This window comes from Synechococcus sp. RedBA-s, assembly GCF_024345495.1.
Taxonomy (GTDB): Bacteria; Cyanobacteriota; Cyanobacteriia; order PCC-6307; family Cyanobiaceae; genus Regnicoccus_A.
This window is the reverse complement of record NZ_JAGQBF010000022.1, coordinates 1-49,941: the sequence shown is the minus strand read 5'-3', so window position 1 is coordinate 49,941 and position 49,941 is coordinate 1. Positions and strand designations below refer to the sequence as shown.

Annotated in this window: 49 protein-coding genes; 21 read left to right on the top strand and 28 right to left on the bottom strand. The window is 67.8% G+C overall.

From position 1 onward, the window contains the following. Positions 1–16: 16 nt before the first annotated feature. Positions 17–472: a 50S ribosomal protein L19 gene (gene rplS / locus KBY67_RS10385; protein ID WP_399214292.1), complete on the bottom strand. Its 456-nt coding sequence runs from the start codon at positions 470–472 to the stop codon at positions 17–19. Between the two features lie 102 nt (positions 473–574). Continuing rightward, positions 575–898: a peptidase gene (locus KBY67_RS10380; RefSeq protein WP_255110952.1), complete on the bottom strand. Its 324-nt coding sequence runs from the start codon at positions 896–898 to the stop codon at positions 575–577. Between the two features lie 62 nt (positions 899–960). Between KBY67_RS10380 and map the strand changes: the two genes are divergently transcribed. Further along, positions 961–1,836 carry a type I methionyl aminopeptidase gene (gene map, locus KBY67_RS10375; RefSeq protein ID WP_255110951.1) on the top strand — a complete coding sequence of 292 codons (876 nt, stop codon included), beginning with the start codon at positions 961–963 and terminating at the stop codon, positions 1,834–1,836. Between the two features lie 2 nt (positions 1,837–1,838). Here the strand turns inward: map and KBY67_RS10370 are convergent, their stop codons facing one another. Next, a complete protein-coding gene (locus KBY67_RS10370; protein WP_399214289.1) occupies positions 1,839–2,627 on the bottom strand; it encodes an SDR family NAD(P)-dependent oxidoreductase in 789 nt (262 codons plus the stop codon). A gap of 133 nt (positions 2,628–2,760) precedes the next feature. On the opposite strand from KBY67_RS10370, the gene ebsA reads away from it, so the two are divergent. The 3 genes from ebsA to KBY67_RS10355 are packed head-to-tail and all read left to right on the top strand — an operon-like array spanning position 2,761 to position 4,902. Then, on the top strand, positions 2,761–3,201 hold the full coding sequence (gene ebsA / locus KBY67_RS10365; RefSeq protein ID WP_255110950.1) for a type IV pilus biogenesis protein EbsA: 441 nt from the start codon (positions 2,761–2,763) through the stop codon (positions 3,199–3,201). Positions 3,202–3,236: 35 nt separating this feature from the next. After that, complete coding sequence (locus KBY67_RS10360; protein WP_255110949.1) at positions 3,237–4,334, top strand: phosphotransacetylase family protein; 1,098 nt, start codon at positions 3,237–3,239, stop codon at positions 4,332–4,334. A gap of 55 nt (positions 4,335–4,389) precedes the next feature. Then, complete coding sequence (locus tag KBY67_RS10355; RefSeq protein ID WP_255110948.1) at positions 4,390–4,902, top strand: DNA-protecting protein DprA; 513 nt, start codon at positions 4,390–4,392, stop codon at positions 4,900–4,902. Here KBY67_RS10355 and KBY67_RS10350 read toward each other — a convergent pair. Continuing rightward, positions 4,880–5,329 carry an NfeD family protein gene (locus KBY67_RS10350; RefSeq protein WP_255110947.1) on the bottom strand — a complete coding sequence of 150 codons (450 nt, stop codon included), beginning with the start codon at positions 5,327–5,329 and terminating at the stop codon, positions 4,880–4,882. The genes KBY67_RS10355 and KBY67_RS10350 overlap by 23 nt on opposite strands. Before the next feature lie 104 nt (positions 5,330–5,433). Between KBY67_RS10350 and KBY67_RS10345 the strand changes: the two genes are divergently transcribed. Further along, entirely contained in the window at positions 5,434–6,342 is a 909-nt protein-coding gene (locus KBY67_RS10345; protein ID WP_255110946.1) for an SPFH domain-containing protein, read from the top strand. 25 nt (positions 6,343–6,367) lie between these two features. On the opposite strand, the gene KBY67_RS10340 is transcribed toward KBY67_RS10345, so the two are convergent. Further along, complete coding sequence (locus tag KBY67_RS10340; RefSeq protein WP_255110945.1) at positions 6,368–6,799, bottom strand: MAPEG family protein; 432 nt, start codon at positions 6,797–6,799, stop codon at positions 6,368–6,370. 67 nt (positions 6,800–6,866) lie between these two features. On the opposite strand from KBY67_RS10340, the gene KBY67_RS10335 reads away from it, so the two are divergent. From KBY67_RS10335 to ilvD, 12 genes are all read left to right on the top strand, one after another. Continuing rightward, positions 6,867–7,358, top strand: a complete 492-nt coding sequence (locus KBY67_RS10335) for a YajQ family cyclic di-GMP-binding protein (RefSeq protein ID WP_255110944.1) — start codon at positions 6,867–6,869, stop codon at positions 7,356–7,358. A gap of 9 nt (positions 7,359–7,367) precedes the next feature. Beyond that, entirely contained in the window at positions 7,368–11,120 is a 3,753-nt protein-coding gene (locus tag KBY67_RS10330) for a hydantoinase B/oxoprolinase family protein (RefSeq protein WP_255110943.1), read from the top strand. Continuing rightward, complete coding sequence (ggt, locus tag KBY67_RS10325) at positions 11,107–12,933, top strand: gamma-glutamyltransferase (protein ID WP_255110942.1); 1,827 nt, start codon at positions 11,107–11,109, stop codon at positions 12,931–12,933. The genes KBY67_RS10330 and ggt overlap by 14 nt, the downstream gene beginning before the upstream one ends. Positions 12,934–12,965: 32 nt before the next feature. After that, a complete protein-coding gene (locus KBY67_RS10320; protein WP_255110941.1) occupies positions 12,966–13,109 on the top strand; it encodes a hypothetical protein in 144 nt (47 codons plus the stop codon). 91 nt (positions 13,110–13,200) lie between these two features. Further along, positions 13,201–13,698: a DUF2231 domain-containing protein gene (locus KBY67_RS10315; protein WP_255110940.1), complete on the top strand. Its 498-nt coding sequence runs from the start codon at positions 13,201–13,203 to the stop codon at positions 13,696–13,698. Then, entirely contained in the window at positions 13,698–14,273 is a 576-nt protein-coding gene (locus tag KBY67_RS10310) for a DUF2231 domain-containing protein (RefSeq protein ID WP_255110939.1), read from the top strand. The genes KBY67_RS10315 and KBY67_RS10310 overlap by 1 nt, the downstream gene beginning before the upstream one ends. Next, complete coding sequence (locus KBY67_RS10305; RefSeq protein WP_255110938.1) at positions 14,270–15,193, top strand: cytochrome c oxidase subunit II; 924 nt, start codon at positions 14,270–14,272, stop codon at positions 15,191–15,193. The genes KBY67_RS10310 and KBY67_RS10305 overlap by 4 nt, the downstream gene beginning before the upstream one ends. A 4-nt stretch (positions 15,194–15,197) precedes the next feature. Continuing rightward, positions 15,198–16,889, top strand: coding sequence for a cbb3-type cytochrome c oxidase subunit I (locus KBY67_RS10300; protein ID WP_255110937.1), 1,692 nt, complete (start codon positions 15,198–15,200; stop codon positions 16,887–16,889). Positions 16,890–16,892: 3 nt separating this feature from the next. After that, complete coding sequence (locus tag KBY67_RS10295; RefSeq protein ID WP_255110936.1) at positions 16,893–17,498, top strand: heme-copper oxidase subunit III; 606 nt, start codon at positions 16,893–16,895, stop codon at positions 17,496–17,498. After that, positions 17,495–18,997, top strand: a complete 1,503-nt coding sequence (locus KBY67_RS10290) for a GMC oxidoreductase (protein ID WP_255110935.1) — start codon at positions 17,495–17,497, stop codon at positions 18,995–18,997. Before KBY67_RS10295 ends, KBY67_RS10290 begins: the two co-directional genes overlap by 4 nt. A 36-nt stretch (positions 18,998–19,033) precedes the next feature. Then, positions 19,034–19,327, top strand: coding sequence for a hypothetical protein (locus KBY67_RS10285; RefSeq protein ID WP_255110934.1), 294 nt, complete (start codon positions 19,034–19,036; stop codon positions 19,325–19,327). Positions 19,328–19,377: 50 nt separating this feature from the next. Continuing rightward, entirely contained in the window at positions 19,378–21,048 is a 1,671-nt protein-coding gene (ilvD, locus tag KBY67_RS10280) for a dihydroxy-acid dehydratase (RefSeq protein WP_255110933.1), read from the top strand. Here ilvD and KBY67_RS10275 read toward each other — a convergent pair. The 7 genes from KBY67_RS10275 to glpX form a co-directional block, all read right to left on the bottom strand. Then, complete coding sequence (locus KBY67_RS10275) at positions 21,039–21,476, bottom strand: hypothetical protein (RefSeq protein ID WP_255110932.1); 438 nt, start codon at positions 21,474–21,476, stop codon at positions 21,039–21,041. The two genes, ilvD and KBY67_RS10275, sit on opposite strands and share 10 nt — an antisense overlap. Before the next feature lies 1 nt (position 21,477). Beyond that, positions 21,478–22,032 carry a CIA30 family protein gene (locus KBY67_RS10270; RefSeq protein WP_255110956.1) on the bottom strand — a complete coding sequence of 185 codons (555 nt, stop codon included), beginning with the start codon at positions 22,030–22,032 and terminating at the stop codon, positions 21,478–21,480. A 14-nt stretch (positions 22,033–22,046) separates the two neighbouring features. Continuing rightward, positions 22,047–22,778: a 6-phosphogluconolactonase gene (gene pgl, locus KBY67_RS10265; RefSeq protein WP_255110931.1), complete on the bottom strand. Its 732-nt coding sequence runs from the start codon at positions 22,776–22,778 to the stop codon at positions 22,047–22,049. Beyond that, positions 22,778–24,196, bottom strand: a complete 1,419-nt coding sequence (gene gndA, locus KBY67_RS10260) for an NADP-dependent phosphogluconate dehydrogenase (protein WP_255110930.1) — start codon at positions 24,194–24,196, stop codon at positions 22,778–22,780. Before gndA ends, pgl begins: the two co-directional genes overlap by 1 nt. An 87-nt stretch (positions 24,197–24,283) precedes the next feature. Beyond that, positions 24,284–25,579, bottom strand: a complete 1,296-nt coding sequence (locus KBY67_RS10255; protein ID WP_255110929.1) for a glucose-1-phosphate adenylyltransferase — start codon at positions 25,577–25,579, stop codon at positions 24,284–24,286. Positions 25,580–25,701: 122 nt separating this feature from the next. After that, positions 25,702–27,012 carry a glutamyl-tRNA reductase gene (locus KBY67_RS10250; RefSeq protein ID WP_255110928.1) on the bottom strand — a complete coding sequence of 437 codons (1,311 nt, stop codon included), beginning with the start codon at positions 27,010–27,012 and terminating at the stop codon, positions 25,702–25,704. 10 nt (positions 27,013–27,022) lie between these two features. Next, complete coding sequence (glpX, locus tag KBY67_RS10245) at positions 27,023–28,027, bottom strand: class II fructose-bisphosphatase (protein ID WP_255110927.1); 1,005 nt, start codon at positions 28,025–28,027, stop codon at positions 27,023–27,025. A gap of 166 nt (positions 28,028–28,193) precedes the next feature. Here glpX and rpe point away from each other — a divergent pair, with 166 nt between their 5' ends. After that, the gene (gene rpe, locus KBY67_RS10240; RefSeq protein ID WP_255110926.1) at positions 28,194–28,877 is read left to right on the top strand and encodes a ribulose-phosphate 3-epimerase; all 684 of its coding nucleotides are present in this window, start codon (positions 28,194–28,196) and stop codon (positions 28,875–28,877) included. A 124-nt stretch (positions 28,878–29,001) separates the two neighbouring features. Here the strand turns inward: rpe and ccsB are convergent, their stop codons facing one another. The 7 genes from ccsB to KBY67_RS10205 form a co-directional block, all read right to left on the bottom strand. Next, positions 29,002–29,910 carry a c-type cytochrome biogenesis protein CcsB gene (gene ccsB, locus KBY67_RS10235; protein WP_255110925.1) on the bottom strand — a complete coding sequence of 303 codons (909 nt, stop codon included), beginning with the start codon at positions 29,908–29,910 and terminating at the stop codon, positions 29,002–29,004. A 70-nt stretch (positions 29,911–29,980) separates the two neighbouring features. Next, a complete protein-coding gene (locus KBY67_RS10230) occupies positions 29,981–31,189 on the bottom strand; it encodes an LptF/LptG family permease (protein WP_255110924.1) in 1,209 nt (402 codons plus the stop codon). Next, on the bottom strand, positions 31,186–31,914 hold the full coding sequence (gene lptB / locus KBY67_RS10225; RefSeq protein WP_255110923.1) for an LPS export ABC transporter ATP-binding protein: 729 nt from the start codon (positions 31,912–31,914) through the stop codon (positions 31,186–31,188). Before lptB ends, KBY67_RS10230 begins: the two co-directional genes overlap by 4 nt. Beyond that, entirely contained in the window at positions 31,911–32,474 is a 564-nt protein-coding gene (locus KBY67_RS10220; RefSeq protein ID WP_255110922.1) for an LPS-assembly protein LptD, read from the bottom strand. The genes lptB and KBY67_RS10220 overlap by 4 nt, the downstream gene beginning before the upstream one ends. Positions 32,475–32,558: 84 nt before the next feature. Continuing rightward, entirely contained in the window at positions 32,559–32,924 is a 366-nt protein-coding gene (locus KBY67_RS10215) for a DUF309 domain-containing protein (protein ID WP_255110921.1), read from the bottom strand. Continuing rightward, positions 32,921–34,726 carry a translational GTPase TypA gene (gene typA, locus KBY67_RS10210; protein ID WP_255110920.1) on the bottom strand — a complete coding sequence of 602 codons (1,806 nt, stop codon included), beginning with the start codon at positions 34,724–34,726 and terminating at the stop codon, positions 32,921–32,923. Before typA ends, KBY67_RS10215 begins: the two co-directional genes overlap by 4 nt. 155 nt (positions 34,727–34,881) lie before the next feature. After that, positions 34,882–35,628, bottom strand: a complete 747-nt coding sequence (locus tag KBY67_RS10205) for a M15 family metallopeptidase (RefSeq protein WP_255110919.1) — start codon at positions 35,626–35,628, stop codon at positions 34,882–34,884. 119 nt (positions 35,629–35,747) lie between these two features. On the opposite strand from KBY67_RS10205, the gene chlP reads away from it, so the two are divergent. Further along, positions 35,748–37,154, top strand: coding sequence for a geranylgeranyl reductase (chlP, locus tag KBY67_RS10200; RefSeq protein ID WP_255110918.1), 1,407 nt, complete (start codon positions 35,748–35,750; stop codon positions 37,152–37,154). A gap of 6 nt (positions 37,155–37,160) precedes the next feature. On the opposite strand, the gene glyS is transcribed toward chlP, so the two are convergent. Continuing rightward, entirely contained in the window at positions 37,161–39,329 is a 2,169-nt protein-coding gene (glyS, locus tag KBY67_RS10195; protein ID WP_255110917.1) for a glycine--tRNA ligase subunit beta, read from the bottom strand. A gap of 88 nt (positions 39,330–39,417) precedes the next feature. Here glyS and sir point away from each other — a divergent pair, with 88 nt between their 5' ends. Together sir and KBY67_RS10185 are read left to right on the top strand one after the other, a co-directional pair. Continuing rightward, the gene (sir, locus tag KBY67_RS10190) at positions 39,418–41,262 is read left to right on the top strand and encodes a sulfite reductase, ferredoxin dependent (protein ID WP_255110916.1); all 1,845 of its coding nucleotides are present in this window, start codon (positions 39,418–39,420) and stop codon (positions 41,260–41,262) included. Continuing rightward, positions 41,262–41,636 carry a hypothetical protein gene (locus KBY67_RS10185; RefSeq protein ID WP_255110915.1) on the top strand — a complete coding sequence of 125 codons (375 nt, stop codon included), beginning with the start codon at positions 41,262–41,264 and terminating at the stop codon, positions 41,634–41,636. Before sir ends, KBY67_RS10185 begins: the two co-directional genes overlap by 1 nt. Here KBY67_RS10185 and KBY67_RS10180 read toward each other — a convergent pair. The 8 genes from KBY67_RS10180 to KBY67_RS10145 all read right to left on the bottom strand — a co-directional run bounded on the left by KBY67_RS10180 (position 41,606) and on the right by KBY67_RS10145 (position 49,893). Beyond that, complete coding sequence (locus KBY67_RS10180; RefSeq protein WP_255110914.1) at positions 41,606–42,349, bottom strand: M15 family metallopeptidase; 744 nt, start codon at positions 42,347–42,349, stop codon at positions 41,606–41,608. The genes KBY67_RS10185 and KBY67_RS10180 overlap by 31 nt on opposite strands. A 22-nt stretch (positions 42,350–42,371) precedes the next feature. Then, a complete protein-coding gene (gene recG / locus KBY67_RS10175; RefSeq protein ID WP_255110955.1) occupies positions 42,372–44,843 on the bottom strand; it encodes an ATP-dependent DNA helicase RecG in 2,472 nt (823 codons plus the stop codon). Between the two features lie 104 nt (positions 44,844–44,947). Continuing rightward, the gene (locus KBY67_RS10170) at positions 44,948–46,237 is read right to left on the bottom strand and encodes a hypothetical protein (protein WP_255110913.1); all 1,290 of its coding nucleotides are present in this window, start codon (positions 46,235–46,237) and stop codon (positions 44,948–44,950) included. Positions 46,238–46,299: 62 nt separating this feature from the next. Beyond that, complete coding sequence (gene tsf, locus KBY67_RS10165; RefSeq protein WP_255110912.1) at positions 46,300–46,962, bottom strand: translation elongation factor Ts; 663 nt, start codon at positions 46,960–46,962, stop codon at positions 46,300–46,302. 114 nt (positions 46,963–47,076) lie between these two features. Continuing rightward, a complete protein-coding gene (rpsB, locus tag KBY67_RS10160; protein WP_255110911.1) occupies positions 47,077–47,793 on the bottom strand; it encodes a 30S ribosomal protein S2 in 717 nt (238 codons plus the stop codon). A 140-nt stretch (positions 47,794–47,933) separates the two neighbouring features. Then, entirely contained in the window at positions 47,934–48,866 is a 933-nt protein-coding gene (locus KBY67_RS10155; RefSeq protein WP_255110910.1) for a glycosyltransferase family 2 protein, read from the bottom strand. A 117-nt stretch (positions 48,867–48,983) separates the two neighbouring features. Next, the gene (locus tag KBY67_RS10150; protein ID WP_011129965.1) at positions 48,984–49,139 is read right to left on the bottom strand and encodes a hypothetical protein; all 156 of its coding nucleotides are present in this window, start codon (positions 49,137–49,139) and stop codon (positions 48,984–48,986) included. Positions 49,140–49,197: 58 nt separating this feature from the next. Next, complete coding sequence (locus KBY67_RS10145) at positions 49,198–49,893, bottom strand: DevA family ABC transporter ATP-binding protein (protein WP_255110954.1); 696 nt, start codon at positions 49,891–49,893, stop codon at positions 49,198–49,200. Between the last annotated feature and the right edge of the window lie 48 nt (positions 49,894–49,941).

Below are 49,941 nucleotides of genomic sequence, written 5' to 3'. Positions count from 1 at the left end.
AATAAGCAGTGAAGCTTCAGCGATCGAAGCGTTGCTTCACGCGGGTAGCTTTCCCCACACGGTCGCGTAGGTAGAAGAGCTTTGCACGCCTTACTTTACCGCGACGCTCCACCTTGATCGCGGCCACCTGGGGGCTGTGCAGCAGAAACACCCGCTCCACTCCCACGCCCTGGAAGATCCGGCGCACGGTGATGGTTTCATTCATGCCGCCGTGGCGCTTGGCGATCACCACACCCTCGTAGGGCTGGATGCGCTCCTTGTTGCCCTCGCTGATGCGCACGCCCACGCGCACGGTGTCGCCCACGTAGATCTCGGGCAGATCGCTCTTGAGCTGCTCGGCCTCGAAGGCCCGGATCAGCTCCTGGGCGCTGAGCTTGCCGGTGCGAGCCGAGGACCCAGCGGGCTTCTCCGCCACAGCCGTTGGGGCCGAGGTCTCGGCAGTGCCGGTCTCATCCACGCTCGTTTCTTCCATGTTGAGGTCGTCTGTCGGTTCCGCCATCAGTTCGGCGCTGTCTGTCTTGTCCGTGACCAGCCCAGAAATGGGATTGCCCGACCAAACAACCACTGTAACGGCTCATGTTCCCCCCTCCCCAGCGCCCTGCTTGGGCTCCTGCCGCCGCCGCTGCCGACTCCAGCCCTGCAGCGCCAGGCCCGTGCCGGTGATCAGCATCCACAGCAGCCCCAGGCCATTGAGGGCCACATAGATGGTTTCACCCACGGGCCCGAGCCACTCGCCCTCGTGCAGCACCATTAGCCCATGCACCTGGTCGCGGCTGAGGCCGCCCCAGTCGCGCAGCAGGCGGTAGCCCATGCCGCTGCAGACCGTGATCAACAGCGGCAGCACCACCAGCGGCCCGATCAGGGCATGCCAGCGGCGCAGCCGGGCCAGCAGCTGCATGGTCGACAGCCTCGATCAGGAAAGTTGATAGCTTGAAGCCTGGATTGCCCGGGCCCTGTTCCATGAATCTTTTTGCTGATCTGCTGGCGGGCACCCCGGGCCGGGCGGCCGCCAGCGCGGCTCCGAAGGCCCAGTCGGCCACCACCAGCGCCGGTCCGCGCATCCAGAAGGGTCGGCGCGGGGTGGAGATCAAATCGGCCCGTGAGATCGAGGTGATGCGCAAGGCCAGCCGCATCGTGGCCACGGTGCTGCGCGAAATCATGGAAATGGCGGCCCCGGGCCTGAGCACCGCCGATCTCGATCGCCACGCTGAAGAGCGCATCCGCGCCATGGGCGCCACCCCCAGCTTCAAGGGCTATCACGGCTTTCCGGCCAGCATCTGCTCGAGCATCAACAACCAGGTGGTGCACGGCATCCCCAGCGCCAAGCAGGTGATCAAGGCCGGTGATCTGGTCAAGATCGACACCGGCGCCTACTTCGAGGGCTACCACGGCGACAGTTGCGTCAGCATCTGCGTGGGCGAGTGCTCCGAAGACGCCACCCGCCTCAGCCGCGTGGCCCAGGAATCACTGATGCAGGGACTGAGCAAGATCAAGGCCGGCAACACCCTGCTCGACATCGCCGGCGCCGTGCAGGACCACGTGGAAGCCCACGGCTACAGCGTGGTGGAGGACTACACCGGCCATGGCGTCGGTCGCAACCTGCACGAGGAGCCGTCGGTGTTCAACTTCCGCACCGACGACCTGCCCAACCTCAAGCTCCGCGCCGGCATGACCCTGGCGGTGGAGCCGATCCTCAATGCCGGCAGCAAGGAGTGCCGCACCCTGCGCGACCGCTGGACGGTGGTGACGGTGGATGGAGCGCTCTCCGCCCAGTGGGAGCACACGATCGTGGTCACCTCCGACGGCTGCGAGATCCTCACCGACCGTGACTTCTGAGCTCAGCTGGCGGCCCGGCTGAACAGGCGTCCATAGAGGTGCCTCAGGCCCATCTGCACTGGCACCAGCACCAGCGTGATCGGATTAGGCGTGACGATGATCAAGCCGAAGCCCCTGCGGGCCTGGGCGATCACCTGGCCGGCCACGAAGCCCGCGCCCATCACGCCGTAGGGGTTGAGGGCGGAGCGAAACGGCCCCAGCACCAGCCGCCGGATCCGGCAGGGATTCTCGCCCTGGCGGTCGAGGGCCCGCAGGCTGAGCAGCTGGCCCAGCAGCCGTTTGCTGATCTCATAGAGCGGGCTGAGGGCCGGCAGCAGCTCCGCCTCCGAGGTGTTCACCCACACCTCCCGGCAGGGGCTGCCGGCGGGCCGCTCCGGCAGGCGCAGGAACAGCTCCAGCAGGCGCCAGGCGCTGAGGGCGTTCACCTCCAGGCTGCGCTCGATCGCCGCCGCGCTGCGATCGCCGTAGACGTTCACCCCGTGGTTGATCACGAGAATGTCCACCTCCCCCAGGCAGGCCTCCAGCGCCTGCTCCTGGCCGCAGCACCAGCTCAGGCCGCGCAGGGGGATCGTCTGGCCCTCCCCGTCGCTCAGGGCCACCGGCTCAGAGGCGGTGCTCAGGGCGATCAGCTGGGCCCCCTGGCCATGCAGGGCGCGCAGCAGGGCTGTGCCCAGGGCCCCACTGGCCCCAGTCACCGCGATGGTTCTTCCCCGCAGGGGCAACAGGGCTGGCCGCGGGGCTGGCCGCGAAGCGGACGCCGTTGCTGGGGTTGGTGTGTGTTGACCTGACACGGCGCTGTCCGGGATCGGGCATTCTTTCGGTTGGAATCATCCGCGACTGGCCCAGGTCATGGCCCCATGGCCAGGTTCCAGCCACCCCCGGCCAGCCCCAGCTGCGCTGCCTCCCCATCACCGACTGCCTGCCTTGGGCCTGTTGTCCTTTTTTGGTGCCACCCCCAGCCATGACCCCGCTCAGGTGGCCCTCTATGCCCCCTACTGCGACGGGGTGCTGCGGGAAGCCTGGTTGATTCAGGCCCTCGACCTGCTGGCCATCGGCGAGTTCGAGGGGGTGCGGCGCCTGCGGCCGGAAGGGGAGCATCCGTTCCGCCTGACCTGGCAGGCGGGGCTTGCTCCCCAGGAGATCAGCCACTGTGAACTCCGCTTTCCGGCCGCCGCCGAGCTGCTCTATCCGTTCGATCTGCCCACCCATGAGTTGGTGCGCTGGTTGATGGATCTGCTGGAGCATCAGGCGCCCCACGACTTCAACGATCCCCGGCGCGATCTGCCCGAGACCTTCTGGCGCTGGCTGCTGCTGGGGGAGTCTCCCCAGGCTTCCAACCGGAGCATCGCCTCCCCCGGCGGATAGATTGACGGCCCAGTGCCCAGCCCAGAGGCCATGCCATGAGCAGCACCTTGCTGATCGGATCCTGTGATCCCTTCAGCGGCAAGTCAGCCCTGGTGCTCGGCCTCACCCGGACCCTGGCTAAGCAGGGTCTTCCCGTGCGTTACGGCAAGCCCCTGGCCATCAGCGTGCGGCCAGCCCGCGAGGGGGAGAGCCCCTCCCAGGGCCGCCTCGACGATGACGTGCGCTTCGTTGGCAACATCCTCGGCCTGCCGGAGGAGCACCTGCTGCCCTCCCTGCATCTGCTGGAGGCCTCCACGGCCCAGGAGCGGCTGCTGAGCGGCAACCTGGAGCCCGGTGAGGGCTTCACCCGCCTGCGGGAGCAGCTGGCGGCCTACCCCGATGGCCTCACCCTGCTGGAGGGCACTGGCACCCTCAGCGAGGGCCTGCTCTATGGCCTCAGCCTGCCCCAGCTGGCCCGTGGGCTGGAGGCTCCGGTGGTGCTGGTCCACCTCTGGGAGGACAGCCGCAGCGTCGATCAGCTGCTGGCGGCCCGCAACCTGCTGCAGGACCAGCTGGCCGGGGTGGTGCTCAACGCCGTTGATCCCGACGATGTGGACCGCCTGCTGGCGGACGTGGTGCCGGCCCTGGAGCAGTTGGGACTGCCGGTGTTCGGTGTCCTGCCCCGCAGCCCGCTGCTGCGCAGCGTCACCGTTGAAGAACTGGTGGACCGCCTTGAAGCCCGGGTGCTCTGCTGCGCCGAGCGGTTGGATCTGCTGGTGGAAACCCTCTCGATCGGCGCGATGAACGTGAACTCCGCCATGGAGTTCTTCCGCCGTCGCCGCAACATGGCCGTGGTCACCGGTGCTGACCGCACCGACATCCAGCTGGCGGCCCTGGAGGCCTCCACCCAGTGCCTGATCCTCACGGGCGCCGGCGAGCCCCTGCCCCAGCTGATCAGCCGCGCCGAGGAGCTGGAGGTGCCGATCCTGAAGGTGGAGCAGGACACCCTGACCACGGTGGAGGTGATCGAGCGTGCCTTCGGCCACGTGCGCCTGCACGAGACGGTCAAGGCCAGTTACGCCATCCGCCTGGTGGAGGAGCACTGCCGCTTCGATCGCCTCTTCGAGCGCCTTGGACTGGTGGTCAAGGCTTGAAGCCAGTGCCCCGCAAGGGCGCTGCTAGTTTCCCCCCATCGGATGCATACACGAGGTGACCCGGTTCCTTGATCTGCCGGCCCTCGACCGGATTGACACGCTCGCCCAGGAGCTGGCTCTGCTGCAGGATCGCGGCAAGCGTCGCATCGCCATCCTCGGCAGCCGCCACGTGCCGGCCGTGTCGATCCACCTGGTGGAACTGGTGGCCCGCTCCCTGGCCCAGGAGGGTCACAATCTGATCACCTCCGGCTCCCAGGGGGTCAACGCGGCGGTGATCCGCGGTGTGCTCAGTGTTGATCCGGCCCGGCTCACGGTGCTGCTGCCCCAGAGCCTGGAGCGGCAGTCGAGTGACTCGCGCGAGCTGATGGAGCGGGTGCTGCACCTGGTGGAGAAGCCCGAGCACGATGAGCTGCCCCTGCCGATGGCCAGCAGCCTCTGCAACCAGGAGATCATCGGCCGCTGCGACCAACTGATCTGCTACGCCTTCCATGACAGCGAGACCCTGCTTTCCAGCTGCCGCACCGCCGAGGACATGAACAAGGTGGTCAGCCTGATGTTCTTCGACTGAGGGCGGCGAGCACCTGCAGGCGGGTGCCTTCCCGTCCCAGCACGGTCACCTCCTCCCCGGCCTTGGGCCCCGGCCCGTTGCCGGGCTCCAGCAGTTCGGCCGCCCAGCTCTGGCCCTGCCAGCGCACCCGCCCCCGGCCGCGCTCGTCGAAGGCCTGGATCACCTCGGCCCGCTCGCCGCCGGGTTCACTGAGGGCATCGGGTGTGGGCCGTCCCCGCAGCGACCAGCGCCGCAGGCCGCCGTAGCCCCCCAGGAAGAGCAGGCAGAACAGGATCAGCTGCAGGGCCGCCGCCAGGGGCAGCAGGGCGGTGACGGCCGAGAGCAGCAGCGCCGCCACCCCGCCGATCAGGAAGCCATCGACACTGGGGAAGAGCAGCTCCAGCAGCAGCAACACCCCGCCACCGGCCAGCCAGATCAGGGGATGCATCAAGGCCGTGCGGTTCCTTCCAGTCTGCGGCGGTGGCCTCCCTAGGGTGATCCTGGCTCTGGCTGGGCCGCTGTTCCCTTGCGTGCCTTGCGGCGCCTGCTGCCATGGAAGGTCTGCTCTCCATCCCCGCCCTGGTGCTGCTGGCCGTGCTCGGCGCCAGCGGCGTGAAGGTCACCAGCGGTGGCCGTTCCCTGCTGGTGGAGCGCCTGGGCCGCTACGACCGCGAGCTGAAGCCGGGTCTCTCCTTCGTGTTGCCGGGCCTGGAGCGGGTGGTCAGCAATCAGTCGATGAAGGAGCGGGTGCTCGACATCCCACCCCAGCAGTGCATCACCCGCGACAACGTCTCGATCACCGTTGATGCGGTGGTGTACTGGCAGCTGCTGGAGCACGCCAAGGCCCATTACTCCGTGGATGATCTGCAGGCGGCGATGGTGAATCTGGTGCTCACCCAGATCCGCGCTGAGATGGGCAAGCTCGACCTCGATCAGACCTTCACCACCCGTCAGGACGTCAACGAGACGCTCCTGAGGGAGCTCGACCAGGCCACCGATCCCTGGGGCGTGAAGGTGACCCGCGTCGAGTTGCGCGACATCATGCCCTCCCAAGGCGTCCAGCAGGCGATGGAGCAGCAGATGACGGCCGAGCGGGAGAAGCGGGCGGCCGTACTGCGCTCGGAAGGCCTGCGGGAGTCGGAGGTGAATGCGGCCAAAGGCCGCGCCGAGGCCCTGGTGCTTGATGCCAAGGCCCAGCAGGAGGCGCTGTTGCTCGATGCCGAAGCTCAGGCCAAGCAGCAGGAGATGCTGGCCGTGGCTCGGGGCCGGGCGGCAGCTGAACTGGCCCGCCTGATCGATGCCAGCCCGTCGGGTTCCGAGGCCCTGCGCCTGCTGCTGGCCCAAGACTGGATGGCCATGGGCGAGGAGCTGGGCAAGGCCCCCGGCGGCAGCGTGTTGATGGTGGATCCCCAGAGCCCAGCGGCCCTGCTGGCGGCCCTGCGCGGGCTGCAGAAGGGCTGAGCGCTCTGCCGCCGTTGCCGGAATCTCAGCTCGCCAGCACGGCCTTGAGGCCCTCCATGTAAAGCACGGCCGTGCAGGACAGGCTCACCGCCCAGCAGAGGGAGCGCAGCAGCGGCTGGTTGGCCACGTAGGCGCCGATGTAAATCAGCCTCAGCAGCGGTTGCAGCAGGGCCGCCGCCGTCAGCAGCGGGCCGGCGGCCCCGGCCTGCAGGCAGAGCAGGCAGGCCGGGGCGTGCAGGGTGAAGGCTTCGAAACTGTTCTGGTGCGCCCAGCTGGCCCGCTGCCCCCAGGCCGGCAGCCGCTCGAACATCGCCCGCGGCGCCGCCAGATCCTCGGGCGTGAAGTTGGCGTTGGCGCGTCCGGCCCCCAGGGGCACCAGGCTGAGAATCACCACCGCCCCCGAGAGCAGCAGGGACCAGGCCAGGGCGGGCGCGGCGGCGATCAGCAGGGTGGGCATCGGCTGGGCAGAGCGGGGCGGTGCCCCTTTTCTAGGATTGGACCTGATCCGAGCGCAGCCGCTGCCCATGGCCGACACCTACTCCTTCGACGTGGTCTCCGATTTCGACCGGCAGGAGCTGGTAAATGCCATCGATCAGGTGCGGCGCGAGGTGGGCCAGCGCTACGACCTCAAGGACTCCAAGACCGAGATCGAGCTGGATGACGCGAGCCTCACCATCACCACCGCCAGCGACATGACCCTCGACGCGGTGACCGACGTGCTGCGCCAGAAGGCCACCAAACGCCAGCTCTCGCTCAAGATCTTCGACTTCCAGACCCCCGAGCCCGTGGGCGGCAACCGCCTCCAGCAGGTGATCAAGCTGCGCAAGGGTCTCAGCCAGGAGCTGGCCAAGTCGCTCAGCAAGACCGTGCGCGATCAGATCAAGAAGGTCACCGTGGCGATCCAGGGCGAGAGCCTGCGCATCACCGGCAAGAACAAGGACGACCTGCAGCAGGTGATCCAGCTGCTGCGCGCCGAAGATCCCGAGGTGCCACTGCAGTTCGAGAACTACCGCTGAGGCCTCTGGGTGAGCGCAGCGCAGAGCGAGACTCCCCAGCCGGGCCCCCAGCCAGGCTGGAGCTTCTGGATCGATCGGGGCGGCACCTTCACCGATCTGGTGGGCCGCTCCCCCAGCGGCCAACTCGTGGTCCGCAAGGTGCTCTCGCAGCAGCCCGGGCGCTCCGGTGATTTGCCTGCTGGTCTGCCTGGTGATCCCGCGGTGGCGGCCATGCGTGAGCTGCTGGGGCTGGGGCCCGCTCAGCCCATTCCCGCCGGCGCGGTGCGGGAGGTGCGCATCGGCACCACCGTGGCCACCAATGCCCTGCTGGAGGATCGCGGTGCCCCCACCCTGCTGTTGATCAGCTGCGGCTTTGCCGATGCCGCCTGGATCGGCGACCAGCACCGGCCTGATCTGTTTGCCCTGCAGGTGGAGCGGCCGGCCCCGCGCTACCGGCGGGTGCTGGAGGTGGAGGGGCGCCTGGCGGCCGATGGCTGTGAGCTCACGCCGCTGCGGCTCGACGGGGCGCTGGAGCAGGCTCTGCACCAGGCCCGCCGCGATGGTTTCAGTAGTTGCGCGGTGGCCCTGCTGCACAGCGCTCGCCATCCCCGCCACGAATGTCAGTTGGGCCAGTGGCTGGCGCCGTTCGGGTTTGATCAGGTGGTGCTCTCCCACCAGCTGGGCCGGCGGCCGCGGCTGGTGCCCCGGGCCCAGACGGCTGTGGTGGAGGCCACCGTGGCACCGGCCCTGAAGGCCTATCTGGATCAGCTGATCGCCGAGCTCGGGCCCCACTGCCGCCTGCGGGTGATGCAGTCGAGCGGCGGCCTGGTGGCCCCGGAGCTGCTCAAGGCCAAGGACACGATCCTCTCCGGGCCGGCCGGCGGCATGGTGGCGGCCGTGCGCCTGGCGGGGGGGAGGGGCACACCGATCGTGGGCTTCGACATGGGCGGCACCTCCACCGATGTGTTCCATGGGGAGGCCGGCGGTCCGGCCCCGGGCTGGGGGCGCCGCCACGACACCGAGATCGCCGGCCTCACCCTGCAGGCGGAGATGCTGCCGATCCATACCGTGGCGGCCGGCGGGGGGTCGCTTGTGCACTTCGATGGCCAGCGGCTGCAGGTGGGGCCCGCCTCCGCAGGGGCCGATCCCGGCCCGGCCTGCTACCGGCGCGGCGGCCCACTCACGATCACCGACGCCAACCTGCTGCTGGGCCGCCTCCAGCCCGAGGCGTTTCCGGCGGTCTTTGGCCCCGATCGAGATCAGGGCCCCGATCCTCTGGTGGTGCGGCAGGGCTTCCAGCAGCTGGCACAGCAGGTGTCCCAGGCCAGTGGGGCCTCCACCACGCCGGAGGCCCTCGCGGAAGGGGCCCTGGCCATTGCCATTGAGCGGATGGCGGAGGCGATCCGGCGCATCTCGATCCAGCGCGGCCACGATCTGCGTGGCGCCACCCTCGTTTGCTTCGGCGGGGCCGGCGGCCAGCACGCCTGTGCCCTGGCTGAGCGGCTTGGCATGGCCCGGGTGCTGCTCCACCCCCTGGCGGGGGTGTTCTCGGCCTACGGCATCGGCCTGGCCGACCAGCGCCTGTTGCTGGAGGAGCCGGTGCGTCGTCCCCTGGATCAGCAGCTGGTGGAGCAGTTGCAACGCCAGGCCTCTGCCCTGCTGGAGCGGGGTCAGCGGGACCTGGGCGCCGAGGCCCGCGCCGAGGTGAGTGTGGGCGTGCGGCTGGCGGCCAGCGAGCTCAGCCTGCCCCTGGAGCTGCAGGAGGCCGGGGCCCTGCGGAGCCAGTTCGAGCGAGACCATCACCGTCGCTTCGGCCACAGCCCCGACAACGCCGAGCTCCTGGTGGAGTGGCTGCTGGTGGAGGTGGTGGCGGCTGCCGATGCCGGCGAGGTTGAGGCTGCCGCCGCTGAGATCGGCGTAGTACGCCGGCTGGATGGAGCCGCTGCAGCTGGCGAGCAACGACTGATCCCGCTCCACTGCGACGGCGCCTGGCGATCCGGTCCACTGCTCCGCCGCGAGCAGCTGGCGACGGACCAGCGGCTTGACGGCCCAGCGCTGCTGGTGGAGGCCACCGGCACCATCTGGCTGCCCCCGGGCTGGAGGGCGGAGTGTCAGGCCGATGGCTGCCTGCTGCTCAGTCATGGCTCAGCTGGGCTGCAGCCAGCTGAGCCATCAGCGCAGCAGGGGACCACCGTGGATCCGGTGAGCCTGGAGCTGTTCAACCACCGCTTCAGCGCCATCGCCGAGCAGATGGGGGTGCGCCTGCAGCAGAGCGCCCGCTCGGTGAACATCCGCGAGCGTCTCGATTTCTCCTGTGCCCTCTTCGATCAAGCGGGGGAGCTGGTGGCCAACGCCCCCCACATCCCCGTGCACCTGGGCTCGATGGGGGCCAGCGTGGCCGGCCTGCTGGCGGCGGTGCGCCGGGGGGAGCGCCCAGCCCTGAGGCCCGGCGACGCGATCGTCTCCAACGACCCCGCCAACGGCGGCACCCACCTCCCCGACCTCACCTTGATCACCCCGATGTTCGTGCCCCGCGAGGGAGCGGATCCAACGGACAGCTCCGGGCCGGCGCCCCAACCTGATGGGTTCGTGGCCTGCCGCGGTCACCATGCCGATGTGGGCGGCATCACTCCTGGCTCGATGCCCCCCTTCAGCCGCTGCCTGGCCGAGGAGGGCCTCCTGCTCGACAACGTGCCCCTGCTGCGCGATGGCGTGCTGCTGGCCGACGACTGGAGGCGGCGGCTGGAGGCCGGTCCCCATCCCGTGCGCAATCCGGAGCAGCTGCTGGCCGACCTTCAGGCCCAGCTGGCGGCCAATCAGCTGGGGGCCCAGCTGCTGCTGGAGCTGGGCCGGCGGGAGGGCGTCCAACGGCTGAGCGCCTTCATGGCCCATGTGCAGGACAACGGCGCCGAAGCGGTGCGGCGGGTGATCGATCGGCTCGAGCCGGGCGCCTTCAGCCTTCCCCTCGATGGCGGCCTGCGCATCCAGGTGGCGGTGAGCATCGATCGGGCCTCCCGCCGGGCGCTGATCGATTTCAGCGGCACCTCCCCCCAGGACCCCGGCAACCGCAATGCCCCCCTGGCGATCACCCGGGCGGTGGTGCTCTACGTATTCCGCTGCCTGGTGGGGGAGTCGGTGCCGCTCAATGCCGGCTGTTTCCGGCCGCTGGAGCTGGTGGTGCCACTGGGCTGCCTGCTGCGCCCCGGCCCCACGGCCGCGGTGGTGGCCGGCAATGTGGAAACGTCACAGGCGATCGCCAATGCCCTCTTCGCCGCCCTCGGGGTGATGGCCGCCGCCCAGGGCACCATGAACAACCTCAGCTTCGGCAACGAGCACTATCAGTACTACGAGACGATCTGCGGCGGCTGCGGCGCTGGCCGCGGCCTCGATGGCCGGGGTTTTGCCGGTGCTTCGGCGGTGCAGAGCCACATGACCAACTCCCGCCTCACCGACCCCGAAATCCTCGAGCAGCGCTTTCCGGTGCGGCTAGAGGAGTTTGCTCTACGGCGCGGCAGCGGCGGCGCGGGCCGCTGGCGGGGCGGGGATGGGGTGGTGCGGCGGATCCGCGCCCTGGAGCCGATGACCGCCTCCCTCCTCTCCAGTTCCCGCCAGGTGGCTCCCTTCGGGCTGGCCGGCGGTAGCGCGGGCGCCTTGGGCCGCAATCGGCTGATCCACCGCGATGGCCGCGAACTTGAACTGGGCGGATCGGCGCAGCTGGAGCTGGCCGCCGGAGATGTGCTCCTGATCGAAACCCCTGGAGGCGGAGGCTATGGCGGCCTCTGAACGCCGCCGGCGCCGGCGGCTCAGGCGGCTGATGGTGGCTGAAGGGCCCCTGCTGGCATTGGCGTCCTTCACCGCGTTCACACTCCTGCCGCTCTCAGCGGCGGCCAATGTGCTCCAGGAGGCCAGCCAGCGCTTCCAGCCGCAGTGGTCGGCGGGGGGGATGGTGGCCAGCCAGGAGCTGGAGGCCTCCCGGGCCGGCCGTGATGTGCTGCGGGATGGGGGCAATGCCGTCGATGCGGCGGTGGCCACCTCCTTCGCCCTGGCGGTCAGCCATCCCCAGGCGGGGAACCTCGGTGGCGGCGGTTTCCTGGTGCTCTGGCAGCCGGAGCGGCTCAGTCGGGGGCGGCCGCTGGGGCCCCAGGAGCGGCGGGTGGGTCAGGGCCGGGCCGTCACGGTCAACTTCCGCGAGAGCGCTCCCCTGGCGGCCGGGCCCGATCTGCTGCTGGATGCCTCCGGGGCGGTGGATCGCCGCAAGGCCACCCGCAGCCTGCTCAGCAGCGGGGTGCCCGGCACGGTGGCGGGGCTGCTGCTGGCCCACCGCCACTACGGCCGACTGAGCCTCGCTCGGGTGATCGCCCCCTCGATCCGCCTGGCGGAGCAGGGGGTGGTGGTGAGCAAGGCCCTGGCCGATTCCCTCGAGGCCGCGGCCCCCCTGTTGCGGGCTGATCCCGAATCAACGCGGCTGTTCCTGCGCCCCGGTGGGCGTCCCTACCGGCCGGGCGAGCGCCTGCGTCAGCCCGAGCTGGCCGCCACCCTGCGCCGCATCGCCGCCCAGGGCGAGCAGGGCTTCTACCAGGGGCCGGTGGCCGAGGCGCTGGTGGCCCTGATGCGCCGCAGGGGAGGCCTGATCAGCGCTGACGATCTGAGCGGCTACCGGGCCCGGCTTCAGCCGCCCCTGCTGGGGGACTGGCGTGGCCATCCCGTGATCGCCATGCCCCCGCCCAGCTCCGGCGGTGTCAGCCTGATCCAGCTGCTCAACATCCTGGAGGGCTTTGATCTGGCGGCCCTGGGCCTCAACAGCGCCGCCGCCCTGCATCCGATGGCTGAGGCGATGAACCTGGCCTTCCGCGACCGCAACCGCTGGCTGGGCGATCCACGCTTTGTGGCCATGCCCCTGGAGCGGTTGCTGAGCCAGGGCTATGCCGATGAGCTGCGCCGCACGATCCAGGCCGGGCGCCACCGGCCGGCGCGGGAACTCGATGCCCCCCCCGGGGCCCGCGCCGCCGAAAGCCCCAACACCACCCACCTCTCGGTGATCGACCGCGACGGCACGATGGTGGCCACCACCACCACCCTCAACTTCCCCTATGGCAACGGTGTGAGCGTGCCGGGGGCCGGCTTCCTGCTCAACAACGAGATGGACGATTTCACGGCCCTTCCGGGGGCCGCCAACGCCTTCGGCCTGGTGCAGGGAAAGGCCAATGCGATCGCAGCGGGCAAGCAACCGCTGAGCTCGATGGCGCCCACCCTGGTGCTCACCCCCGCCGGCGGACCGCTGCTGGCCAGCGGCAGCCCCGGCGGCAGCCGGATCATCACCACGGTGCTGCAAGTGTTGCTCAATCGCCTGGAGCACGGTCTCAACCTGGCCTCGGCGGTGGCCGCCAGCCGGATTCACAGCCAGCACTGGCCGGATGAGCTGGCTGTAGAGCAGGGCTTCAGCCTCGACACCCTCCAGCTGCTGGTGGCGATGGGCCACCGCTGGCGGCTGGCTCCGGCCATGGGGGCGGCCCACTCGCTCGAAGCCCTCCCCGGCGGCGGAACCCTGGGGGCGGTGGACCCGCGGCGGGCGGAGGCGGCCCTGGCGGGCGAGTGAAACTGGGGGCATCCCCGCGCCCATGCCCCGTCGTGCCCCTGCCTTCTGTCCCCAAGGCCGTGCTGTTGGCTGAATTCACCCATGCGGAGTGGATGTGGAGCGGCGGTCTGATTGAGATCAGCCTGGTGCTGGCGGCCCTGCTGGGGGCCGTCTGGCTGGTCAATCGCCGCAGCTGAAAGCCGCTCAGAACCTCATTCCCTGACCGCGGCCACCCCAGCTCCACCGGGCCTCCGAAGCTGGATCCATTGGCAGGACGGGCGAGCGCCCATGCTCGAGCTTCTTCCACCCCTCAACGACCGCAACCTTCCCTGGATCGACACGATTCACCCGATCGTGGTTCATTTCGTGATCGCGATGGCCCTGATCGCGTTCGTCTTCGACGTGATCGGTCGCCTAGCGGGCAAGCCCTCGCTCTATGAGGTGAGCTTCTGGAATCTGCTCTTTGCCACGGTGGCGATCTTCATTGCGATCATCTTCGGCCAGGTGGAGGCGGGGCTGGCCAATCCCTACGGCGCCTCCCGCGAGATCCTCAACCTGCACAGCACCCTCGGCTGGGTGCTGGCCGGGGTGCTCTCGGTGCTCACCGCCTGGCGCTACGTGATCCGCAGCCGAGACCCGCTGCAGCTGCCCCTGGCCTTTCTCGGGGCGGGCAGCCTGCTTAGCGCCCTGGTGGTGGTGCAGGTGCTGCTCGGCAACCAGCTGATCTGGGTCTATGGCCTCCACACCGTCAAGGTGGTGGAGGCGATGCGCGCGGGGCTGGTGTGATGGAGCTCGGAGCCAATGATCTGCCCTACCGGCTGCCGATCCACCCGAACCTGGTCCATCTCACGATCGGCCTGTTCGTGATCGCCATCGCCTTCGATATCGCCGGAGCGCTCTTTCCCTTCGAGAGGCGGCTGTTCCGCTTCCTGGCCCTGCCGGTGACCCGCTCCGGTCTGCACGATGTGGGTTGGTACAACCTGCTGGCCTGCTGCCTGATCAGCTTCTTCACCGTGGCGGCGGGTTTTGTGGAGATGCAGCTGGCTGATCCGCTTCCCGGGATCACCAGCAGCTTCGCCATGGGCAGCACCGCCACCATGCTCTGGCATGGGGCCGTGGGCGTGGCCCTGCTCTTCGCGATCGTGCTGATGACCGTCTGGCGTGGCTTTCAGCGCTTCCGCTGGCGCCGCGAGATGGGTCGCCAGGTGCAGTGGAGCTACCTGCTGGTGGGGCTGTTGGTGTTTGCGTTGATGGCCTGGCACGGCACCCTCGGCGCCCAGCTGGGGGTGGAGTTCGGCGTGCATGTCACGGCCAGCCAGCTGCTGGGCGAAGGTGCCAGCCTGCGCGAGGCCCTGCCATGACCTCCACCCCGCAGCGCTTTTTTTGGCCCCGACTGATCGGCCTGGCCCTCTGGCTGGTGCTGCTCACCCTGCTCAGCCTTTGGATGGGGGCCCAGGTGCCCCGCTGGTTGCCGGTGTCGGCCTCGTCGGCGGCTCCGCTGGTGGATGGCCTCTTCGGATTCGAAACGGCCGTTGCCACCTTCGTGTTCGTGGGGGTGGTCTCGGTGATGGTCTGGGTGATGCTGTTCAACCGCGCTGAGAAGTACGACATCAGCGATGCGGAGCCGATCGAGGGCAACACCACCCTGGAGATCATCTGGACCGTGATCCCCCTGGTGCTGGTGATGGGCATTGCCGCCTACACGATCCAGGTGAACCGCGAGATCGGTCTTATCGGCCCCATGGACCACTCCCATGCCCCAGCCAGCTCCGCCGCCGGCGCCTCCGTGCCAGGGGGTGAGGTGCAGGTGATCGCCCGCCAGTGGTCGTGGGAGTTCCGCTACCCGGTGGCCGGGGTGTCTTCCACGGAGCTGCACATGCCCATCGATCGCCGCCTCGGCCTGCAGCTGGAGAGCAAAGACGTGATCCACGGTTTCTATGTGCCGGCCTTTCGGCTCAAGCAGCAGGTGATCCCAGGCCGCTCGATCACCCTCTTCATCACCCCCACCCGCGAAGGCCGCTACCGCCTGCGCGACTCGGAATACAGCGGCACCTGGTTCGCCGCCAACCAGGCCGATGTGGTGGTGGAGAGCGAGGAGGCCTACCAGGACTGGCTGCGGCGCGCCTCCCGGCTGCCGCTGCAGCCCGGCCTCAGCGAGGCCTCACGCGAATACGCCCAGCAGCTCAGCGGCGAGCGCGGCAGCGGCTACGCCACCATCGCCCCCGCCCCGCCGCCGCTGGTGAATGTGCCCGGCTCCAACACCCTTCCCCACGACGGCTGATCCCATGACCTCCACCGCCGGCGTTGACTCACGCATCCTCAAGGCGCCCCATCCGGTGCCCGGTGCCCCGGACAACTGGAAGCGCTTCTTCAGCTTCAACACCGACGCCAAGGTGATCGGCATCCAGTACATCGTCACTGCCCTCTTGTTTCTGCTGGTGGGCGGTCTGCTGGCGATGATCATGCGCGGTGAGCTGATCACACCGGAGGCGGATCTGGTGGATCGCACCGTGTACAACGGCCTCTACACGATGCACGGGACGATCATGCTCTTCCTGTTCATCTTTCCGGTGCTCAACGGGCTCAACAACCTCCTGATCCCCTGCATGATCGGCGCCCCCGACATGGCCTTCCCCAAACTCAATGCCGCCGCCTTCTGGATGGTGCCGGTGTTTGGGGTGATCCTGATGGCCAGTTTCCTGGTGCCGGGAGGGCCGGCCTCATCCGGCTGGTGGTCGTACCCGCCGGTGAGCCTGCAGAATCCACTCGGGCACCTGATCAACGGCGAAGCCCTCTGGATCCTGGCGGTGGCGCTCTCGGGCATCTCCTCGATCATGGGTGCCGTCAACTTCGTGACAACAATCCTGCGCATGCGCGCCCCTGGCATGACCCTGGGCCGCATGCCGATTTTCTGCTGGACGGCCCTCTCGGCCCAGACGATTCAGCTGATCGGCCTCCCTGCCCTCACCGGTGGTGCCGTGATGCTGCTGTTCGACCTGGCGGTGGGCACCTCCTTTTACCGGCCTGAGGGCGGCGGTGATCCGGTCCTCTATCAGCACTTCTTCTGGTTCTATTCCCACCCCGCCGTGTATGTGATCATCCTGCCGGTGTTCGGGGTGTTCTCCGAGCTGTTTCCGGTGTACGCGCGCAAGCCCCTATTCGGCTATCCCTTCGTGGCCGGGGCTTCCCTGGTGATCGTGGGGCTGAGCCTGATCGTCTGGGTGCACCACATGTTCCCCAGCGGCGTTCCCCAGTGGATGCGCGATGTCTTCATGGTCACCACCATGCTGATCGCGGTGCCCACCGGCATAAAGGTGTTCGCCTGGCTGGCGACGCTGTGGGGAGGGAAGTTACGCCTAAACACGGCGATGCTGTTCGCCCTCGGTGGCCTGTTCAATTTTGTGTTCGCAGGCGTCACCGGCATCATGCTGGCCACGGTGCCTGTGGATATCCACGTCAACAACACCTATTTCGTGGTAGGCCATTTCCACTACGTGATCTATGGTGCGGCCACCATGGGTGTCTACGCCGCCATCTATCACTGGTTCCCTAAATTCACCGGACACATGTATTATGAGGGTCTGGGCAAACTTCATTTCCTGCTCACCTTTGTGGGCACCAACCTCAACTTCTTCCCGATGCATCCCCTCGGCCTGATGGGCATGCCCCGCCGGGTGTCGTCCTACGACCCGGAATTCGCCTTCTGGAATGTGATCGCCAGCCTCGGTGCCTTCCTCCTGGGGGTCTCGATCATTCCCTTTCTGCTCAACCTGGTGAGCTCCTGGGTACGGGGGCCGAAATCACCGGCCAATCCCTGGAATGCCATCGGCCTGGAGTGGCTGCTGCCCTCACCACCGCCGGCTGAAAACTTCGAGGAACACGTGCCCACGGTGATCAGCGGCCCCTACGGCTATGGCACCGGCCGGCCGCTGGTGGAGCACCAGGATGAAATCGAGCGCGCCCTTCTGCAGGCCTGAGCCATGACCATCAGCCCTCCACTCGATGCCCCCCCGACCCCCCAGGGCCAGGGTCATCAAGCGGCTCACGCCAACCACAGCCTCACCGGCTTCATCATCTTTCTCTGCTCTGAGAGCGTCATCTTTCTGGCGTTCTTCACGGGCTATGCGGTGCTGAAGCTCTCGGCCCTGCAGTGGCTGCCGCCAGGGGTGGAGGGGCTGGAGTGGCGCAGCCCCCTGCTCTACACGCTGGTGCTGGTCTCCAGCAGCGGCACGGTGGCCCTGGCTGAGCGCTGCCTCTCCAGGGGCCAGCTCTGGGGCTTCCGCGCCTTCTGGCTGCTGAGCATGGCAATGGGGGCGGTGTTCCTCTATGGCCAGGCGATCGAATGGCGTTCGCTGCCTTTCGGGATCACCAGCGGCAGTTTCGGCAGTTGCTTCTACCTGCTCACCGGCTTCCACGGCCTGCATGTGCTCAGCGGCATCCTGCTGATGGCGCTGATGCTGCAGCGCTCCTTCCGCCCGGCCAACTACGCCGCTGGTGAGCAGGGGGTGATCGCCACCTCCCTGTTCTGGCACTTTGTGGATGTGATCTGGGTGATGCTTTTCCTTCTCCTCTACGCCTGGTCATGATCCTCGACGACCAGCACCACGATGTGATCGTGATCGGCTCCGGCGCCGCCGGAGGCAGCCTGGCCGGAGCGCTGGCTGCCAAGGGGCGCTCGGTGCTGCTGCTGGAGCGCGGCGGGGTCATGGACCTGGCCGATCAGAACGTGGCCAGCGTCGATCTGTTCCGAAAAGACCGCTATCACCCTGGCGACGACTGGTTCGGCCCCGATGGCGATCCCTTCTCCCCCCAGACGATTTACGCCCTGGGCGGCAACACCAAGATCTGGGGCGGGGTGTTGGAGCGCATGTGGCCGCGGGAGTTCGAAGGCTTGCCCCTGCAGGAGGGTGTCGCCCCCGCCTGGCCGCTCAGCTACGACGAGCTCGCCCCCTGGTACGACCGTGCCGAGGCCCTTTACCGCGTCCATGGCCGTGCCGGCACGGACCCGCAGCAGCCGCCGCGCAGCGGCCCCTATCCCTATGAGCCGCTGCCGCTGGATCCGATCTTCGAGCCGCTGCGCCAGGGCCTGCAGCGCCAGGGCCGCCATCCCTACGACCTGCCGCTGAGCTGGTCGGAGCAGCCGGAGGATCCCAGTGGTGACGCGGAACTGTTCGGGGTGCAGCCGGCCCTGGAGCATCCCGGCACCCGCCTGATCAGCAACGCCCGCGTCACCCGGCTGCATGTGGATCCCAGTGGCCGCGAGGTGAAGGGGGTGCAAGCCGAGATCGATGGTCAGAGCTGGCTGTTCCGGGGCGATCAGGTGGTGTTGGCCGCCGGTGCGGTGAACACTCCGGCCCTGCTGCTGCGCTCCCGCAGCTCACTCCACCCCCACGGCCTGGCCAATGGCAGCAACCAGGTGGGCCGCCACCTGATGAAGCCCCAGCTCACGGCGATCCTGCAGCTGGCCCGCGAACCCCACAGCGGCCGCTTCCCCCGCAGCCTCGGCGTCAACGATTACCTCTGGGGCGATCAGAACGTCAGCTTTCCGCTCGGCCACATCGAAACCGGTGGCGGGGTGTTGCAGGACGCCCAGTTCGCCGAGTCACCGCCGGTGCTCTCCCTGGTGACGCGGCTGCTGCCCAACACCGCCCTGCAGCAGCTGGCGGTGCGCTCGATCTGCTGGTGGGCCATGAGTCCGGTGCTGCCCGACCCCGAGAACCGTATCGAGCTTCGCGGTGAGCGGCTGAGCATCCAATATCTGGCCAACAACCTCGAAGCCCACGACCGGCTCGTTTACCGCTGGCTCTCGGTGCTCAAGGCCGTGGATGCCGATCCGCTCACCCCCGAAGTGCGCCCAGCCCCCTTCTATCCCCGCGGCGAGGCGCCCCTGGCGGTGATCGGCCACGCCTGCGGCACCTGCCGCATGGGCGATGATCCAGCCACCTCCGTGGTCGACCGCGACGGCCGTGTCCACGGCCTGGCCAATCTGACCATCGCCGATGCCAGCGTCTTCCCCAGCTGCCCGATCGTCTCGCCCGGCCTCACCGTGATCGCCAATGCCCTGCGGGTGGCGGAGCGGTTCTAAGCTTCCCCCATCAGGGATCTGGAGGATCGAACACCCATGGCCGAACGCGGATTCACCGCCAGTCCCATCCTGGCCAGTGCCATCGCCGGAGCGGTGATCGGTGCTGCCGGTCTGGCCTGGTGGCTGCTGGCAGAGGCCGAGAGCCGCCGCCTGGCCCAGCGTCAGCGCCGCACCCTCACCCTTTCGCGCCTGCAGGGGGGCTCCCGCGACAGCGACGACGGCGAGCGGCGGCCCCTGCTCAAGCGCGAGCTGCAGCACAAGGTGAACGAACTGAATCGGGCGATCGAAGACGTGCGCCGCCAGCTGGAAACCCTCAGCCCCGAAGCCTGAGCCGCGGCAGCACGCCTCGGTAAGTTGCTTCCGGTGCCACTGAAGGGTTCATGCTCCGTTCCGCCGCTATCACCGCAGGGGTTCAGCGTTCTCCCAATCGGGCCATGCTGCGGGCCGTCGGTTTTGGCGACGGTGATTTCAACAAGCCGATCATCGGCATCGCCAACGGCTACAGCACGATCACGCCCTGCAACATCGGCCTCAACGATCTGGCCCGCTGCGCTGAGGAATCCGCCCGCCTGGCGGGGGCCATGCCGCAGATGTTCGGCACGATCACCGTCAGCGACGGCATCTCGATGGGCACCGAGGGGATGAAGTACTCCCTGGTGAGCCGCGAGGTGATCGCCGATTCGATCGAAACCGCCTGCAGCGCCCAGAGCATGGATGGCCTGCTGGCCATCGGCGGCTGCGACAAGAACATGCCCGGCGCCATGCTGGCGATGGCGCGCATGAACATCCCGGCGATCTTCGTGTATGGCGGCACGATCAAACCCGGCAAGCTCGGCCCCTGTGACCTCACTGTGGTCAGTGCTTTCGAGGCGGTGGGCCAGTTCTCCGGCGGCCTCATCAATGAAGACGAACTGCTGGCGATCGAGAAGAACGCCTGCCCTGGAGCCGGAAGCTGCGGCGGCATGTTCACCGCCAACACGATGAGCTCCGCCTTTGAGGCCATGGGCCTGAGCCTGCCGGGCAGCTCCACCATGGCGGCCGAGGATCCCGAGAAGGCCGAGAGCGCCAGCCGCTCCGCCGAAGTGCTGGTGCGGGCGATCGAGGCCAACATCTGTCCCCGTGATCTGATCACCCGCGAGGCGATCGAGAACGCCATCAGCGTGATCATGGCGGTGGGGGGCTCCACCAATTCGGTGTTGCACCTGCTGGCGATCGCCAGCACCGCCGAGGTGCCGCTCACGATCGATGATTTCGAAACCATCCGTCAGCGGGTGCCGGTGATCTGCGATCTCAAGCCCAGCGGCCGTTTCGTGACGGTGGATCTGCACCGCTCCGGTGGCATCCCTCAGGTGATGAAGCTGCTGCTGGATGCGGGTCTACTGCACGGCGACTGCCGCACGATCGAGGGCCTCACGCTCAAGCAGGTGCTGGCCGACGTGCCCAGCGAGCCCCCGGCCGATCAGGAGGTGATCCGGCCCCTCTCCAATCCCCTCTATGCCAAGGGTCACCTGGCGATCCTCAAGGGCAACCTGGCCACCGAGGGGGCCGTCGCCAAGATCAGTGGTGTCAAGACCCCGGTGATCACCGGCCCTGCCCGGGTGTTCGAGAGTGAGGAGAGTGCCCTGGAGGCGATCCTCGCCGGTGGGGTCCATGCCGGTGATGTGGTGGTGGTGCGCTACGAGGGGCCGGTGGGCGGGCCCGGCATGCGCGAGATGCTCTCTCCCACGGCCGCGATCGTGGGTCAGGGGCTGGGGGAATCGGTGGCGCTGATCACCGACGGCCGCTTCAGCGGTGGTTCCTATGGCCTGGTGGTGGGCCATGTGGCCCCCGAGGCCGCCGTGGGCGGCACCATCGCCCTGGTGCGGGAGGGCGACAGCATCACGGTGGATGCGCACCAGCTGCTCATCCAGCTCAATGTGGACGCGGGCGAGCTGGAGCGGCGCCGGGCGGCCTGGGCGGCACCCGAGCCCCGCTACCGCAGGGGAGTGCTGGGCAAGTACGCGCGGCTGGTGAGCAGCAGCAGCCTGGGGGCCGTCACCGATCAGGACTGAGCAGGGCTGAACAGGGCCCGCAGCCGCCGGGCCAGGGCCTCCAGCGCCGCACCGGCGGGCGGGCGCTCGCAGCGCTGGCCGCTGTCGCCATCCATCCAGACCGGGTGATGGCCCTGCCAGAGCATCGGTTGATCTGTTTGCTCGGGCCAGCTCAGCATCAGGTGCAGATCTTCGCCGCTGCGGTAAAACTCCAGCTCGATGTCGTTGAGCTCTGTTCGCTCGCCATCGGCCCGGCGGCAGAGCAGCCGCAATGTGCATTCATCTTTGCCTGGCTCGGCCTCAGGCCTCGCCGAGATCAGCTCAGGTGCGCCGGAGTTGATCACCACAGCGTGCCGGTTCGGCTTCATGCAGAGATCAGCCGCTGCCGCCACCCGACTGAGCAGGTTGCTGGGGCCGGGCCCATCAACGGCTGCGCTGAGGCTCTCCACCTCAGGGAACGGCCCGGATCGCTTCCACCTCAAGGCGCAGGGCACCGGCGCGGAAGCCGGGGTTGGGCCGGCCATCGTCACCGAATCTGGAGTGCAGGATCTGCAGCCGCGTGATCCGGCCGCCATCAAAGCGCAGCAGCGGCAGGGTCATGGGCTGGGCTCGCAGCGAGGGTTTCAGCTGGCTGAAGGGGATCTCCACCGTGGTGGGGCCCTCAGGGCTGGTGGCGAACTCGCTCACCCAGCGCAGCCCCCCCGGGATCAGCTCGGTGAGGCCGGCCACCCCATCGGCGCAGGCCACCGCCAGCTTGTAGCGCCGACCATCGCCGCGCAGATCGAGCTGCAGCGCCCGGTAGGCGCTCAGATCCAGGGGCGGCGAGAACAGGGGGGAGCGGCAGCTGACGAAGCCGCCGCCGGCTTCGACCACCTCCGCCTCCAGCACCAGCCCTGATGGTCCGCTGCGGCAGACGCCGCTGCTGCTCCCGCCCATGATCGTGTCGTTGAGGGCCAGCCAGCCGCTGAAGCCATCACCGCTCACCACTAGCAGAGGTGCCACCATCAGGGCCAGTTCGATCACTCCTCCAAGCCTGCCGCAGCGGCGGCATCGGCGAGGATCAGTACCGGCTGACGGGGGCTCACCAGCCGGGCCGGGGTGCGCTCGGGTGATTCGTCGGGATCCAGCAATCGGCGCAGGGCCTGCTGCTTGCCCGCTCCGCTCACCTGGAACAGCACCTGGCGCGCCGCGCTCAGCACCGGAGCGGTGAGGGTGACGCGGGGTAGCCCCTTGCCTTCGCTCACCGTGGCCTCCCGATCGTTCACCGCCAGGGCGGGAGTGCCTGGAAAGAGCGAGGCCGTGTGGCCGTCTTCCCCGAGCCCCAGCAGCACCAGATCGAAGACCGGTGGATCCCCGGGGCAGGTTCTGGCCACCAGGGCGGCATAGGCGGCGGCACTGGCCTCGGGGCTCTCCAGATCGGTGGGCACCGGCTGGAAATGGGCCTCGGAGCCAGGGCCCTCCGCCAGCAGGGTCTGGCGCAGCATCAGGGCGTTGCTGGAGGGGTCGTCGGCAGCCACCCAGCGTTCATCGCCCAGCAGCACATCCACCCGTTGCCAGGGCAGCCGCTCCCTCGCCAGCAGCCGGTAGGCGGCGGCGGGGGTGCCACCGCCGGCGAGGGCGATCTGGGCCCGATCGCGCTGGGCCAGGGCCAGATCGATGCAGGCGGCGATGGTCTCGGCGGTGCGCCGGGCCAGTTCCTCGCCATCGGCGGCCACTTCGAGCCGGTAGGTGGCCGGTGGCTGGCTGCGCATCACAGCCACTCGGTGTGGAAGCTGCCGTCCCGGTCCACCCGCTGGTAGGTGTGGGCGCCGAAACAGTCGCGCATGGCCTGCAGCAGGTTCTGGGGTAGGCGCGCCGTGCGGTAGCTGTCGATGTAATCGAGGGTGCTGCTCAGGCAGGGCACGGGAATGCCGGCCAGGGCCGCACCGGCCACCACCTGACGCAGGCCGCTCAGGCGCGTGTTCACCTGCTCGGCGAACCAGGGGTCCACCATCAGGTTGGCCAGATCCGGATTGGTGTCGTAGGCGTTCTGGATGCGCTGCAGCAACTTGGCGCGAATGATGCAGCCCCCCTTCCAGATCTGGGCGATCGAGGAGAGGTTGAGGTTGTAGTCGTGCAGGGCGGAGGCCTCCACCATCAGGGCCATGCCCTGGGCGTAGCTGGCGATGCAGGCCAGAGTGATGGCATCACGCAGGGCCGGCATGCCCTCGGAGGGTTCCCCCAGAGACACCGCTGCGGCCGCTGCCGGGGCATCGATCACGCTGGCCGCCGCCAGACGCTCGGTGTGCAGGGAGCTCATCACCCGGCCATTGAGCGCCGCGTAGATGGTGGGCACCGGCACTCCCATCTCCAGGGCGCTGACCACGGTCCACAGACCGGTGCCCTTCTGACCGGCCACGTCGAGGATCTTCTCCACCAGATCACCGCCATCCTCGGGATCACGGGTGCGCAGGCAGACCTCGGTGATCTCCACCAGATAGGAGGAGAGCTCCTCGAGCTGGTTCCAGCCGTCGAACACCTGGGCCATCGCCAGGCCATCCATGCCGGCGCAGCGCTTCATCAGGTCGTAGGCCTCCACCAGGATCTGCTCGATCCCGTACTCAATGCCGTTGTGGACGGTCTTGACGAAATGGCCGGCACCGCCGGGGCCGATGTAGGTGACGCACGGGCCGTCGTCGACCTGGGCGGCCATCTTGCGCACCAGCCCTTCGATGGCGTCGTAGGCGGCCTTGGTGCCGCCGGGCATCATGCTCGGACCCTCCAGGGCCCCCTTGGCGCCGCCGGAGACCCCCATGCCGATGTAGCCGAAGCTCCGGCTCTCCAGCTCCTTCACCCGCCGCTCGGTGTCGGTGTAGAGGGAGTTGCCGCCGTCGATCAGCAGATCGCCGTCCTCCAGCAACGGCGAGATCTGGGCGATCATGGCGTCGATGGGTGAGCCCGCCTTGATCATCATCAGGATGCGGCGGGGCCGCTCCAGGGCGCCGACGAACTCCTCAAGGGTGTGGGCGCCGATGATGTTCAGCCCGGCGGCCCGCCCCTTGAGGAAGTCTTCGGTCTTGGCGTAGGTGCGGTTGAAGACGACGCTGGAGTAACCGTTGCGTTCGGCGTTGAGGACCAGGTTCTCGCCCATCACTCCGAGGCCGATCAGGCCGAAGTGTGCTTTGCTCATGAGAAGTTGGCGTGCAGGCCGTTCGGCTTCAGTGTGGCCTTGCGCCTGCCCGAACGCCGTTGGCTCGGGCTCTCTGTCAGCAAGCGCTCAGATCACGGTGCCGTTGGCGATGGTGGCGTTCTTCTCCACAACCACGATGCCGTTGCGGATGTAGAAGCCCAGCTCCGGGCGATCCGCCTCCTCAATCCGGTCCTTGTTCACGATCGTGACGTTGCTGCCGATGCGCACGTTCTTGTCGAGGATCGCTCGCCGCACGGTGGTGCCACGACCCACACCCACCGGAATGCCGCCCCGTTCGCGCAGCACGGCCCGCTCCTCGGAGGATTCAAAGAAGTCGGCACCCATCACCAGGGTGTCCTGCAGCACCACCTCCCCTTCGATCCGGGAGCGCACGCCGAGCACGCAGTGGTGAATGCTGCAATTCTGCAGCAGGGATCCTTCGCCGATGATCGACTGGGTGACCTGGGCCTCCAGCAGTTTGCTCGGGGGCAGGTAGCGGGGCCGGGTGTAGATCGGGAACTTCTCGTCGTAGAAGGAGAAGGCGGGCCTGGGCTGGTCGGTCAGGGCCAGGTTGGCTTCGTAGAAGGCCCCGATCGTGCCGATGTCCTCCCAGTAGTCGTCGAACAGGTAGGCCCTGAGGTTGTCTCCCTGACCGAGGGCGGTGGGAATGATCTCCTGGCCGAAATCAGTGGAGCCGGGGTTCTGCGCCAGCAGATCGAAGAGGGTGTTGCGGCTGAAGACGTAGATGCCCATCGAAGCCAGGTAGGGCCTGCGGGCGGCTTCGGCTTCCGCCAGCCCCAGCTTGGCGGTGTCCACCCTCATGGCCTCCAGGGCTGCGCCCTTGGGTTTTTCGGAGAACTCACGGATGCGGCCATCGAGGTCGGTGCGCATCAGCCCGAAACCCTCGGCCTGGGCGCCATCCACCGGCAGGGCTCCCACCGTGAGGTCAGCGCCCGACTGGATGTGGTGATCGACGAAACGGCTGTAGTCCATCCGGTAGAGCTGATCACCGGAGAGGATCAGGTACTGATCCACGTCCCATTCCTGGAACAGCCACTGGTATTTGCGCACGGCATCGGCGGTGCCCTCGAACCAGCTGGGGCTCTCGGGGGTCTGCTGGGCGGCCAACACTTCGACGAACCCCTGGCCGAAGCCTGCGGAGAGGTTGTAGCTCTGGGTGAGGTGGCGGTTGAGGGAGGCGCTGTTGAACTGTGTCAGCACGTAGATCTTGTTGATCCCCGAGTTGATGCAGTTGCTGATGGGAATATCGATCAGGCGATACTTGCCGGCGAGCGGTACAGCCGGCTTGGCCCGCATCTTCGTGAGGGGATAGAGACGGGTGCCGGCGCCTCCGCCGAGAATGATCGCCAGAACCCGCTTCATCACTGCCCTCCGAGACTGCTGCCGTCAGCGTGGGAGCACCGTACCGGATCGGGGGCCTTGCAAAGCTCGCCAACCCTTGGCTGAGACCAAAAACGTGGATAACCGCTGTAGCCCCAGCGACATCAACCCTCGTCGTCCTCGGCGTCGAGGGCAAACAGCTGGTGCAGCACCTGCATCGCCTGATGGCGCTGCTGGCGGGGCTGGGGCGCCCGCAGGTTGGTGACCGGGCTGTGCAGGATCTTGTTGATGATGCCCTTGCTCAGGGCCTCCACCACCTTGCGCTCCCGCACCGAGAGGTCGGGGCCCATGCGGCTGAGGGCCTTCTGCAATTCCTGCTCGCGGATCTGCTCCAGCTGCTGGCGCAGGCGGTTGAGGGTGGGCACCGCCTCAAGTCCATCCCACCACTCCAGAAACTGACGGGCCTCCTCCTGCAGCAGCCCCTCGGCTTCGGCGGCGATGTCGCGCCGGGCCTCCTGGTTGCGGGTCACGACCTCCTGGAGGTCGTCGACGTCGAAGGAATCAACCCCGGCGAGCTGGCCCACATCGGCGCTGATGTTGCGCGGCACACCGATGTCGATGAGCATCAGCGAGGAGCGCCGGTTGAGGCCTTCGAGCCGCCCGGCGTCGATGATCGGCTCCTCCGCTCCGGTGCTGGTGAACACCAGGGAGCAGGTGCTCAGGCAGTGGTCCAGGTCGCTCAGGGGGCGGCACTGGACAGGGAACTCGGGAAAGTCGGCGGCGAGGGCCTCGGCTCGCTCGGCTGTGCGGTTGAGCAGCACCAGGCCGCGACAGCCCTTGGACTGGAGGTGCTGCAGCAGCAGCCGGGCCATGCGCCCGGCCCCCACCACCGCTACCTGCTCCTGATCCAGCGGCACCAGTTCGTCGAGGCCGCGGGCCTGGCCCACCTTGAGCTGGGCCAGTTCCACGGCGGCGGAGCTGATCGAGACCGCTCCGGTGCCGAGGTTGGTTTCGCTGCGCACCCGCTTGCCGGTGCTCACCGCCTGGTTGAGCAGACGGTTGAGGATCGGTCCGATCGAACCGTGTTCCTGGCCCAGCCGCACCATCTTCTTCACCTGGGAGAGGATCTGGCCCTCCCCCAGCACGAGGCTGTCGAGGCCAGCGGCCACCCGCAGCAGGTGCGCCACCGCTTCCTCGTGGTGGTAGGTGAACAGATGGGGCGTGAGCTCACCGAAATCCAGCCCGGAGTGCTGGCTCAGGAAGCTGCCCACGGCATGGATCCCCTGCTCGGGGCTGCGCAGCAGGGTGTAGATCTCGAGCCGGTTGCAGGTGCTGAGGATGGAGGCCTCGAGTATCTGGGAGTCCCCGCGCAGATTCTGGAGAGATTCCTCCATGGTCTGCTCGGGGATGCTCAGTCGCTCCCGGATCTCGACCGGAGCCGTGCGGTGGCTGAGGCCGACGACGGCGATGTGCATGGGGGGCGGCTCAGCGCAGGGCGACGCTGAGAGCGCCGGGCTTGATGTGCACCGTATCGGTGAAGCGGGCCGACGAGTCGAGCGAGCTGATGATCAGGCTGCTGGTGCGGGTGCAGTCGCGCTCGAACACCACCCCTTTGAACAGCAGGCCGGGGGTGATGCCGCTGCCGGCGAACACCACGTTCTCACCGGAGGCCAGCTCCTCGGCCTCATAGACCTTGTCGATGTCGGTGATGCCCATCGAGTTGAGCCGCTCGATGTTGCCTTCCTTGGTGTAGTCGGCCCACTCGCTGGTCTGGGCGATGGCGGGGTCGTACACCAGCTGGCCCTGGAAGTGGGCGCCGAGGCAGCGCAGGGCTGCCGCGGAGATCACCCCTTCGGGGGCGGCGCCGATGCCCATCAGGCAGTGGGTGCCGGTGCCGGCGAAGCCACAGGCGATCGCGGCCTGCACGTCACCGTCGCTGATGGGCTTCACCCGGGCGCCGGTGGCGCGGATCTCGGCGATCAGGTCCTTGTGCCGGGCGCGGTCCATCACCACGATGACCAGATCGCTGGCGGGCATGCCCAGGCAGGAGCTGAGGATGGCGATGTTCTCAGTGGCGCTCTTGCGAATGTCCACCTTGCCCTTGGCCGCCGGGGGGGCCGCCAGCTTCTTCATGTAGAAGTCGGGGGCATTGAAGAGGCCGCCGCGGTCGGAGGCGGCCAGCACGGCCATCGAACCGTCCTGGGCGTTGGCGCAGAGGTTGGTGCCCTCGCAGGGATCCACGGCGAAATCGACGCCGGGGCCGGTGCCGCTGCCCACCTCCTCGCCGATGTAGAGCATCGGCGCCTCATCGCGCTCGCCCTCGCCGATCACAATCCGGCCCTGCATGGCGATGGAGCCCATGCGGGTGCGCATCGCCTCGACGGCGGCGGCATCGGCCTCATCTTTCTTGCCGAGCCCGGTGAGGTGGGCGGAGGCGATGGCGGCCTGCTCGACGACTTCGAGCAGTTCCTGAATGAGGGTGCGATCCACGACGGTCCGGCAGGGGGGAGAGAAGGCGTCAGCAGAAAGACAGGCAGACCAGCTGCGGCAAGGTCTTTCCGACAAGAAGCGGGCGCCACTGTATCAGCGCCGTGTGAGCCGCCTCACCGTGCGTTCCTACAATCGCTGAGCTCCCTTGCCCCCGGTGGCCCCAACCATGAGCACGAAGCCTCTGGTGATCGCCCCGTCGATCCTTTCCGCTGATTTTGCCCGCCTCGGTGACGAGGTCAGGGCCGTAGACGAGGCTGGAGCCGACTGGATCCATGTCGACGTCATGGATGGCCGTTTCGTTCCCAACATCACCATCGGCCCGCTGATCGTCGAGGCCCTGCGCCCCGTCACCAGCAAGCCCCTCGATGTCCACCTGATGATCGTGGAGCCCGAGCGCTATGTGGGCGATTTCGCCAAGGCCGGCGCCGACCACATCTACGTGCAGGTGGAAGCCTGTCCGCACCTGCACCGCAACCTGGGCCAGATCAAGGACCTGGGCAAAAAAGCCGGCGCCGTGCTCAATCCCGGCACTCCCCTGGAAACACTGGAGTACTGCCTCGAGCTCTGCGATCTGGTGCTGATCATGAGCGTCAACCCCGGCTTCGGCGGCCAGAGCTTCATCCCCTCGGCTGTGGAGAAGGTGCGACGCCTGCGCCGGATGTGCGATGAGCGCGGTCTCGATCCCTGGATCGAAGTGGATGGGGGTCTCAAGGCCACCAACACCTGGCAGGTGGTGGAAGCCGGCGCCAATGCCATCGTGGCCGGATCGGCCGTGTTCAACGCCCCCGACTACCGTGCCGCAATCGAGGGCATTCGCCACAGCCGCCGCCCTGAGGCCGTGCTGGCCTGAGCGGCGGCTCAGAGTGATTGTTCGCGCAGCAGGACTGGAGACCAGGTTTTGCCCTGGTCTCCTTTTTTGATGGTCACCTGTTTAGACGATCCCTGGTGCTGATCGGTTGAGGGATTGGAAGGGCTCAGGCCCCCAGGAACCAGCCGTAGCTGTGCAGGCCGACGCCCAGCAGGTTGACGCCGATGTAGCAGACCACGATCACCACTAGCCCCGCCGCCGCCACCAGGGCGGGACGGCGCCCCTGCCAGCCCCGGCTCAGGCGGCTGTGCAGGTAGGCGGCGTAGACCAGCCAGCAGATCAGGGCCCAGGTTTCCTTGGGGTCCCAGCTCCACCAGCTGCCCCAGGCTTCATTGGCCCACACCGCTCCGCTCACCAGGCCCACCGAGAGCAGCAGGAAGCCCACGGTGATCGTGCGGTAACTGAGGCTGTCGAGCTGCTCGCTCACCCCGATCGAGACACTGCTCAGGCGCAGTTCGCCCGCCTCAGTGGCCAGCTTGGCCTGGCGGTAGCCGCCGCTGCCGATGGAGCTGCTGCGCAGTTGCAGGTCCTGGCCGCGATCGGTGAATAGCACCGCCACCGAGAGCAGCGATCCCACCAGCAGAGCGGCGTAGCTCACCATGATCACGCTCACGTGCATCACCAGCCAGCTGGAGCGAAGGGCCGGCACCAGCGGTGAGGCCTCCTGGAGCCGATCGGGCAGGGCGAAGCTGGCGAAGGCCAGGCAGCCCAGGCCCATGGGCGTGGCCGCCGCGGGCACCAGCGGACTGGGCCACGAGCGCTCCACCAGCAGCTGGGTGAGGGTGCAGGCCCAGGCCAGGAAGCAGAGGGATTCGTAGAGGTTGCTGATCGGGAAGTGGCCCGACTCCCACCAGCGCAATGTCAGCTGGGCCGTGAGGCTCAAGTTGGCGGCGGCCACCAGCAGGCGCACGGGGCTGCTGGAGTGGCCGCCACTGAGGCTCCAGAAGGCCAGGGGCAGAGCCACCAGCAGCAGGGCGAAGGCCAGCAGGCCGAGGGAGAGAACCGGGTCGTTCACTGCAGCGCGCTCTAGGCGGGGCGGATCTGCCTGCCAGTCTGCCTGCAGGCCTGGCTGGACGGGGACCGGTTCAGCGGCTGGCCTGGCGCAACAGCAGCAGGCCCAGCAGCAGGCCGATCAGCACCGGTGACCAGGCCGCCAGCAGAGGCCCGAGGGTGCCTTTCACCCCCAGGGAGCTGAAGATGAACGACATCAGGTAATAGGAGAAGATCAGCAGCACGCTGATGCCGAACCCCTGGCTGCGGCTGGTGCGGGCATTGGGCCGGACCCCGAGGCTGCTGCCGATCAAACCGAACACCAGGCAGATGGCCGGGAAGGCGAATTTTTCCTGGATGCGCACCCGCAACCGCCTGGATTCCTTCTGATCGCCGGCTTCCCTCAGCAGAATTTCTGCCCGCAAGGCCTGCGACACCGACATGTTGGCCGCATCCTTGGGCAGGGCCGCCAGCTTCAGGGGGCCCTGGTCGAGTGGATAGAGATAGCGATCAAACTTGGCTGAAGTGGTGGTTTCGCTGTCGCCCACCAGCACGATCTGCCCATCAAGGAATTCCCACATTCCCGCCTGTTCGTTCCAGATGCCCTTCTTGGCTTTGAGGATCTGGGTGCCGGTGGGACGGCTGAAATCCAGCACCGTCACCTCCTCCATTTCCCCAGCCTTGAATTGGCGTGAATAGAAGAGTTGGGAGAGGTAGCGTTCGCTGCCGCTTTCATCCAGCTTGCTGGGGCGACGGCTGAAGCGCGAATAGATGATGTTGCTGCCCTTCTCCGCCGCGATCGCCTTGCCCAGGGCCTGATTCAGTGTGTTGGAGGCCTCCAGATTGGCGCTGGGAACGATCAGGTCGTTGAACACGAAGGTGAGCAGGCTCATCAGCACGGCCACGATCAGGGCCGGCAACACCATGCGCCAAGTGCTCACCCCCACGCTGCGCAGGGCGATCAGCTCACTGTTGCTGGAGAGGGTGCTGTAGGCCAGAAGAGTGGCCATCAAGGTGGCCATCGGAAAGGAGAGCACCAGGAAGCCGGGCATTCGCAGGCCCAACACCTGCAGGGCGGTGACCATCGGCAGCCCCGATTCGGCCACCCGCCGCACCAGCTCGAAAACCACCCCCACCGAGAGCGACACCGCCGTGAAGGCGGCAACGCCGAACAGCAGAGGACCGAGGAGCTCGTTGGTGAGCCAGCGATCCATCAGGGGCAGCCGCTGCCAGGAGAGCGTGAACGGCCTCAGCAGCCGTTGCACCGCCGCCGGGCTGGCCTGTGACTTGGTGGTTGCGCTCACAGTTGAAATCCCTCTCCCAGATAGTGACGCCGCACCTGGGGGTCACTGGCCACCTCCGAAGAGGGACCCGAGGCCAGAATGCTGCCTTCGGTGAGGATGTAGGCCCGATCGGTGATCGCCAGGGTTTCGCGCACGTTGTGGTCGGTGATCAGCAAGCCCATGCCCCGCTGGCGCAGGCTGCCGATCAGGGCCTGCAGATCAGCCACCGCCAGGGGATCAACGCCGGCGAAGGGTTCATCCAGCAGCAGATAGCGCGGCCCCTCGCGGCCCACCGCCAGGGCGCGCGCCACCTCACAGCGCCGCCGCTCACCGCCCGAGAGCTGGTAGCCCCGCCGGTCCTGGAACCTGCCGAGATGAAACTCCTCGATCAGCTGCTCCAGGCGCTGACGCCGCACCCGCAGCGGGGTGCCGCTCTGTTGCAGGGCCAGCTGGAGGTTCTCGCGGGCGGTGAGCTGGCGAAAGACACTGGCCTCCTGGGGCAGGTAGCCGATGCCCAGTCGTGCCCGCTTGGGCATCGGCAGGCCTTCGACCCGGCGTCCATCCAGCAGCACCTGACCCCTGTCGGGTCTGAGCAGACCCGTCACCAGGTTGAAGGTGGTGGTCTTGCCAGCCCCGTTGGGCCCCAGCAGGCCCACCACCTCTCCGGGTTCCAGCTCCAGGCTCACCTCCTTTACCAGGGGGCGACCGCCCAGGCTCACGCTCACGCTCTCCAGAGAGAGACTCATCGCGGCGGGGCGGTGAGGGGCTGCAGGGGCGCACCCGGCGGCTGAACCCGGGGGGTGGTCTGAATCAGCAGTTTGCTGAACACCTGCTGGCCCTCCAGGGGCTGGGCCAGGGCCCGCTCCCTCTCCACCAGGTAGGTGACCCGATCGGCCCTCAGCAGGTTGCCGTCCTCCTGGACCACATCCACATCACCGCTGAGGATGATCATCCCCTCGCGGGTGAAGTACTGGGCCTGGCGGGAGGTGGCCACCACCCGCTGATCGGGGTACACGATCCGGACATTGCCGGTGGCGGTGATGATCCCGGTCACGTTGTCAGCCTGCTGACTGTCGGATTCAATCGTGACCTGGCCGGTGGGTGCCGGGGCCGCCGCTGCTGGTGCCCCTGCTGGTGCTTGCTCCAACGCCGGACCGACCTGCTCACCAGGCCGGATCGGCTGGGCGTGGCCGCTGGCCGCTGACGCCAGCACCATGGCGCTGAGGGCTGCTCTCAGCAGCCTTGGACGTCGCCAGCGCAGGGGGCCCGACGACTGGAGGGGGTTCAGCTCGACAGTGCTCGGCATCTCAGCGGTAAGGGTGGATCTGAAACCCAATTTCAGTGGGCAATCTACGGGCAGGTTGCCGGTTGCCCCCCTGAGAGCCACTGCTCAGGCCTGCGGCCGCAGCTCTGGAAGGGGCAGTCCGGCCGGGTCAGCGCCGGCCTGGAGCGCACTCAACCGGACACTGCTGGCCTGGCGCAGGTGGTCGAGGTCAAGGCCGAGGGCCTCAGGACCGCTGTGGGCCAGACGGCCCAACCCTTCTCCCAGCAACACCGTGGCGCCATTGCGGTTGCCGCTCTCTAGGTGGAGGTGGGCCACGGCGATCTGGAGAATCCCCTGGAGTACGGGTCGATCCGGGCCCAGGGTTTCATGCCACAGCTCTTCAAGGCCGTCGTGGCAGCCATACCACTGGCCGCCATTAAAAAGGACGACCGCCTGCCGGAAGCGGGGGTCGTCCTCAAGGGCCTCGATCAACGCTTGGCGGGCTTCTTCGACGGCAGCTTGCGCAGCCGGATCGATTCCGGCGTCACCTCCAGCATCTCGTCGGGACCGATGTACTCCAGGGCCCGCTCCAGGGTCATCTGGATCGGCGACTGCAGGGTGTCGAGCACCTCAGCACCGGCCGAGCGGATGTTGGTCACCTGCTTGGCCTTGCAGACGTTGAGCTCGAGATCGGGCGGACGGTTGTGCTCGCCGACGATCATGCCCTTGTACACCTTGGCGCCGGGGGTGATGAAGAACTGACCGCGGTCTTCGGCGCCCTTGAGGGCATAGAAGGTGGCGGTGCCCTCCTCGTAGGCAATCAGCACGCCATTGCGGCGCGCTTCGAAATCCCCCTGCATCGGGCGGTACTCGAAGAAGGAGTGGCTCATGATCCCCTCGCCCCGGGTGGCCCGCACGAACTCACCCCGGAAGCCGATCAGGCCCCTGGCCGGCACCACGAACTCGAGCTGCGTGCGGCCATCACTGCCGGTTTCCATGTTCTGCATCTCGCCCTTGCGCATGCCCAGCTTCTCGATGCAGCTGCCGACGGCATCCTCGGGGACATCCATCACCAGGGTCTCCACCGGTTCGCAGGGGGTGCCATCGATGGTGCGGAAGATCACCTGGGGTTGCGACACCTGGAATTCGAAGCCTTCCCGGCGCATGGTCTCGATCAGGATGCCGAGGTGCAGCTCACCGCGGCCGCTGACGGCGAAGCGGTCCGGAGAGTCGGTGTCCTCCACCCGCAGGGCCACGTTGGTGAGGAGCTCCTTCTGCAGGCGATCACGCAGCTGGCGGCTGGTGACAAATTTGCCTTCCTTGCCGGCGAAGGGGGAGTCGTTGACCACGAAGGTCATCTGCAGGGTGGGTTCATCCACCCGGATCAGCGGCAGGGCTTCGGGGTGATCGGGACAGGCGATGGTCTCGCCGATGTTCACCTCATCGAAACCGGCCACGGCCACCAGGTCACCGGCGCGAGCCTCGGGGATCTCCACCCGGGCCAGCCCTTCAAAGCCCAGCAGCTTGCTGATGCGGCCGCGCTTGATGGTGCCGTCATCGCGGATCAGCGCTGCGCTCTGGCCGGCCTTGATCGTGCCGTTGTGCACCCGGCCGATCATGATGCGTCCGATGAAATCGGAGTAATCGAGCGTGGTCACCTGCATCTGCAGGGGCTTCTCGGGGTCGCCCACCGGAGGCGGCACGTGGCGCAGGATGGCGTCGAAGAGCGGCTTCATGTTCTCGCTCTCGGTGGCCATGTCGGGCTTGGCGTAGCCGGCCATGCCACTGCCGAAGAGATAGGGAAAGTCGCACTGGTCGTCGTCGGCGCCCAGCTCGAGGAAGAGATCCAGCACCTTGTCGACGGCCTGCTCGGGGTCCACGCGGGCCCGGTCGATCTTGTTGACGAAGACGATCGGCCGCAAACCCTGCTCCAGGGCCTTCTTGAGCACGAAACGGGTCTGGGGCATCGGCCCCTCGTTGGCGTCGACGATCAGCAGCGCCCCATCCACCATGCCCAGCACGCGCTCCACTTCACCGCCGAAGTCGGCGTGGCCGGGGGTGTCAACGATATTGATGCGGGTGCCTGCGTAGGTGACCGCCGTGTTCTTGGAGAGAATGGTGATGCCGCGCTCACGCTCCAGTTCGTTGGAGTCCATAACACAGATGGGAACGGCTTCGCCTTCGCGATAGATGCCGGACTGTTGAAGCAGGGCATCCACCAGGGTGGTTTTGCCGTGGTCCACGTGGGCAATGATCGCGATGTTGCGGATCGATGCGCACTGCTTGGCGCTCATACGGGATCTCTCGCTTAATCTTGTCGGCAGCAACCGAGACCGGTTGCAACAATCCATCACCTTATCGCAACACCACCTAAAGGCCCCTGCTTTCATCGGTTAAGGGAAGCCTGGGCCGCTGCCGCGACCCAGCCAGGGTTCGATCAACGGCTCAGTCAACGGCTCAGTTGCCGGGCCGGTTCGAACAGGCGCAGGGCCTCCAAAGACCCCTCGTAACGCCAGTGCCAGGGCTCATAGCTCACCCCCTGGCTGTTGCCCCTGGGAAACGACAGCTGGTAGTGGAAGCGATTGGCATGGGCCTTGAGCCAGCGGAAAGCGGGGGTGCGATCGAATCCTTCACCCAGGTGGCTCTTGGGGCTGGTGCCGTCACCGAGATCCACCGCATAGCCGGTGCTGTGCTCTGAGAACCCCGGCGGTGCGCTCACCTGGGCCCGCTCCTGGGCACTCTGGTTGCGCTCGGCCTTGACGTCGAAAAAAATTCTTTTCTGTAACTCAATGGATCGAAAGGCGCTGAGCAGGCGCAGATCCACTCCCTCGGCGGCGGCGGCGCGCTGCATGGCCAGCAGGGCCTCGGCGGCCTCGGGCTTCAGCTTCAGGCCTGGGGCCACCGCCACCAGGGTGCCGCTGGCTGCTTCGGGGTAGGGGAAGTGAGCCAGCAGGCGGCCGTCGGGGCTGGTGCGCGCCTCAAGACCGGGCAGCCCCTGCGGCGCCAGCTGGCGCCGCAGGGGCTGAAGGAAGAGCAGCACCCCACCGGCGGTCAACAGCAGCAGCACGGCGGTTGTGGTGGCCACGGGTTTGAGCAGGCCCCTGCGGCCACCGCCCTGGGGCAGGGAGCGGCGTGCCACCGGCAGATCGTCGCGCTGTTCGTTGCCCTTCAGGCGCGGCGGCCTCCGCGGTGGCACGCAAGCTCGTAACAAACTTCGACACAATCGTAGGGGCCGACCCTGACTTGATCAGCATTGCCTTGGGCGTGGGTGTTAGCTTCGCGCCCAAGGATCATTCCAGCGGAGCAGGTTTCAAGATGTTGCGAGTCGCAGTGGTGGGTGGCGGCCCGAGCGGTTCCTGCGCAGCCGAAGTGCTAGCGAAGGCGGGAATAGAGACCTGGCTCTTTGAGCGCAAGCTTGACAACGCCAAGCCCTGTGGTGGTGCGATTCCCCTCTGCATGGTCGAGGAATTCGATCTGCCCGAGTCGATCATCGACCGCAAGGTGCGCAACATGCGCATGATCTCCCCCTCCAATCGTGAGGTGGATATCCATCTTGAAAACGAAAACGAATACATCGGCATGTGCCGCCGGGAGATCCTTGATGGTTTCCTGCGCGATCGTGCCGCCGAGTTCGGGGCCAACTTGATCAATGGCCTGGTTCAGTCGATCGACACCGGCAACGCCCGTCAGGGTCCCTACACCCTTCACTACGCCGACTACTCCGGCGGTGGTCCCACCGGTGAAATCAAGAGCCTCGAGGTGGATCTGATCGTGGGTGCCGATGGCGCCAACAGTCGCGTCGCCAAGGCCATGGATGCCGGCGATTACAACGTGGCCATCGCCTTCCAGGAGCGCATCCGCCTGCCCAAGGAGGAGATGAGCTACTACGAGGATCTGGCCGAGATGTATGTCGGCACCGATGTCTCTCCCGACTTCTACGCCTGGGTGTTCCCCAAGTACGACCACGTGGCGGTGGGCACCGGCACCATGCAGAAGAACCAGGCGCTGATCAAGAGCCTGCAGAAGGGCATCCGCAAGCGCGCCAGTGCTCGACTGCTGCGCGGTGAGGTGATCAAGGTGGAAGCTCACCCGATTCCCGAGCACCCCAGGCCCCGTCGCGTCGTGGGCCGCATGGCCCTGGTGGGGGATGCCGCTGGCTACGTCACCAAGAGTTCAGGGGAAGGGATCTACTTCGCTGCCAAGAGCGGCCGCATGTGCGCCGAGCAGATCGTTGTCGCCAACGCCTCTGGCACCAAGATCCCCACGGAAGCCGACCTCAAGGTCTACATCCGCAAGTGGGACAAGCAGTACGGTGCCACCTACAAGGTGCTGGAAATCCTCCAGAACATCTTCTATCGCAACGACGCGGCCCGCGAGGCCTTCGTCGAGATGTGCGACGACAAGGATGTGCAGCGTCTCACCTTCGACAGCTACCTCTACAAGCGGGTGGTGATGATGAATCCCTGGCAGCAGATCAAGCTCACCCTGCTCACCCTCGGTGCCGTGCTGCGCGGCAATGCCCTGGCTCCCCAGTCGTACAAGCCTGTGCCAAGCGTGGTGCGCAGCCCCGAGGAGATGGAAGCCTGGCTAGCCGCCCTGGCCCAGGACTCGGAGCAGCAGCAGGGCGTGGCCAAAGTCAGGCCAGAGCCTGCAACCAAGCCCGTGGTCGTCGCTCCCCAGGCGAGCGAGGAGCGGGAGCCCGCGCTGGCCGCTAAGGGCTGAGTGCCCTTAGCTGCTGAGTTTGCTGAAGTCGGCCAGCACACTGGCCTGGTTGCGCAACACCGCCAGCAGGTTCAGCCGATTGCGGCGAGCCGCCAGGTCGTCACACATCACCATCACGCTGCTGGCGCCATCGAAGAAGGCGGCGAGGGCTTCAGCTCCCTCCGCAAGCCTGTGGGCCAGCTGGCGGTAGCGGCTGTCGCCATCGGCCATCGAGAGGACCGGCTCCAGATCCTGCAGCACCTGCAGCATGCCCCCTTCGCTGGGGGAGCTGAACAGGGCCGGATCCACCACACCCGCTGGGCTGAGCACATCCGCCGCCAGGTCTCCTTTGACGGCTAGCCGTGCCGCCCTCTGCACCACGGCCTGCACCGGTGCCAGCTGGCCATCGCTGCGCAGCTGGGCGAGCAGGGCGAGGCGCTGGCGAGCGTCGATCGGATTGCTTAGCAGCCGCCCGACGGCCACCCCATCGCCGGCCACGGCCTGGACCAGGTCGGCCGCGAAGCCCTCGTCATCCAGCAGTGACACCATGCGCTGACGCAGGGCCTCCATCAGTTCAGCGCCCAGAGCGGTGGCATTGAGCTTCAACTCGGGCAACAGCTGAGCCCAGTGGTCACAGGCCTGCTGCAGCACACTGACCAGATCCAGACTCCAGCCCCGATCCCAGAGGATCTGGATGAGGCCGTTGCCTGCCCGGCGCAGGGCATAGGGATCGGAGGAACCGCTGGGCCGCTCCCCTTTGGCGTAGATGCTCAGCAGCAGCTCCAGCCGCTCGGCCAGGGCCACCACCGCGCCGGCATCGGAGCTGGGCAGCTGATCCCCGGCTCCCCGCGGCAGGTAGTGCTCCAGCACCGCTAGGGCCACGGCCCTCGATTCCCCTTCTGCCAGGGCGTATTTGGCCCCCATCACCCCCTGCAGTTCGGGGAATTCCCCCACCATCTGCGAGACCAGATCGTGCTTGCACAGGTGGGCGGCCCGTAGGGCTGCCTCCTGCTGCTCTGGCGCCAGGGAGAGGTGCTGCAGCAGCAGATCGCTCAGCCAGCGCAGGCGATCACTGCGATCCAGCAGGCTGCCGAGCCCTTCGGCAAAGGTGACGCTGGCGAGGCGCCCCCGCCGCTGCTCGCAGCTGATGGCACGATCGGCCTGAAGAAAGAACTCCGCATCAGCCAGCCGGGCCTTGAGCACCCGCTCATTGCCCCGCCGCACCGAGGCGGCCGCCTCGGGCAGGCCGTTGCCGATGCAGAGGAAGCGGGGCAGCAGGCTGGCCTGGGCCGAGAGGGCGAGGGGATCTTCCGCCGCGTCCAGGCGGCGCAGGGGGACATAGCGTTGGTGGCTGCGCATCACCGTGCTCAACACCTCCGGCGGCAGGTCGAGGAAGCGGGGCTCCACCGATCCCTCAATCAGGCTGGGGCTCTCCACCAGATCCACCAGCTCCTCGAAGAGCTCCTCGGGGAGATCGGGCCGGGCCTGGGCGGCGCTGGCGGCGGCGAGCACCTCCTGGCGGATCCAGTCGGCCCGCTGCTGCCGGTCCACGAGCACGCCGGCCCTGGCCAGCAGTTCGCTGTACTGTCCGGGATCGGCCAGGGTGATGGTCTGTTTCGACAGGCGGTGGCCCCGGCTGATCCGGCCGCTGCTGATCAGAGGGTCACTGCCCTCCAGCTCCAGGGGGATCACCTGTTGATCGAGCAGGGCCACCAGCCAGCGCACCGGACGGCTGAAGCGCAGTTCCCCTTCCCCCCAACGCATGAAACGCCTCCCCTGCAGGGCGGCGATCCAGGCCGGGATGCGCTCCGCCAGCACCTCCTCACTGGCCCGGCCCCGCTGCAGGAGGCGGGCGAAGACGAAGGGCCCCTTGGGGGTGTCCCGCAGCTCCAGGCTGGCTGGATCGACGCCGCAGCGGCTGGCGAAACCGATGGCGGCCGGGCCCGGTTGCCCATCCACAAAGGCCTGGCCCCCCGGGGGGCCTTTGCGCTCCTCGGCCAGGTCCTCCTGGCGCAGGGGAAGATCCGCCACACGCACCACCAGGCGCCGCGGCGTGCTGGTGACCTCCACCAGGCCGTGGGGCAGGCGATGGGCGGCCAGGTCGTGGTGCACCTGCTGCTCCAGTTGAGGCAGGGCCAGGCGCGCGAAATCGGCCGGCAGTTCTTCGGTTCCGATTTCCAGCAGGAACGTGGCCACTTGCACAGCTCAGCAGCTTGTGACTGTATTGAAAGCCCGTCAGCCTCACCCTGCTTCGCTACCTTCGAGAGACGCTGGTGCCCTTGTTGTGACCCTCACCCCCGAACGTCATCGCCAGTCGTCGGGTCCTGGCCACAGCAAGGTTGACTCCGAGGCTGCGGATGCAGCCACTCGATCCTCTCCGGCCGCCACCGGCAGTGCCGCCGCCGCCGCGATCAAGCCGCCCAGCAAGTTCGAGCGCCTCAAGGCCGCCAGCGACTACCTCAAGGAGCCCCTGGCCACTGAACTGGAGAACGACAAACCCTTCTTCACCGATGGGGCCGTTCAGATCCTCAAGTTCCATGGCAGTTATCAGCAGGACAACCGCGACAACCGCCAGAAGGGGCAGGAGAAGGACTGGCAGATGATGCTGCGTCTGCGCAGTCCTGCTGGTCGCATTCCGGTGCCCCTCTATCTGGCGATGGATGACCTCGCTGACCGCCTCGGCAACGGCACCCTGCGGCTCACCACCCGCCAGGCCTTTCAGATGCATGGCATCGCCAAGGCCGACATCCGCGAGGTGATCGGCACGATCGTGCGTTCGATGGGCTCCACCCTCGCCGCCTGTGGTGACATCAACCGCAACGTGATGGCGCCGGCCGCACCGTTCGAGAAGGGGGGATACCCCGCCGCCCGGCGTCTGGCCGATGAAATCGCCGACCTGATCGCTCCGCTGGCGGCCGAGGGGTCGTATCTGGATCTCTGGGTGGATGGCGACCACAGCTACCGCTTCAAGCCCGCGGCGGCCGTGAAGCGCGCCCGCCAGCGCCAGGCGCAGGGGGCCGGATACAGCGGTGATCCCAACGAACCGCTCTACGGGGGTACCTACCTACCCCGCAAGTTCAAGGTGGCGGTGACGGTGCCGGGGGATAACTCTGTGGATCTGCTCACCCAGGACATCGGCCTGGTGGCCTTCACCGACCCCTCCGGGCGCCTGCGGGGTTGCAACGTCTACGTGGGCGGCGGCATGGGCCGCACCCACAACAAGGAGGAGACCTTCGCGCGCACCGCCGATCCCCTCGGCTACGTGGCGGCGGAGCATGTGCTCGATCTGGTCCAGGCCATCGTGGCTCTCCAGCGCGACCACGGCGACCGGGAGCAGCGGCGCCACGCCCGCATGAAGTATCTGATCCACGATCGCGGGGTCCAGTGGTTCCGCCAGGAGCTCGGCCACTACCTCGAGGCGCCGATCAAGCCCCTGCGGGCCGAACCCAAGCCCCGCCTCGACGACTACCTCGGTTGGCACCGCCAGAACCGTGGACTCTGGTTCGTGGGGCTGCCCCTGCTCTGCGGCCGGCTGGAGGGTGAGCGTAAGCGCGGCCTGCGCCGCCTGGTCGAGACCTACCAACTGGAGGCGAGGCTCACCCCCAACCAGGATCTGCTGCTCTGCTCGATCGGCACCTCCCAACGCAGCAGCGTCAAGGAGGCCCTCGCCGCCCTCGGTTACGAGGCGCCGGAAGCGCCGTCGTTGCTGTCGCGCCATGCCATCGCCTGCCCGGCGCTGCCCACCTGCGGCCTGGCGATCACCGAATCGGAGCGCATCCTGCCGGCGGTGCTCGAGCGCCTTGAGGCCCAGTTGCAGCGCCTCGGCATCGAGCGGCCGTTGCTGCTGCGCATGACCGGCTGCCCCAATGGTTGCGCCAGGCCTTACATGGCCGAGGTGGGACTGGTGGGCAGCGGCGTTGAGCAGTACCAGCTCTGGCTGGGCGGCACCCCCAACCTCACTCAGCTGGCGGTTCCCTACCTGGAGCGCATGCCCCTGGCGGATCTGGAGGCCACCCTTGAGCCCCTGCTCCTGCTCTGGAAGAACGAGGGCGGCCGCCAGAGCTTCGGTCAGTTCGTCTCCGGCCTCGGGGCCGAGCGGATTCAGGCGCTGCTCCCCGCCGAGAGCTGATGGCGGCGTCCGTTCGGTTCTGGTGCGGGCAGCTGCTGGGCAGCGCCAGCCTGGCCCTGGTGGTGATCAGCTCCTGGAGCCCACCGCTTGGGGCCCGCACCATGGCGCCGCCGCCGAAAACCCCGGTCAAGATCTATCAACCCGACGGCGACACCTGCCAGCCGGAGCGCCTGCTCAAGGCCTATCAGAACCAGCTGCGGCAATTCGCGGATCAACCCCCGCAGGTGCTGCAACGTCTGCGCCAAATGCAGCTGGAGCTGGGGGAGGCCAGCTTGAAGCGCTGCGCCAACGAGAACCGGATCAGCCGCGAGGAAGCCGATCGCATCTGGCGGGAGTTGCAGCGTCAGCCCGTGCCGGGGTCCCAGCCGCCGTAGATCGCGGCCTCTGCCCCCTGCCGCCAGGCCCAGAGCTGATCGCCGTGGCTGAAGTGCCACCACTCATGGGGGTGCTGAGCAAAGCCGGCTGCCGCCATCACCTCGCGCAACAGGCTGCGGCGCCGGTGCCATTCCTGCTCCAGCAGGGGCTCAAGGCTGGCCTCCAGGCGTTTGCTGCGTCTGGTGGGGTCGTAGTGATCGGGCTCCGAGACCGCTCCGATGGCATCGATCTCCCCGCCCAGATCCAGCGGCTCGCCGCCTGAGCTGGCCAGGGTGAGATCCACGGCCCCACCGGTGCTGTGGGGTGGTGGAGTGGCCGGATCCGGGCTGGGAGGCGCCCAGAAGCGGCCCACGTCGGCGATCACGGCCTCCAGCTCGGGGCCACTCTGGCGAGGGTCCAGCCCCAGCCGGCGGCATTCGCTCTCGATCGTGTGCTCCACCATGAACTGCTGCACGCGCACGGGCCGCCAGCCGTCGAAGATCGCCAGGCACCAGTCGCTGTGCTGACGCTGCAGCTCCCCCTGGGCCCGCAGCAGGCGTTCCACCACGCCGCTGCGCAGCTGGAAGGGGCTGCAGCCGTCGCCGTAGGGAGCCCCCAGCGACGCATAGGGGTGGGGCTCAAGCCGCATCAGCTGGCCGGGTAGGGGAATCAGCGCTTCGGCTGAGTCCTGGATCGGGATCGGGCTCCAGGGCCTGAGCGGGCTGGGGCTCACGCGCGGGGATGGCGGGGAGAGCTCAATTCAAACTGCTGGCCTCCACCTGCCGCTGCCGCTGCTCGGCCAGGGCCTGGCGCAGGCCCGGATGGGCTTCGAGGCCAGGGTCGAGCTCAAGCAGCCGTCTGGCCAGCGAGCGGGCCTGCTCCAGCACGTCCCCATCGTCGCTGAGGCTGGCCAGGGCCAGGTCGGGCAGCCCCGACTGGCGGGTTCCCAGCACCTGGCCCGGCCCCCGCAGCTGCAGATCCAGCTCAGCGATCTCGAAGCCATCGCTGGAGCGCACCAGCAGCTCCAGCCGTTGCTGGGCCGGTCCGGCCTTGCCATCGTTGATCAACAGGCAATGGGAGGCCGCCGCTCCGCGGCCCACCCGGCCGCGCAGCTGGTGAAGCTGTGCCAGCCCGAAGCGCTCGGCGTGCTCGATCACCATCACGCTGGCCTCCGGTACATCGACCCCCACCTCCACCACGGTGGTGGACACCAGCACATCGCAATGGCCGCTGGCGAAGGCGTTGATCGCCTCTTGCTTGCGGGGGCTCGGCATCTTCCCGTGCAGGAGGCCCACGCGCAGGTCCGGGAAGATCTCCTCCTGCAACTGCCGGTGGACGGCCACCGCCGAGCGCAGATCCAGTTTCTCCGACTCCTCCACCAGGGGCAGTACCACGTAGGCCCGTTGGCCCTGGGCCACCTCCGCGCGGATCAGCTCGTAGGCCTCCCGGCGCTGGCCGCCCCGCAGCAGGCGGGTGCGGATGGGGGTGCGCCCCGGCGGCAGGCCATCGATCTGACTCACCTCCAGGTCGCCATGCACCGAGAGGGCCAGGGTGCGCGGAATCGGTGTGGCGGTCATCGTCAGCAGGTGGGGCTGCAGTCCCTTGCCCATCAGCCGGTCGCGCTGGCGCACGCCGAAGCGGTGCTGCTCATCCACCACCACCAGCCCGAGGCGGGCGAAGGCCACCGGATCCTCCAGCAGGGCATGGGTCCCCACCAGCAGCTGCAGCTGGCCGTTGGCCAGGTCCTGGAGCAGCTGGCGCCGCCGCGCCGGCGGGGTGGATCCCGTGAGCAGGGCGGTGCTCACATGCAGCTGGCTCAGCCACTCCCCCAGCTTGCGGGCGTGCTGTTCGGCCAGCACCTCCGTGGGGGCCATCAGGGCACCCTGGCAACCGGCTTCGATGGCCACCAGCAGGGCGGCGATGGCCACCACGGTCTTGCCGCTGCCCACATCCCCCTGCAGCAGGCGGGCCATGGGCTGCTCCTTCTCCAGATCCGCCTGAATGTCGGCCAGCACCCGCCGCTGGGCCTCGGTGAGCTGGAAGGGCAGCAATTTCAGAAAGGAGGCCATCAGGCTGCCGGCTCCCTGCGGCAGCCGCAGGGGCGGGGCTGGCCGCCGGGTGAGCTGGGCGCGCCGTTGCAGCAGGCTCAGCTGTAGCAGCAGGAATTCATCGAAGACCAGCCGGTGGCGGCTGGCCCTGAGCTGGTCACGGTCGGCGGGATCGTGCAGCCCGCGCCAGGCAGCGGCTCGATCCAGCAGTCCCTCCTGCCGCCTCAGGGCCGCTGGCAGGGGATCGCCCCAGGCGGCGGCGGCGGCCAGCACCGTCTGGATGGCCTGGCGCAGCCGTTCGGCTCCAAGCCCTTCGGTGAGGGCATAGACCGGCACCAGCCGTCCGATCTGGCGGGAGCGCACAGGCGTGCTGGGGGAGTCGACCACCTCCAGAAGGGGATCGTGGAGGGTGGGGCCGTAGGGGGTCTCGCGCACCAGACCACTGGCGGCCACGCTGCAGCCTGGCGGGAACTGCCGTTGCTGGGCTTGGAGCCAGCCCGGTGAGCTGAAGCGCTGGCCGGCGAAGAATTTGCTCAACCGCAGCCGCCCGCTGATGTCGCGTAGGTGAAGTTCCAGGATCACCAGCCGGGGGTTGCGGGGGCTGGCGAAGGCATGGGAGCGCTGCACCGTGGCCACGATGGTGGCGGTGCTGCCCGGCACCAGCTCCTGAATGCGCACGAGATTGGCGTAATCGAGGTAGTCGCGGGGGTAGTGGCGCAGCAGGTCACGGGCCAGCAGCAAGCCCAGGCCCGCCAGGCGGGTGGCGGTTTTCGGCCCGATCCCCGGCACCTCCCCCAGGGGGGTGTCGGGCTGGATCGGACCCGCCCCCCGGCGGGCCGCCGCTCGAGCGCCAGCGGTGGCCGCCACCGCTGGTGCCAGCTTCAGCCGTGGGGGGGCAGGCGTCCGGGGTGGATCCAGGCTCTGGCGCAGGTCGTGCAGCCGCTCCCGGCAGCGCCGAAGCAACGACTGACGCTGGGCCAGGGGCAGGTCGTCGTAGCGGGCGAAGAGCTCGGCCAGGGCGGCCAGGGCCGGCGCCGCCTCCGGCTGCCGAAGGATCAGCCCCTCGGGGGGCTGGCGGCACTGGCGCTCCAGGAAGAGGTTGAACTTCTCCCGTCGCCCCTGCAGATTCTCAAAGCCGCGTTCCACCTCCAGCTGTAGCGCCTGCTGCAGGGTGGTGATCCAGCTCCCATGGTCTGGATTGATCCCGGCTTGGCTGGTTCCGACCTGGCTGGTCCCGGTCTGGCCGATCCCGCAATTGGCAGCAGGGGGATCCGCCGCCGGGTTCAGGCCATTCCCTCGGGGGTGGATTGGCTGTCCTGCATCCACTGCTGTTCCGCTTCCAGGGCCAGGGCCCGCCGCTGCCAGTGGCGGTACTGCTGAGCCATTTTGCGCACGCTGGCGCGGCGCTGCTCCAGCCGTTTGCGGCAGGTGCGCAGGCGGGGTTGCTCGTACTCCAGGTCGCTGGTGCGCAGCAGCACCCCCAGGGTCTGCACTTGCAACGGTGTATCGGGGCTGCCGAAGGGCAATTGGATGCGCAGCAGGTTGGCTGGTGCCGGCAGGGCATCGAGGTTCCCCTCCAGTACGGCGTCGAGCAGGGAGAGGGGCAGCAGGCTGCGAGCGAGCCCCAGCTTGATCAGATCCAGGTTGATGGCGTGGGAGAGGTTGCGCAGGCGCCGCTGCAGGGCACGGTCGAGGGCCTGCCACCACTCCAGCAGCTCCAGGGGCTGCTGGGGCACAAGGCCCTGATGGCCATCGGCGTCATCGCACTCAGCCGGCAGCGGTTCGCTTGTGTTGTCTGCAAACAGCTGTCCTGGCCCGAGACTCGAAGCGCGGCGTTCCGGGGGCACCGCCATCACCAGCAGAGCCCGCAGGATGTCGGTGGGATCTTCGCTCTCAGCCCCCTCGCCCTGCTGCTCCTCCTCCCCTGCGTCGTCGTCGGCCAGGTCGCCATCGTCGGGGTCTTCGCCGTCGCCATCCCCGTTAATGGGCATGTCGCCGGCCAGTAGATCCTCACTGGGATCCAGACTGGAGTCCAAGGTTGACTCCAGCGTCGACTCCTGTGGTGAACCCACCAGGCCGCTGAGGCCCGCCAGGGATGGCAGGCCCGCGGAGAACAGCTCGGCGGAGAGGGGCAGAGTGAGATCGAGCCGGATCGAGCCCTCAGCTTCCTCGCGCTCCTCCTCGTCCTCGTCCTCGTCGTCTTCGTCCGCAGACCCGCCTGTCATCTGCGCCAGGGCCTCGGCCAGGCGGCGCTGGTCCTGCTGTCCCTGGCGCCTCTGCTCGGCCTGCACCTGGCGGGCCAGCACCAGCAGCTGCTCCAGGGTCAGCAGGCAGCCACAGCGCTGCACCAGCTGGGCCAGGCGCCGGGGCAGCTCCTGGCGCTGGCGAGCATTCAGCTGCTGATAGCGCTCCGGCACCACCTGAGTGGCCACATGAAAGACGGCCTGCTGAACGGCGTCCCCGAGGCCGTCGCGCAACACCTGCAGGTAGAGGGCCAGGTCGTGATAAAGGGCCTTGTGGCCCTCCCCCAGACTGCAGCGAATGCGCTCCAGGTGACCGTGGGCTTCGGACAACGCGGTGGCGTTGGTCTCCAATCGGCTGAGGCGGAGGGACGGAAGGGGAACGCCGGGGGCGCTCAGGCCGCCTTGCCGGTCATGGCGGCTACTTCGGCAGCGAAGTCGGCCTGCTCGACCTCGATGCCCTCACCGAGGGTGTAGCGGGTGAAGCGACGCACCTGAATATTCTCGCCGATCTTGCCGGCCACCTGCTTGACCAGTTCGGCCACGGTGATCGAGCTGTCCTTGATGAAGGGTTGCTCCAGCAGGGCCAGTTCCTTGAGCCGCTTGCCGATGCGGCCCTCGACAATCTTTTCTTTCATTTTATCGGGTTTGCCGGCCAGGTCGTCACGACCCATCTCGATCTGCTTCTCACGATCGGCGATGGCGGCAGGAATCTCCTCGGTGCTCACGTACTCGACGTTGGGGCAGGCGGCGATCTGCATCGCCACGTTGCGCAACAGCTCCTGGAAGACATCGCCGCGGGCGACGAAATCGGTTTCGCAGTTCAGCTCCACCAGCACACCCACCCGAGCACCGGTGTGGATGTAGCTGCCGATGGCGCCCTCGGCGGCGGTGCGGCCGGCTTTCTTCTCGGCGGTGGCGATGCCCTTCTGGCGCAGCCACTCGGCGGCCTTGCCCATGTCGCCGGCGGATTCGCCCAGCGCCTTTTTGCAATCCATCATGCCGGCGCCGGTTTTCTCGCGCAGTTCCTTGACGAGCTTCGCTGAGATCTCAGCCATGGGAGGGGAAAGGAGGAAGGGGAGGGTGGAAGGAGGGGATCCGGGGCCCCGAACAGCTCGGAACCCCAGGGGGAGTGGTCAGGCCCCAGGCCCGAACTTTGAAAGAGAGAGGCTTCAGGCCTCGTCGTCTTCGGGGTGTTGCTCCTGACCGCTGTGGCGACCTTCGTTGATCGCATCAGCCAGGCGGCCCAGCACCAGCTGCACCGAGCGCACGGCGTCGTCGTTGCAGGGGATGGGCACGTCGGCCAGGTCAGGGTCGCAGTTGGTGTCGAGCATCGACACCAGGGGGATGTCGAGCTTGCGGCACTCGAGCACCGCGTTGTTCTCACGGCGCTGGTCCACCAGCACCACCACATCGGGCAGACGGCGCATCGACTTGAGGCCGCCGAGGTACTTCTGCAGACGCTCCAGCTCGCGACGCAGCACGGCGGCTTCCTTCTTAGGACGCATGGCGATGGCGCCGGAGCTCTCCATCCGCTCAAGGTCCTTGAGGCGATCGATGCGGGCGCGCATCGTGCTCCAGTTGGTGAGCATGCCGCCCAACCAGCGCTGGTTCACGTAGGCGGCGCCGCAGCGGCTGGCCTCGATGGCGATCACCTCGGAGGCCTGCTTCTTGGTGCCCACGAAGAGGAAACGCTTGCCACTGCGGGAGGCATTGCGTGTCCACTTGTAGGCGTTGTTCATGCAGACGGCGGTCTGCACCAGATCAATGATATGAACCCCGTTGCGCGCGCAATAGATGTAGCGCGACATCTTGGGATTCCAACGACGCGTCTGGTGCCCGAAGTGGGCGCCAGCCTCCATCATCTCGGTGAGTGTGACAACAGCCATGGTTAGGAAGGGTTTCGGGTTCGCCTCCACCTGCCAGGGATCAGACGCGATGACCCGCTATGGGGATCACCGGTGCCGACTGAGCACCCGAAACGGACAGGTGTGCGGTGTATTAGGGGACAAGCCAAGCTACCAAACGGTCAGCGAAGGCCCTCGGCGCGGGCCTCGCGGTAGAGGGCCCGCACCCCCAGTCGGTTGAGCGGCAGGCGCAGCAACTCCATGGCCAGGGCGTTCTTGCCGCGGCGGATCAGCCAGGCCAGCAGGGGTCGCAGCGTGCGCTCATTGACCAGGCCCCCCAGGGTGAGCAGCTCCCAGAGCAGCCGGTGCCACCAGGTGAACTGAATGATGAAGCGCACTCGCCGGGTGGGGTGCTTGCGGTAAAAAACCAGCCCCATGCGTGCCCGCTCCTGCTCGATCCGCACCAGATCGGGCAGTTGCTCCAGGCTTAGGGCAGGGTGCCAGTGGTAGCCCACCGCAGCCGGGCAGCGCACCAGCTCCACCCCCAGGCGACGCAAGCGCTCCCCCAACTCCAGGTCTTCCCAGCCGTAGAGGCGGAAGCTGGTGTCGAACAGGCCGGCGCGCTCCAGCAGCTGACGATCGATCGCCACGTTGCCGGTGGCGAAATAGGCCCAGGAGTGATCGCTGAGCTTGTGGGGTTCGCTGGTTGGATCCTCGAAATTGGCCGTGTTGATGACGGCGCCATAGGTGAAGCAGAGCCGGTTGCCACTCTGCTGCCAGCGGGCCTCGAGGGCCCGGGCATGCTCCAGCAGGAACGTGCCGGTCACCACCAGATCGCTGTCGATGAACACGATCACATCACCGCGGGCATGGTCGACGCCACGGTTGCGGCCCTCGGCCGGTCCGCCGTGGTCCTGCTCGACCAGGCGCACATGGGGGAAGCGCTCCGCCTCCTGCCGCAGCCACTCGGCGGTGCCGTCGGTGGATCCGTCATCGACCACCACCACCTCGTAGTCCTGCAGGGGCGGCTCCAGCCGCTGATCCTCCAGGGCCAGCAGGGCCTTCTCCAGGATCGGTCGGCGGTTGTAGGTGGGGATGACGACGCTGGGAACCATGGTTCGGCTGCCGGGGGGTGATGGGGCTTCAACATGAAAAAGGGATCCCTCCCTCGGGATCCCCACGCCCGTCAGGCGCCACGCTCTGGCACCTGGAGAGCGACATCAGCGCCTGGCTCAGTCGGCGGCGCCGCCGTTGTTGGCGGTGCCGGTGACGCCGTTGCCGGCCCCTTCACCACGGCCGTCGTTGCGCAGCTTGCGCTTCTTGAACTTGCGGGCGTAGGAGCGGTTGCGTTCCTGCTTTTCCTTCTTCAGATTCCTGCGTTTCGCCATCTAGTTCTTCGGGCCCGTTGGTGTGATTCACCAGCCTACCAAGCCCGATCGATGTCCTTCACAGGGCCGGCTCAGGCTCGGGCACCGGCGCGGCGATCAGGCGGCCGTCCTCCATCTGCACCAGCCGGTCGGCCACATCCAGGATGCGGGGGTCGTGGGTCACCATCAGCACGGCGCAGTGCTGCTCCCGGGCCAGGCGCTTGAGCAGATCCACCACCTCGCGGCCGCTCTGCTTGTCGAGGGCGGCGGTGGGCTCGTCCGCCAGCAGCAGGCGGGGGTGGGCCGCCAGGGCCCGGGCGATCGCTACCCGTTGCTTCTGCCCCCCCGAGAGCCCATGGGGCAGCTTGTCGAGATGGTCGCCCAGGCCCACAGCCCGCAGCCACTCGCGTGCCTGATCCCTCCGGGCCCGATAGCCGAGGTTGGGCAGCAGGTCGGAGCCCATCTGCACGTTCTGCTCGGCGCTGAGGCAGCGCAGCAGGTTGTGGCCCTGAAAAATCATGCCGATGCGCTGCCGTAGTTGCTGCCGCTGCCGTCGGCTGGAGCCGTTCAGGTCCTGGCCCAGCACCCGCACATGGCCCTGCTGCACCTGGCGCAGGGCCCCCACCAGGGTGAGCAGGGTGGTCTTGCCGCAGCCCGAGGGTCCGGTGAGCAGCACCACCTCTCCGGGCTGAATCGTCAGATTCACCTGCTGCAGCACCTGACGGCGCATCTCGCCGCTGCCATACCAATGGCAGAGCCCCTCCACTTCCACCATCGGCGGCGTGGAGCCCCCTGGGACGGGGCGGGCTGAAGGGGGTGAGGG

Excerpts from the sequence above, each read along its gene's own strand:
- KBY67_RS10270 (WP_255110956.1), bottom strand. The coding sequence starts at position 22,032 with ATGGTGGCACCTCTGCTAGTGGTGAGCGGTGATGGCTTCAGCGGCTGG.
- KBY67_RS10345 (WP_255110946.1), top strand. The coding sequence starts at position 5,434 with ATGGAAGGTCTGCTCTCCATCCCCGCCCTGGTGCTGCTGGCCGTGCTC.
- rplS (WP_399214292.1), bottom strand. The coding sequence starts at position 472 with ATGGAAGAAACGAGCGTGGATGAGACCGGCACTGCCGAGACCTCGGCC.
- ilvD (WP_255110933.1), top strand. The coding sequence starts at position 19,378 with ATGCTCCGTTCCGCCGCTATCACCGCAGGGGTTCAGCGTTCTCCCAAT.
- KBY67_RS10155 (WP_255110910.1), bottom strand. The coding sequence starts at position 48,866 with ATGGTTCCCAGCGTCGTCATCCCCACCTACAACCGCCGACCGATCCTG.
- KBY67_RS10300 (WP_255110937.1), top strand. The coding sequence starts at position 15,198 with ATGACCTCCACCGCCGGCGTTGACTCACGCATCCTCAAGGCGCCCCAT.
- KBY67_RS10350 (WP_255110947.1), bottom strand. The coding sequence starts at position 5,329 with ATGCATCCCCTGATCTGGCTGGCCGGTGGCGGGGTGTTGCTGCTGCTG.
- tsf (WP_255110912.1), bottom strand. The coding sequence starts at position 46,962 with ATGGCTGAGATCTCAGCGAAGCTCGTCAAGGAACTGCGCGAGAAAACC.
- rpsB (WP_255110911.1), bottom strand. The coding sequence starts at position 47,793 with ATGGCTGTTGTCACACTCACCGAGATGATGGAGGCTGGCGCCCACTTC.
- KBY67_RS10305 (WP_255110938.1), top strand. The coding sequence starts at position 14,270 with ATGACCTCCACCCCGCAGCGCTTTTTTTGGCCCCGACTGATCGGCCTG.
- lptB (WP_255110923.1), bottom strand. The coding sequence starts at position 31,914 with ATGAGTCTCTCTCTGGAGAGCGTGAGCGTGAGCCTGGGCGGTCGCCCC.
- KBY67_RS10290 (WP_255110935.1), top strand. The coding sequence starts at position 17,495 with ATGATCCTCGACGACCAGCACCACGATGTGATCGTGATCGGCTCCGGC.
- KBY67_RS10250 (WP_255110928.1), bottom strand. The coding sequence starts at position 27,012 with ATGCACATCGCCGTCGTCGGCCTCAGCCACCGCACGGCTCCGGTCGAG.
- KBY67_RS10150 (WP_011129965.1), bottom strand. The coding sequence starts at position 49,139 with ATGGCGAAACGCAGGAATCTGAAGAAGGAAAAGCAGGAACGCAACCGC.
- map (WP_255110951.1), top strand. The coding sequence starts at position 961 with ATGAATCTTTTTGCTGATCTGCTGGCGGGCACCCCGGGCCGGGCGGCC.
- KBY67_RS10145 (WP_255110954.1), bottom strand. The coding sequence starts at position 49,893 with ATGGTGGAAGTGGAGGGGCTCTGCCATTGGTATGGCAGCGGCGAGATG.
- rpe (WP_255110926.1), top strand. The coding sequence starts at position 28,194 with ATGAGCACGAAGCCTCTGGTGATCGCCCCGTCGATCCTTTCCGCTGAT.
- KBY67_RS10360 (WP_255110949.1), top strand. The coding sequence starts at position 3,237 with ATGAGCAGCACCTTGCTGATCGGATCCTGTGATCCCTTCAGCGGCAAG.
- KBY67_RS10335 (WP_255110944.1), top strand. The coding sequence starts at position 6,867 with ATGGCCGACACCTACTCCTTCGACGTGGTCTCCGATTTCGACCGGCAG.
- typA (WP_255110920.1), bottom strand. The coding sequence starts at position 34,726 with ATGAGCGCCAAGCAGTGCGCATCGATCCGCAACATCGCGATCATTGCC.
- gndA (WP_255110930.1), bottom strand. The coding sequence starts at position 24,196 with ATGAGCAAAGCACACTTCGGCCTGATCGGCCTCGGAGTGATGGGCGAG.
- KBY67_RS10310 (WP_255110939.1), top strand. The coding sequence starts at position 13,698 with ATGGAGCTCGGAGCCAATGATCTGCCCTACCGGCTGCCGATCCACCCG.
- pgl (WP_255110931.1), bottom strand. The coding sequence starts at position 22,778 with ATGCGCAGCCAGCCACCGGCCACCTACCGGCTCGAAGTGGCCGCCGAT.
- KBY67_RS10380 (WP_255110952.1), bottom strand. The coding sequence starts at position 898 with ATGCAGCTGCTGGCCCGGCTGCGCCGCTGGCATGCCCTGATCGGGCCG.
- ggt (WP_255110942.1), top strand. The coding sequence starts at position 11,107 with ATGGCGGCCTCTGAACGCCGCCGGCGCCGGCGGCTCAGGCGGCTGATG.
- KBY67_RS10295 (WP_255110936.1), top strand. The coding sequence starts at position 16,893 with ATGACCATCAGCCCTCCACTCGATGCCCCCCCGACCCCCCAGGGCCAG.
- KBY67_RS10185 (WP_255110915.1), top strand. The coding sequence starts at position 41,262 with ATGGCGGCGTCCGTTCGGTTCTGGTGCGGGCAGCTGCTGGGCAGCGCC.
- KBY67_RS10255 (WP_255110929.1), bottom strand. The coding sequence starts at position 25,579 with ATGAAGCGGGTTCTGGCGATCATTCTCGGCGGAGGCGCCGGCACCCGT.
- KBY67_RS10220 (WP_255110922.1), bottom strand. The coding sequence starts at position 32,474 with ATGCCGAGCACTGTCGAGCTGAACCCCCTCCAGTCGTCGGGCCCCCTG.
- chlP (WP_255110918.1), top strand. The coding sequence starts at position 35,748 with ATGTTGCGAGTCGCAGTGGTGGGTGGCGGCCCGAGCGGTTCCTGCGCA.
- KBY67_RS10285 (WP_255110934.1), top strand. The coding sequence starts at position 19,034 with ATGGCCGAACGCGGATTCACCGCCAGTCCCATCCTGGCCAGTGCCATC.
- KBY67_RS10340 (WP_255110945.1), bottom strand. The coding sequence starts at position 6,799 with ATGCCCACCCTGCTGATCGCCGCCGCGCCCGCCCTGGCCTGGTCCCTG.
- KBY67_RS10315 (WP_255110940.1), top strand. The coding sequence starts at position 13,201 with ATGCTCGAGCTTCTTCCACCCCTCAACGACCGCAACCTTCCCTGGATC.